This is a genomic window from Corynebacterium sp. 045007 (genome assembly GCF_040743205.1).
Classification (GTDB): Bacteria; Actinomycetota; Actinomycetes; order Mycobacteriales; family Mycobacteriaceae; genus Corynebacterium; species Corynebacterium jeikeium_D.
In genome coordinates this window covers 1-57,671 of record NZ_JBFLKW010000017.1, presented here as the reverse complement: position 1 = coordinate 57,671, position 57,671 = coordinate 1, and the positions used below count along the sequence as shown (strand labels likewise).

Sequence of the window (57,671 nt, the reverse complement as noted above, 5' to 3'; positions counted from 1 at the left end):
GCGCCGGGGTGGTCACCTTAGGCAACTCAGCGGCATAGTCGATATCCGCACCGCGCGGTCGCAGAAAGCCCGTGCGCGAGAACCGCGCCCACTCCACCACATGGTTACGAGCCTGGCGGCCATAGCCGGCCAAATCAAGCCTGCCCGCTGGCCAATAGCCCAGGATCTGGGACATCACCTGCATAAACGGTGCGCCGTAGCGAAGCCGCTTGTACTCCTTGCCAGTAAAACACCTATAGTGCGGGGTGCCGGATCCGACCATCACCACGCCGGCCACATCCGCTTCCGGTCGGGCCAAATACAGAGAAGCAATCTGGCCGCCCATGGAATGACACAGCAAGTAGACGGGTAGCTTCTCCCCTGCCGCGAGGTGGTCAAACTCCTTGCGGGCACGCGCCACGGCCAGCGGGTAATCCACCGATGCGAGATCCTGGTAGCCCCAATTGTGACGGCGGGTGGCCACCGCAGTCTGGTTACCCTGGCCGCGCAACTCCGAGGTCAGGACGCAAAAACCTCGACGCTGTAACTCTTGGGCAATCGGCCGGTAGTAGCGAGCACCCATGCCAAAGCCCGGCCAAATAACGACAATGCCCCGAGGCGAACCTTCGGGAAACCGAAGCGCCATCGGGGTCACGGAGCCATCTGGCAATGTCTCCTGCACAATACGTGGCTCGACTGGCGGTTCCCCGTTGACCATGCTTCCCCGAGTATCTTCCATTTCATAAACATTAATGGCTGAACTGAGGTTTTGTCAGGGGAACCGACAAGGCGAAAACTAAAACCAGGTACCGGCTTAGACGTCGAGGAAGCGAACGTCCTTCGCATTACGGGTAATGAACGAACGTCGTGAAGCGACGTCATCGCCCATCAGAATGGTGAACAGTTCGTCCGCCTTCTGCGCGTCCTCGAGGGCGACCTTACGCAGCACGCGGTGATCCGGATCCATGGTGGTATCCCACAGCTCAGCGGCGTTCATCTCACCGAGACCCTTGTAACGCTGAACACCATCGTCCTTGTTGATCTTGCGGTTGGCAGCCAGCCCCTCTTCCAGCAGCTGGTCGCGCTCAGCATCGGAGTAGGCGTAGCCCGGCTCACCCTTGGCCCACTTGAGCTTGTACAGCGGTGGCTGGGCGATGTAGACGTGCCCTTCATCAATCAGCGGACGCATCAGGCGGAACAGCAGCGTCAGTAGCAGCGTGGCAATGTGCTGACCATCGACATCGGCGTCGGCCATCAGCACGATCTTGTGGTAGCGCAGCTTCTCGATGTCGAACTCGTCGTGAATACCGGTGCCCAGCGCCGTAATAATGGCCTGGACCTCGTTATTCTTCAGCGTCTTATCCAGGCGCGCCTTCTCGACGTTCAAGATCTTACCGCGCAGCGGCAAAATGGCCTGGAACAGCGAGTTTCGGCCTGCCTTTGCAGAACCACCTGCGGAGTCACCCTCCACGATGAACAGCTCGGACTGCTTCGGGTCCTTCGAGCGGCAGTCCGCCAACTTACCCGGAAGACCGCCAAGATCGGTCGCGGACTTACGACGTACCAGGTCACGGGCCTTACGAGCCGCCTGACGGGCATGTGCCGAAGCAATGGCCTTGTTAACAATGGCCTTGGCCTCAGCCGGATTGGCCTCCAGCCAGTGACCGATGTGTTCATTAGTCATGCGCTGGACGAAGGAACGCACCTCGGTGTTACCGAGCTTCGTCTTCGTCTGGCCCTCGAACTGCGGATCGGCGACCTTCACCGAAATCACGGCAGCGAGACCTTCACGGCAGTCCTCGCCGGAGAGGTTGTTTTCCTTCTCTTTCAACAGGCGGTGCTCACGCGCATAGCGGTTCATCAGCGATGTCAACGCAGAACGGAAGCCCTCTTCGTGCGTGCCACCCTCAATGGTGTTAATGGTGTTGGCGAAGGTGTGCACCGACTCGGAGTAACCCGAGTTCCACTGCATTGCAATCTCGACCTCGTGGCCGTCACCTGCAGCATCGAAGGAAATGATGGTCGGGTGGATGATGTTCTTCGACTTGTTCAGAGTCTCGACATAGTCCCGCAGACCATTCGGGTAGTGGAAGACCTTGCGGCGCTCCTTCGGCTTGGTGGTCTTCTCTGCCTTCTCCTTCTGCTCCTCAACCGCATCCTTGGCGATCTCAGCGGATTCGGTCTCCGCCTGCTCCGCCAGAGCCTCGGCCTCGAGCTCCTCCTCGGAGACACGCTTGTCCACCAACGTGATGGTCAGGCCCTTGTTCAAAAACGCCATCTCGCGCAGGCGGCGAGAAATGGTGTCGAACTTGAAATCGGTGGTCTCAAAAATCTCCGGGTCCGGCCAGAAACGCTGCGTGGTACCCGAACCGCGAGTCTTCTTACCTCGGATAATTTCTTCCGGAACAGCCTGGTCGAAGTTCTGGTACCAGGTGTAGCCATCGCGGATGACCTCGGTTTCCATGCGCGTCGACAGCGCGTTAACCACCGAAATACCCACACCGTGCAGACCACCGGAGACAGCGTAGGACTCGGAGTCAAACTTGCCGCCGGCGTGCAGCTGAGTCATAACCACCTGCACCGTCGGCATACCCGACGGGTGCATTTCGACAGGAATACCACGGCCGTTATCGCGGACCTGAACGCCGCCGTCTTCCAGCAGAGTGACCTCAACATCGGTGGCGTAACCCGCCATCGCCTCGTCGACGGAGTTGTCTACAACCTCCCACACCAGGTGGTGCAAGCCACGCTCACCAGTTGAGCCAATGTACATACCCGGCCGCTTACGCACGGCCTCGAGGCCCTCGAGGATGGTAATCGATGAGGCGTCATATTGATGTTCGGTAGCAGCCACGGTTCGGCGCGTCTCCTATTCTTGGTTCTCTCCCCGCACAACATTCGTCAGCGCGCGAAAAATAGGCCGGCGGTCAAGCGCTATCAGCGCCAGCCAGAACTACATAGGACTACTAGATAGGTCTGGCTAGTTTGGAAGTCGATAACGTCTCAAGAACCGCCTGCCGGTATTCTCCTGCCCATCTTACCCCAACGTAGTCCCCTACTGTGGATATAGCCGATGCGCTCAAAGGACCAAATTTCGCAGTTTTACGCATACCGACGGCTAATCGTAGACCGTTTACCGACCTTTACCCATAAGTATCACGCGGTCCTCGGCCCTCGATGTGCAATTTGCCCTTGCGCCAATTCGGCGCTTTCGGCCCCAGCACCTTAATTTCCTCAACCACCCCATCGCCGACGCGTTCCGCGATGGACTTCAAAACCTGTCGCTGTGCTAGCCGCAGCTGTGTTGCCCATGCTGTCGATTGGCACTCGACCACCAAAGTGCCGTCCTTGAACTCCTTGACCTGGGAGTGTTCCGCGACAACTTTGCCGACCATCGAATCCCACTCCGTCATGATCACACCGTGGGCAATATGGATCTGCCAACCGCGATCAACTACTGCCTTATTCAGCACCGCACCAATCGGCGCAGGTCGACGGTCATATTTCCGGTACAGCCGAATCCCCGCCTCCTTCAATAAGCTCGGCGAAATCACCGTACCGGCACGATCTCGCACCACTGCTTGCGCTGCCCGCTGCTTATCGACGTCCGCAACGACCCCCTCCGCGGCCTTCACAGGCACACGGCTATCGAGGCCAGACCACGAGCCCTTCTTCTTCGGTGGCCGCTGGAGATTCGGTAACTTGTGACCGCCCTCCTTAGCGGCATCGCGCATGCGGAAGAAAGCGTCACTGATCAGGTCGTTTTCCTCTTCCGGTGAGTTATCCGGCTCCATGTTCTCGACCATACCCGTCACTCTTCCGCGACTGGGTTTTCATCCAGCAGTGAGATTCGCCCCTGCTCAGTCTGCGCCACCGTTACCGTGTGATGGGTCACCGAAGAATCCTCGACCAGTGCCTGAGGCAACTCCTCTCCCACCGCCGAGGTGATCAACACCTGCTCAGCCTGCTGCGCGATTTCCATGAGAGCTTCCCGACGATGCCGGTCGAGCTCCGCAAACACGTCGTCAAGCACCAAGATCGGGTCGGGCCCATCGGCACGGAGCAAAAAGTACGCGCCGAGACGCAGCGCGAGTGCAAAAGACCAGGTCTCGCCGTGGCTAGCGAAGCCCTTGGCGGGGTCATTGCCGAGAATGAGGTTGAGATCATCGCGATGCGGACCAACGAGACAGGAACCGCGCTCAATCTCCGCGGTGCGGCGCTCCGCCATCTTCGTCAGCAGCAGTGCCTCGAGCAGCTCCGGTTCGCTGGGCAATGGCCCGCCATCCAGACTGTCGACCTTCGGCGCATAGGCAATCGTGGCTGGGCGCGAGTGCGGGGCAAGCGTGGCATAGGCCTCGCTGACATGCTCGGAAAGCTCGGCGATCAAATCCATGCGCGCAGCCATTAACGCCGCTCCCACCTGCGCCAATTGCGCATCCCAGGTATCCAGCGTGCTCAGTGCGGCCTGCCCCTCCGAGGAAGAATAGCCACGGCGCAGCGTCGAGCCCGCCGACTTCAGCAGCGCATTCTTCTGACGCAAAATCTTGTCATATTGAATGCGGATACCGGCGGACAGTGGCCGTCGTAAAGCGAGCAAATCATCGATGTATCGGCGACGGGAAGCGGGCTCGCCCTTGACCAGCGTGAGATCCTCGGGCGAGAAAAAGACCGACTTAACGATTCCCAGCAGCTCCCGCGGAGACTTCAGCCGCGTGCGATTAATCTGCGCTTGATTCGCGCGATGCGGATTGATGAGCAGATGCGCCGTCAGCTCGCGGCCATCATTGACCGCCGTCGCCGAAATGCGTGCCGACGGGGTCCCCGAACGAACCAGCGGAGCATCCGTAGACACTCGATGCGAACCGAGCGTGGAGAGATACCCAACGGCCTCGACGATATTGGTCTTGCCGTAGCCATTTTGCCCGGTAAATACGGTAATTCCAGGCGTGAACTCGACTTCCAACTCCGGCCAGGAGCGGAAGTCCCGCAAGGACAAATACCGAATGTGCATAGCCGCAAACTAGCCCGGCAGGCGCACAGGCATCAGCAGGTAAGTGAAGTCGGTCTCCGGCGTTGGGTAGAAGCCGTCCTCACCGAGCTCCGGGATAGCTTCCGGCTCTGGAATGAGAATCGCGGGACGCGACGGCTGCGTAAAGCCCAGCAGAACGCGGTGGGAGCGAACAGCGCTGAGCCCCTCGAGCAGGTACTGCGGGTTGAAGGCGATCAGAAGTGGTTCCCCATAGAAGTTGCAGGCCACAGTCTCTTCTGCGTGACCGACCTCGTCGCCATGAGCGGAAAGGACAACCTGGCCATCGGAGAAGTCCATGCGAATCTGCGCACCGTGATCCGCCATCAGGGACACACGACGGATGGCATCCTGCAGCTGGTCAACACGAGCAACAGCCATGGAGGAATGCTGCTTCGGCAACAGCGGACGGAATTTCGGGAACTCGGCGTCCAGCAATCGCGTGGTAGTGCGACGAGGATCGGCGAGGATAGCCAGCAGACCTTCGGAGCCGACCTCACGATCATCGGATCCGTCGCCGAATGCCAAGGTCACTGGCTCGCTGGAAGTGGTATCGAGAGTGCGGGCAGTCTCCGCGAATGTCTTTGCCGGGATGAGCAGCTTGGTCTCCCCCTCCGGGATCTGCTCCCACTCGAAACTGCGAACCGCCAGGCGGAAACGGTCGGTGGCAGCGAGAGTGACCTCGTTACCTTCGGTTTCCATCCGGATGCCGGTCAGCATCGGCAGCGACTCATCCTTGCCGGCAGCGATAGCGACCTGACCAATAGCCTCAGCCAACAGAGCGGCATCGACAGTGCCGGTAGCAGCCGGAGCTTCTGGTAGCTGCGGGTAATCCTCCAAGGTCAGACTTGGCAGCTCGAAGCGGGAAGAACCACAGCGAACGATGACCTTCGTGCCATCAAAGTGCATCTCTACCTGCTTATTCGGCAGCTTAGAGACAATGTCAGAAACCAACTTGCCATTGACGGCGAAGCGACCGGGCTCATCGACCTCTGCGCTAATACGAATCTGAGTGGAGACCTCGTAGTCATAGCCAGCGAGCTGCAGACCATTGTCATCCGCGAGAAAAATCATGCCACGCAGAATCGGCTGAGTCGGGCGTGCAGGCAGGTTACGAGCAACCCAGCTCACCGCACCCGCGAGATCGTCCTTAGCCGCGCGAATACGGACTTCGGTCTGCTCCATCGTTCCTCCACCGGTATTGGATGTCTGTTATTAGCCGTCTTTTGTGTTGTCAGCACGCTATGTCAGCGCACATGACTGGAGTTACAAAGATTCCATCGTACAACTCTACTGCAGACTGCCAAAGACCTCACTGGGATTCTTGTAGTCCGTCTAGTGCTTAATCCTAGTTCTTGCTCGTTCTTGGCATTTATGAAGTTGTGCGCGAGAGGTTGCTTGCCAGAGGTTGTGCGCAGGCCCCCTTTTATCTAGAAGTTTCTAGAGATTTTTAAAGTCGGGAGTAGTAATAGGGGGTGTGCACATTGTGAAATTACATGATTCCCGCTGGTCTTCACTGATTTCGCACTGTGGATAACCAGTGCGTCTAACTGTGGATAACTTGGGGTGTCTGTGGATAGTGTTCGGGCTTCATCTTTCATCCACAAAATTTACGAGTTGTCCACAGCTCTGTGCACGGAAAAACCGCAGTTAATAACAAGAATTCCGCACGCCGAGCCCAAGGTTTTTAAGCCGTGCCGCGAGCTCGGTCTCGAATGCGTGTAGTCAGGTCGTTGACCTGGTCCTTTGAGGGCTTCTTCTCCTGAATTTCCTTAACAATCTTGCGTTCAGCGTGCAAAACCGTCGAATGGTCACGATTTCCGAACTCCCGGCCAATCGACGGCAACGAAAGCTCAGTGAAGGACCTCGTCAAGTACATCGCAATCTGGCGTGCATGAGCGACCGGGCGAGTCTTACCCGGGCCCACCAAATCCGCAACCGTTAGGTCGAAGTACTCAGCCGTGGTGGAGATGATGATCTCCGGGGTAATCTGCACCTCGATTTCGTCGGCACCGAGGATCTCCTGCGCAAACTTCAAGGTCACAGGCTCATGAATCATGGATGCGTGAGCGCTAATCTGCAGTAGACGCCCCTCGAGCTCACGAATAGAAGACGAGGTGTTCTCCGCGATGTACTGGAGTACATCATGCGGAACGACCAAATCAGACAGCTGTGCCTTCTTCGACAGAATTGCGATTCGCGTCTCCAAGTCCGGGTATTGCAGATCCGGATTGAGCCCCCACTGGAAGCGGGTACGAAGGCGATCCTCCAGGGTCTTAAGCTCGCGTGGTGGGCGGTCCGACGACAGCACAATTTGGTGATTGGACTGGTGCAGGGCATTGAACGTATGGAAGAACTCTTCCTGTGTACCTTCCTTGCCCTCCAAGAACTGGATGTCATCGATGATGAGCATGTCCAAATCGCGGTAGCGACGCTTGAAGGATTCCTGGGCGTCGTCACGCACGGAATTAATGAAGTCGTTGGTGAACTCTTCCGAGGAAACGTAACGAACCCGCAGGTTAGGGTACAAATGCTTGGCGTAGTGACCAATGCCGTGGAGCAGGTGCGTCTTGCCAAGACCCGAACCGCCGGAGATAAACAGCGGGTTGTAGGTGCGCCCCGGAGACTCTGCAACAGCGACGGCGGCTGCGGCGGCGAATTTGTTCTGCGGACCAATAACGAAGGTCTCGAAGGTGTAGTTCGGGTTGAGGGTGGGCTCCTCGAAAGGCATGCTCATCTCGGTTGGAGTGCCGTGGCTCTCGGAACGGAAAGGACTTGTGACCTGGCGCTGATCAGCAATAGTCATCGGATTCTCGGCAGATGAGTGCGAAAGCCCCTGGGCCATCGAATCTACGGCGTCCATCGATCGGCGTTGTGACTGGGCACTCTGCTGATTATGGACATTCGGCTGGTGCGTCTGCGACACCTGTGGCGTCTGCGTCGATCCCTGGTGCTGCTCGTGGAGATTGAAGTCGTTCGTATCTGCACTGGGGAACGGGTAGTTACGGCCAGACTGCTGCTGGTGCTGCTGGTTTGGCTGTTGACGCTGAGCTTGCTGCGAACGCGAAGCTGCAGATGGCATCTGCCCCGAGTGCTGTGCAGATGGTTGAGTGGTCTCTGCTGCCTGGCTATCTTCAGCGTCGTCAGCAGGATCGGCAACGGTGATGACCGTTTCCAACTCCTCGCCGGTCAGCGAGGCTAAGACGGCCTCGATAATGCCCTTGAGCTCTTCTTTTACCAGTGCCTGCACCACTGGCGATTGAGTGCTGAGCAGGAAAAAACCTGGAAAGTCACCAGTGTGCGTCACTGACCGCAGCAGTGCCTTGTGTGGCGGGCGTAGTGGTGCAATGCCCAACTCCGGCGCACCTTCTGGTGAAGTCAGGATAGAAACGACCTGCTCCCAGAGTCCACCTGGCAATTCTGGTTGTTCGCTCACTGTGTGAATGTCCTTTTACATGTTTACGTTCATCAAATTTATCGAGGCGACCTGTTTTTGTGGAGTGTTTTTGGCATGGCGAGAGCGCCATATCTGCCCATTTGGGGGCTATTTATTGTAATTCGCCCTGTGGGGTGTTTCTACACAAGGTGCTATACGCCCCGAGCAGGACTTCCACATGTTTGTCCACACCTGTGGATAAACCTTGTCGCTAATTGACTAACAGTTTATCCACAGTTTGCCCACAATGAAAAATAGCCCCCTAGTCTGCGTTTACCTAGGTAAACATGTTATTTCCCCTGCTCGCTGTGATTCATGGTGTGGAAGTTATCCACAGCTGATGGGATAAACGCCCTGTGGATTGCAGTGCATAGGTCAGTATTTCCACAGGTCAACATCGGTACCGTCGGAAAACTTGGAAAATGATTCTCCAGGTAAATCCGGCGTGTTGATTTGAATTTCTCGCTCGATTCGACGTAACCTATCTGGGTGTTTCATATCCATTGAGATATGAGTCCGAGCTTGTGCTTGGACCCGACAGAACGCATGTAGCTTTCAATCTGTCGGTAAGTAATTTTTCCGTGCATCACGGGAATGCGTCAGACGCATCGCTGCCTCGCACTCGAAGCGAGGAGTTTACTGCGGTGTGTTCAGCGTGGACTCGTGGTCGTTTGAGTTTCAAGGAGTGTCAACCGTGTCGAAGCGGACGTTCCAGCCGAATAACCGCCGTCGTGCACGCGTGCACGGCTTCCGTACCCGTATGCGTACCCGTTCCGGTCGCGCCGTTGTGGCAGCACGCCGCAGCAAGGGCCGTGCCCGCCTGTCCGCTTAAGCAAGAGGACACCGATTTCGGTGCTCCCTCAGAGCAATAAGCTGCGTTCTTCGCGTGACTTCACGGTCACCGTACGACGTGGACGCCGAATCGGACGCAAGACCTTGGTCTTGCATATTCGTGACACCGCCGCTTCTGGCGGTGAAGATAAGACCGATACGCAGATTGCCAGGTTTGGTGGTCCGCGTGTCGGTCTTGTCGTATCTAAAGCTGTGGGCAACGCTGTGACTCGTCACGCTGTATCCCGCAAGCTTCGCCATGTTATGGCCGCGGCCGCGCAGAATCTTCCGTCCACCATGGACATTGTCGTTCGCGCGCTGCCTGCATCTGCCACAGCCACCAGCCAGGAGCTGTCCCACGATGTGCAATCGGCACTCGCCACATACGAACGTCGGCGCTAATTCGCTTGACGACGGCCCCCTCGCCCAGGCCCCCGCTGCACGTGTGGCTGAGAGGGCGATTCTCTTCTACCGCCGTCGTATCTCTAATCTGAAGCCAACGAGCACATGTCGTTTTGAACCGACCTGCTCCGCATATGGTCTTGAGGCCGTGCGCCGCTTTGGAGCTATTCGTGGCCTGTGGCTGACTCTCCTGCGTATCTTCCGTTGCGCACCCTGGCATCCGGGCGGCTGGGATCCAGTTCCTGTCACATTCCCCGGCCTGGGTTCGTGGTTGAAGCGAATGCACAGGTAACCTCTAGTAATGCTTAGCCTTTGACCGGGCTTTGTAGACGAAGGCGCGAGTGCGCTGTCCCCCTAAAGAACGGAGTGATCTTAGACCGTGCTCAATTTCGTGTATTGGCCGATTTCGGCCATCCTGTGGTTCTGGCATAAGGCCTCAGGTTTCCTATTCGATCCCTCCTCGGGTATCTCATGGGTGCTGGCCATTGTTTTGCTTGTGGTCACCATCCGTATCCTCCTGTTTAAGCCGATGCTGAACCAGCAGCGTTCTGCCATCAAGATGCAGCAACTCGCTCCTGAGATGCAGGCGATCAAGGAGAAGTACAAGAACGATCAGCAGGCGCAGGCTCTTGCTATGCGCCAGCTGCAGAAGGAAATGGGTGTCAACCCGCTCGGCGGCTGTCTGCCGATTCTGGTTCAGATGCCTGTGTTCATTGGTCTTTTCCACGTGCTGCGTTCGTTTAACCGAACGGGTACGTCGGGCAATGCGCTCGGCATGTCGGTGGAGCAGAACTGGAATACGCCTAACTACATCTTCGGTGTAGATGAGGTGCGGTCTTTCCTGCTGGCTCGTGTGCTCAATGCTCCACTGTCCAGTTCGGTTGGTATGGGTGAGGATCAATACGCAGCCTTTACCGTGCCTGGTACGCCTGCGGACTTCACCCGCATGGACATCATGATCGTTGCCATTCCGCTGATTGTTATCGCGGCACTGGCAACGCACTTCAACGCTCGCATGTCTGTTGACCGCACGCGTGCCCGCCAGGAAGCCGGTCTGGTGAAGCGCCAGGAAGGCGTTATGGGGCAGCAGATGGACATGATGAACAAGATGATGCTTTGGTTCTTCCCGATCATGATTCTTGTTACCGGTGCTTTCTGGCACATCGGTCTTCTTGTCTACATGGTGACTAACAACGTCTGGACCTACTTCCAGCAGCGCTACATCTTCGGCAAGCTGGATGAGGAAGAGAAGGAAGCTGTCGCAGCTAAGAAGGCTGCCAAGCGCGAGGCACAGGAGAAGCTCGCTCCGAAGGTTGGCCAGAAGCCAATCAATCCGAAGAAGGGTGGCAAGCGTCAGGCAGCGCAGAATGCGCAGCAGGCGCAGTCCGGTCAGGCCTCTGCAGCGAACAAGGCTTCTAGCCATCTTCCGGATGGTAATTCGGGGAAGGGACAGCAGGGCCCAGCCTCGAAGCCAGCGCCAGGACAGAAACCCGCAAATCGGAAGAACCGGAAGCGGAAAAAGAAATAGCTGAAGTGGAATCGCCCTTCGTCTACATAAGTTAATTAATCGAAACGCCCCGCAGTTGATGCGGGGCGTTTTTGCTTGCCTTGGTGCTCTATCGAGCAAACAACGTCACTGTTATTACAGGCATGTAATTTTCTCCGGGGCCGGGAGTTTGGCATCCAACTTTGATCAATGTTTCACGTGAAACATCGTTGTTGCACTGTCGTACACTAGGGGTAGTGAAAAGCTCGACGGGTGACGGCACAGCTGCCCCATTGTGCAAGAAAGGTTAGTGGAACTGTTGAGTAACCCCGAGAAGGACGTCGATAAGCAAGAAGCCTCCGCCGGTTTGGTCGATGCCGATTTGCGTTCGGTGATAGATACCGTGTTTGGAGAGAATGCCGATCGAGCATACCGCTACCATTCCTGGTTGGCTGAGGAGGCTACAGTCCGAGGTTTGATTGGGCCACGTGAAACTCCAAAGCTGTGGGATCGGCACATTATCAATTCTGCGGTAGTTGGAGAAGCTATAGGCAAAGGGCTTGTAGTTGCGGACATTGGTTCGGGGGCAGGCTTGCCCGGGATTCCGCTTGCTCTTGCACGACCAGATTTGAAGGTGGTTCTTGTGGAACCATTGCTGCGCCGTACGACTTTCTTGAACGAGGTTGTGGAAGATCTCGAGCTGGACAATGTGACCGTGGTTCGCGGCCGCGCTGAGGAGAAAATGGTTCGCGCTGAGGTTGGCCAAGTAGATGTCGTCACTTCTCGCGCTGTTGCCCCTCTTGGGAAATTGGCGGGCTGGTCGCTTCCTTTAGTTAAATCCGGAGGCGCGATGGTTGCACTGAAGGGTGGAACTGCGCAAGAGGAGATTGATCGGGACGCAAAGCTTATTGCCAAGGCGAAGGGAACTAATCCCCGCGTTGTAGAGGTTGGCGGTTCCGTGTTGGGAACTTCGACGTACGCCGTGATTATTCAGAAGAAGTAGGTTGTAAGTCCCCCTCCCCTACTCCACTGCCGGTTCGCTTGTGTTTTGGTTTCGACATTGAGGCGCGTAGTGCCGTCGGGCTAGAGTGGGATAAGTATCGCGGTATGGCAAAGTCCTACCGGCCAAGGTGGATGTTTCACGTGAAACATTTCCACAATCGTCGGCGTCTAACGCTTGTTGGGGCTTGATGATTACGCTTTTGCAGATAGTTACTAAGTTTTTATTCGCACTCCAGTGGCCATGATTGGTGATTGCTGTGCTTGTAAGGGGAATAGTTAATGAGCCGGAAGTCCTGGCAAGACACACCCATCGCTGCGGCAGCTCAACGGGCGGCGCAAGTTAAGGCCCCGAACCGTTTATCGCTTCCACGCCCCGAACGCCCGCGCCGTATTACTATCGCCAACCAGAAGGGTGGCGTGGGCAAGACCACTTCGGCAGTCAACATCGCGTCGGCGCTCGCGCGGCATGGCCTCAAGGTCCTAGTCATCGATAATGACCCGCAGGGAAATGCTTCTACGGCCCTGGGGATTGAGCATGTTTCCGGGACTCCGTCGACGTATGAGCTTCTAATTGGCGAACTACAGATTGACGATGTCATCCAGCGTTCCCCTGAATCTGAGAATCTCTTTTGTGTGCCAGCGACGTTGGACTTGGCGGGCTCCGAGATTGAGCTGGTCTCGCTCCTGAACCGTGAGCGCCGACTTCTCGATGCGGTGTCAGATCAGTACCTGATTGACAACGGCTTTGACTTTCTCATTATTGACTGCCCTCCTTCGCTCGGTCTGTTGACTCTGAATTCGATGACTGCCGCCAACGAGGTTTTGATTCCGATTCAGTGTGAGTTTTACGCCTTGGAGGGTGTGACTCAGCTGATGAATAACGTGCAGATGATTCGTCAGCATCTCAACCCGGAGCTACATATTTCTGCTGTGCTGCTCACTATGTTCGATGGCCGCACCAAGCTTTCGGAAGAAGTTGCCAATGAGGTTCGTAACTACTTCGGTGAGGTTGTGCTACGTAATCTCATCCCTCGATCCGTGAAGGTATCGGAGGCGCCGGGATATTCGCAGACCGTAATTTCCTACGATCCAGGGTCTCGGGGCGCAGTTGCTTATCTTGACGCCGCGAAGGAATTGGCAACGCGTGGCGACTATTCAGCAGTTCCGGGTGGAGGTGCGATTGGGCAAGAACCTGCTTCCTCCCCTACCCCGTCCAATTCCACTGAGACAAATTAAAGCCACTAGGAGTAGTAATCGATGTCGAATCAAAAAAAGGAGAACCGCAAGGGAGGGCTCGGTCGCGGTATCGCCGCGCTGATTCCAACTGCTCCGGCGGCTAACCCCTCGGTAGGTGACAGTGCCGCGGATATTATCTTCGGTCCCCGCCGTACCCAGGGGACAAAGCAGCCTGGAAGTAGCGGAGTTGCCGACGTACTGGGGGCAGCCGCGACCGGATCCGGCACCTCATTGACTGAGGGGCAAAACGCCGGAAAATCTGCAAAATCCGGGCAGGGCAAGCCTCATGCCGATGAGGCTAAGAAACGTCACAGTGACAATAAGACTATTGGTAAGTCCAGTGATGTTTCACGTGAAACATTGCCCTCGACGACGTCGGGAGTAGCGGACCATAGCGGCGCCGAGCCGACCGATGTTGACGCTTCGGCCGCAAACGAGTTTGGCGCGACCTATCGCGAGATCAACTTGAAGCTGATTACGCCGAACCCGAAGCAGCCACGAGAGGTCTTCGATGAGGAGCCCCTAAATGAGCTCGCTCACTCTATTCGTGAGTTCGGTCTATTGCAGCCGATTATCGTACGACCAATCTCTGAGGATAGTCGTGCGGCCGCACTCGAGGCAGCGCGCAAGGAAGATCCGAACGCGCCGCAACCCGAGTTTGAAATCATCATGGGTGAACGTCGCTGGCGTGCTTCTCAGCGAGCTGGGGTCGACACGATTCCCGCCATCGTTCGCGATACTCCAAACCAGGACATGCTTCGCGATGCCCTATTAGAGAACATCCATCGCGTTCAGCTGAACCCACTCGAAGAGGCCGCTGCGTACCAGCAGCTACTCGAAGAGTTTGGTGTAACTCAGGCAGAGCTGGCGGATCGAATCGGTCGCTCGCGGCCCGTTATTACCAACATGATTCGACTCTTGCAGTTGCCGGTGGAGGTACAGCGACGAGTAGCGGTCGGTGTTCTGTCGGCTGGTCACGCACGTGCCTTGCTTGGAGTTAAGGCAGGTGAGGAAGAACAGCAGCGCCTCGCCGAGCGAATTGTTGCTGAAGGACTATCCGTCCGTGCGACCGAAGAAGCAGTGACATTACTCAATGCCGGCGAGCGACCGAAAAAGCAGCACCGTGAGCCCACTCCGCAGCCGGAGGTCCTTCACAATTGGGCTGACCGCCTGTCCAATTCTTTTGATACGAAGGTGACTGCCCAGATGGGCAAGCGTAAGGGCAAAATCGTTATCGAATTCGGCAACCTCGAGGACTTTGATCGCATCATGTCACTGATGCATCTCGACGAAGAGTAAACCCGGTTACTGTGACTGAAGTATTCATCGAGAAAATTTCGCTGGCCGACATCGAAGGAATCTATCCAGAGACGATGTTAAGCCTGTTTTGGGAACAGGGCATGGAGCATATCCGTACAGCAACTGCCCTACCCCAGTTCTCGACTGAGCCGCGCGAACCTAATTTGGACCCCGGCACGCCAGAAGAGGATGAAGCGCTCAACGGTGATTTAAAGCATTCGGACGGCCAACCCCCTACTCGGCCAGGCGGAGCTAGTGAAAGCCTCTTAAATGGCGATTTAAGCCCTGATTTAGCCGCCCAGGTGCGCTTGGAGAAGGAAGCATGGCTCAATACCGTCTACCTTTCCTGGGGACCGTGCGGATATTCGCTACGACGAAAGCCACCGGCATCACTTATCGATGGGAAACCTGAGACCGTCGGCACGCTGCTCTTTGCTCCGCCACGCTTCTGCCCGACGACATTTTCCATGCCTTCCGGACCAATATCGCCGGATGCGATTGCGCTGACGAGTCTGCATTACAACGCTTTAGAGGTTGACGATGACATGCTCCGCGTGCTCATTGTGACCGCTCTGCACAAGCTCGCGCTGCGCGGGATTTCAGCGGTAGAAGCGTTTGGTTGTAGTGGCACGGCGGATTCTATGTCGGCATCCACGCCGTCGTCGCCAACGCCTGACGACGGTACGGAGAATCTAATTGCTGATTTCGAGGCGCAACTCGAAGAAAAGCTGAATCCAAAGCCGTGTATTTCAGATTCGTTGGCGGCGATTAACCATAACGCCGGTGATTTGATTCGTACGCGAATCCTTCTTGACTCCGGGTTTCGGGTGGTGACTCCACATCCGATTCATCCGAAACTCCGTATCGAGTTGGATGCGGAATTGGACTGGGACGAAGAAATCGGCCATGCGTTGGATCTAAGTGCGAAAGAACCCTTTATGCGCTCAAAGCTGTTCAGTCTTTAGCGCTGGGTTTCATTGGTCAGCCGTGTTTAGGCTTTTTCCTCTTCAATCAGCTGCGCAAAGCTGTAAGCGCCGGTCATTGGCTGCTGCTCTTCATCGCCCAGGTACAGACGCTTTACAGCGACAACGATAGATTCGGCAATTACGTCCCGCTGATCTGGGGAAGAAAGAATTGCGACGTCATCCTCGTTGGTCAGGTAACCAACGGCGACTTCCACCGTGGGCATCCTGGTCAGACGGAGGAGATCCCAGGTACGGGCGTGCGAGCGGCAGTCCACCAGGCTCGTACGGGCAACAATCTCCCGCTGAATAAGGCCAGAGAGCTGTTCGCCAAGAATGGAGTTGGAGCCCTTCATCGAGCCAAAGTAAAAGGTCGCAATACCGCTGGCGCGGTTGTTGTGATAGTGGTCAGCCTGCAGGGAGATGAAGACGTCAGCGCCAAATGCGTTGGCCATCTCAGCGCGATCCTCGATGGACGGATTGTCGGTACGAGGACGAGACAGAATAGTCTCTGCACCTGCCGCGACAAGGCGACCTTCAATCCGAGAGGCCAAATCCCAAAGAATCTCTTCTTCAGAAATCTGACCGTAAGGGCCGTCGACCACAATGCCGGGCTCCCCTGCCCCAAGACCTGGATCAATGACAATGCGCTTTCCAGAGAGCTTCGGCCCCATCGTGCGCAGTATTTCCTTCTCGTGGAAGGCGTTTACAGAGCCACCAGTAACCCTCCTGCCCAAGTAGCTGAGCGCCCGGAGAGTAACGGGACCACAGATACCGTCGGGCTCCAGCCCGTAATTGAGCTGGTATTCACGTACAGAGGCATCGGTCTTCGGGCCAAAGTGGCCGTCTACTCGGGCATCGTGGAAGCCGAGTTCCTGCAAGGTAGCTTGGAGAACGCCTACGTCCTCACCGGTCATTTGAGACAGTGGATCATAGGACAGTACGCGGGTGCCCAGAGTGTACGAGGCTTCTCGCAGTAGGCGCAGGGTGCTGTCGCGGATGATCCCGTCGGCATAGACACCGCGGGACTGTTGGAACGCCAGGAGAGCGTTGCGCATATCCTCATCAAAGAGGTCATCGTCACCAGACCACTGAGGCGAGTTCTCCTCCGCGGCTGAGCCCTCCCAATTGGGCAGAAGCCCAAGACGAGCCAGGGTAGAACGTACCTCGGCTACACGAGGTGACCTATCGCCCACCTTCAGAAACTCTGGCACGAAAACTCCCTTCCGAACTCCACAATTATGTTTAGGCCGTTGTGGGTCCTCACAACACTTAATCAGTATTACTGGCCAGTGAGCTAAACGAAACTTCAGTTAGGAAATCCCGCGTACTCTCAGAGGATATGGTCAGCAATACCTCTCAAGTTGGCGGCAACCTGGTTCCTTCACGGTATTAAGGAAGACGTAAACCGCCATTTCCAGCAAGATTACCAGGTCGCAGGCGCGAATTGATTGTTACGAGGGCGCGTCGGCTAGCCCGACGGCAGAACCCCAGGAATAACTCTAAATCACAACCACAACTTCAGTCACATCATAATGGGGTGTGTCCAACGAAGGTGGCAGTAGCGAAGTGACGGGTGGGCAGTCGTAACCTCGTATCGGATAAGGAGCAACCCCAAGTTCTTTTAAAGGTGCTTTTCGATGAGGGACGTGATTTCGCCCTTCGGGCGGACTCCGCGAATCTCTTCGACCTTCTTGCCGTCCTTGAATAGGAGCAGGCTTGGGATGGACATGATCTGGAACATGCCAGCCAGTGCACGCTCCTCATCGACGTTGACCTTGGCGATGACGGCCTTGCCATCGAGCTCGGTCGCAACCTCGTCCAAAACGGGAGCAATCTTTTTACACGGGCCACACCACTCTGCCCAGAAATCAACAAGCACCGGCTTATCGGATTCGAGGACATCGGACTTAAAGGTGTTGGCGGTGACGGTTACCGGAGTCATGAAATTCTTCTCCTTAGAATGAGCTCGTTTGAGTTCTTAGTGGTTTTGTTTTGTGGTCTTGATTCTAATTTTTCAACCTAGCTTCTTCAGCCTCGCGTACGGATTTGGCGCTCAAGGCGTCAAAAATTAGGGCTTCCGGTGGTGCGAGTGAAGTACTAAATTGTTAATTAATGGTGTTCTTGAGAACGCTGCAAGTGCTCGATGAGTACGGGGCGTACCGGGCTATAACACGTCCCGCTGCGCCCTGATTGAGCTACAGCAAACAACAATTGGTCTTACCGACTATCGGATATTCCCCATAGTTGGATATCTGCAATCGTAGGGCTTATCCAACAATTGCGATACCCCAACTATTAGGTGTTTATCCAGCTAGTGCGACTGCCCTGCTGTCAGCTACCGAGCAACAGTTTCCAAGTAGTGCTCAGCATCCAGCGCAGCCTTGCAACCAGAACCAGCGGCGGTAATTGCCTGCTGGTAATGCGAGTCAACAACATCGCCCGCCGCAAAGACGCCCTTGAGAGAGGTCTGGGTGCTCGGAGCGGCTACCTGAATGTAGCCATTCTCATCGCAATCCAGCTGATTGCGAACCATCTGCGAACGTGGCTCGTGGCCAATTGCTACGAACATGGCAGTCACATCCAGGACGGACTTCTCACCAGTGACGGTGTCTTCCAGCTCGAGACCGGTAACTGAACCCTTGTCCTCACCAAGAACCTGGGACACAACCTTGTTCGTCGCAAAGCGAATCTTGTCATTGTTCTGCGCGCGCTCGACCATGATCTTCGACGCACGGAACTCATCGCGGCGATGGACAATCGTCACCGAGCGGGCGAACTTGGTAAGGAAGGTTGCCTCTTCCATAGCGGAGTCACCGCCGCCGATGACGGCGATATCGTGGTCGCGGAAGAAGAAACCATCACAGGTGGCACAGGCGCTGACACCATGACCAAGCAGCGCCTGCTCACCCGGAGCACCGACATAACGCGGAGCGGCACCGGTTGCCAGGATGACAGCGTGAGCCTTGTGCTCTTCTTCGCCAACCCAGACAGACTTGATATCGCCGGTGAGATCCATGCGATCGACAATCTCCATGCGCAGGTCAGCGCCGAAGCGCTCTGCCTGTGCGCGCATCTGATCCATCAGCTCTGGGCCCATGATGCCCTCGGAGAAACCTGGGTAGTTCTCCACATCGGTAGTCGTCATAAGCAGGCCGCCAAACTCGATGCCCTCGAACACCACAGGCTTCAGGTCGGCACGGGCTGCGTAGGTGGCAGCCGTGTAACCGGCGGGACCGGAACCGACGATGATCAGGTCGTGAACGATATCGCTCATGAAGACTCCTATAATTTTTATCTCTCACATCACATGGCGCACAGTGATGCTCAGTAGTAAGCAAATTTTTCAGCTCCGGGAAAGAAATTACCGGAACCAGCCACCTCAACCAACGTGAGGTTAGCCATCTCTATTCCCCCAGCCTCTCCCCTGCTCCGCAGTTGTTAGGCCACCTGCACTTCTTCCAATTGTCGCCGAAGCGTACGACGCGCCCGCGCCCGCCGAGACTTCAACGTCCCGCTCGGCTGCCCAATACTGCGAGAGGTCTCCTGCAGCGAATATCCAAAGATGTCCAAGTACAGCAGGGCATCCCGTTGATCCGTTGGCAGCTGCTCCAATGCGGCGGCCATAGTCACACGTAGCGGAACATCCGGGCAGGGAATCGGCTGTGAACTCATAAACGTCTCAAAATCCTCCTCCTTATCGCAGAGAGGGATCTCCCCGAAACGACCGCGGTTGTGGTCAATACACGCATTCTTCACGATGCACGTCAGCCACGTCGCCACCGTTGAACGCCCGCGAAAGCTCGCCGCCCCCGCAATTGCCCGCGCCAGCCCCTCCTGTACCCCATCCAAGGGATCGAAATCATCCCGACGATAGCGCCGCGCCATCGCTACCAACTGCGGATAATAACGCCGTGCCAACACCGCGAACGCGCGAGAATCCCCCGCCAGGTGCGCCTTCAATAATTCACGATCGACCTCGTCCGCAGATGCATGCTTTCGCATACCGACGACGCCACAATCCCCCAGTCGCCGACCCATGCGGGCCTTACGGTGACTGTCCCCAATTCGATTTCTTCCCCCAAAGTTCATGGCTCCTATGCAAACACGAAACCCGCGCTCTCCGCTTGGCAAAACTGCCGTGGAGACCGCGGGCTGTGGATGAACTTCAAAACGTCCCAGTAGCTGTGGATAACTTGGGACAACTTGAACTGTTGCCACCTAAGGCAAGCTCAGAGCGTTATTCCGTACCACGCACCTGAATGTCGCCAATAGCAACTGGCAGCAACGAATCCGGAGATTGCTCAGCCAGATTGCGGTCGCCGACAAGTGGGTTGTCCGCATCGGAATTCTGCGACTCAGCATCTGTATCAGCGTCAGTGTCTGAGTCGCTGTCGGCTACCGCTTCCGCAGCCGTCGGCAAGCCGGAGATCCAGACAACAAGGTTCTTCCACTCAGTGTCGCGGCTATCGATTTCGATGGTCGTCGTACCTGAGGTGGCAGTAGCGCTTCCGAGAACCGTTGTGTCATCCAAGTTCGTCGAGTCAGCATCTCGTAGGCCGCGAACTTCAATGTGCGCGCCCGGGGTCGCCGCGACCTTAAGCTCTCGAATGGTTGCCGGTTCATCGAGAGTGACCCGAATACCGACACCAGGTTTGAAGTCCTCTGGGCGATTGCCGAACTGGCTGAGGTAAGTCGAAGTTACCCAAAAGCTTTCCTCGTCATTATCGATGGTCAGCTCAGCCATGTCCGGATTGTCTGGACCGGCTGCCGGGTTGTCGCTGTCGGCTTGCCACTCGTTAGCGTCGGCAAGCGAAAGCGTCGTGATCGGAGCCGGGCCGCGTCGTACCGACTCGGAGTTAATCGGTGCGTCCGAGGAACGGTTAACCAGACCAAAGATGCCCGCGGCGACAAGTGCACCGACAATGACTACACCGACAACGACTGCGCCGGTGCTGAATGCGCGGGTGCGATTCTTGGTGTGGTGAGCGTTTGATTGGGCTGCACCGTCGGCATCGATGGATTCGCGCGCACCGGTGTCGGGGTCGATTGCGAGAAACTCCGAAGAGTCGGGGCCGAGCGCTGCAGTGCGGAAATCCTCCGCGAGTGTGCGAGCTGGCGACTCCTGTTGGTTGAAGCTCTCCGGGCGAACCTGCTTCGCGCGGTCGATGGCAGCAGAAATATCGGAGGGGATATTTGGCACGTTGTAGAACAGCTCGTCGATGACAGAAAGCAACGCGTTGTAGTCCGAACGTTGCGAGCTATCGGGCAAAACGACGGGGAAAGCGTCGTAGATGTGGCCGTCGCTGCTGATGCGCAATTGCCCAGGCTTGTTTGTCAGGCCAAGGCAACGTCCAGATTCGTGGGCGTCGGCGATTGTCTCGGCAAGTGATGCTACTGCGAGTGCCAGGGCATCCGGGTGGGCGGCCTGATCGAACCGCTCAATACCGATACTGCTGGTCCAGTCGGCGACGATGAGCACCTCGGTGCGTGTCTTCGCCACGCTATGAATGCGGGACATCCCGGTGCCGGCCAGGTCACGCAGCTCGTTGGTCGTCGTGGCAATCTTCTGGGCAGCAACCGATGGCGAAGTGTCGTAGTACGGCAGTGCAATCGTGTCGACGAAGACAAGTGCGACATCTGAGTTGTCGGGATCTCCCATATCCATGGCGCGCCACAGGCGCAGACCTGGGTAGGTCGCGACTTCAGAACGCAGACGGAAACGACCACCTGAGACCATCTCGCCGGGTACATAGCGGGTCGGGCGAGAACCCTGCGTCGGCATCGGCGGCAACAGCGGCGAAGCGGTGAAGCCCTCGTTTGCCAGACCCGTGGCCTCGCCAATCAGGTTCGACGGGGCAATCGAGAAAGCATCAGCGGCGAAGCCACGTTCGCGCTCCATATCCTCACGGTCGGCGACGGCATTGTCGGCTGCATGAGGCTGCGGAGCAAAGCGACGTAGACCCGGAATGCGGCCGAGGAAGCCACCCAGAACGCGGACCTCTTCCAATGGAGCCTGAGCGAGCACCAGGCCGGTACCGATGAGGAAGACCACGCCGGTGACGATGGTCTGCAGTAGCACACCGAAGGAACCGAAGAAATCGAACAGCACAAGGTCGGTCAATGCGAATGCGCCCCAAGCAACGGCGACACCGACAAGCGACGCCCCCAGTGCCCACAGCACGGTGTGGACGGTCGCCTTACTGTCCAAGTGTCCGAGAGTGCGGCGCAAGAGCAAGAAGCCAATTATTGCGCCGGCGACGAAACCGAAACCGTTGGCGGCACCGAGCAACACGACGACGGTCTCATCGTCAGAAGCCAGACGAGGAGCGAAGAACGACAGAATCACCTTGACGGTGGTAATGCCGAGGATGATGAAAGTCGGGGTCCAGGCCTCTTCACGGGCGTAGAAAACACGCAAGTGCAAAAGCACAATGGCGTATGGAATAAGCGAGAACGCCGAGAAGGACAGCGTCCAGCCGAGAATCTCTGCGGTTTCGCGGGGGAACTCCAGATACGCGAAAAGACCGACGGCGATGGGGCGGCCGAATGCGGTGAAGAAGGCAACGATCGGCACCAGCGCAATCATGGTCAGGCGGGTACCGATGGACAGATCTCGGACCACTGCCCCATCGTTGCCGTCGGCTGCATTGCGGGACAGTCGCGGCATGATGGCGGTCAGCAAGGTAACGCCGATGATGCCGTAGGGCACCTGCAACAGCAGCCAAGCCTGCTGGTAAATCGTCGGCGCTGCCTTGGAGGCAGTCGAGGCAATATTGGTGGTGATGAAGTAACCAGCCTGGGAAATTGCCACGTAGGTGATAATCGCGACACCCATGCCGGTGAACTGTTTGATGCGGTCGTCGATACCCCACAGCGGACGCAAATCAATGCCCGCGCGCTTGAGGTAGGGAATCATGATGGCTGCCTGAATGACGACACCCAGGGTGGTACCAAGACCCAAAAGCAGGATGTGCGGATCGGAGAGTGAACCGTCCGAATCCGGACTCAACTGGCCGGGCAGGAACAGATATAGCAAGAGCGTGGCAATGGCCACGACGTTGTTAGCGACAGGTGCCCACGCACCGGGTTTAAAGATTCCCTTGGTGTTTAGCACCGCCATGAGCAGCGCAAATATGCCGTAGAAGATAATCTGCGGCAATAGTAAGAACGCAAATGACGTTGCCAGCGGAACGTTGACCTTACCGGCCTCGTTAAGGCTCAATCTGGTCAACAGTGGCGCACCTATCACCGCCAGCACCGTCACCACTGCCAACAGCGTCATAGAGACAGTCAAGAGACGTCTAATGAAGGCGGCACCGTGATCTGGATCCTCCTTCTCCGCGCGCACCAACACTGGCACCACCAGAGAAGTCAGCACTGCGCCGAGGACGATTTCCGTAATCAGGTTCGGCAGTGTGTTGGCGACGTTGAAGGCTGAAGCCACAGCCGGACCCAGCGTCGCGCCGATGAGCAGGTTTCGCAAAAAACCCGTAATGCGCGAAATCAGGGTAGCGATTGCCATCGAGCCCGTGGAGGCGACGATGTCCGAGTTCGACTGTCCCTGATTTGCGTCCGCCGTCGAGCCTGCGGAGGAATCGCTGGAAGCGGTTGCTGTCGCAGTTGCCGCCTTTGCTGGCGATGGTGATGCCGATTCCGTCATCGCGTCAGCGGCGGTATCGGCATTTGCCTTATGGCCGGATACGCGAGTTAGGTCCGGGGCCGCTTCGGCCGGCTGAGATTCAGCCGTTGGCCGCGCCGCCGGAACTGGGGCCGGTGGCGCGGGGCGACGAATGCGGCCTCGAAGTCCAGATTTATGCGCGTCTGAGTCAGTCACATGTCCTATTGTTGCTTAAAAGGGGGTCTATTTCCGAAAGTACTGAGACCGTTTTGCGGCAAAAAACCCACCAACAGTGACGATGACGAGGGTCACGATAGCCAAAACCCCAACCGAAGCGCCCGATTGCACGGAAATACTCACTGATCGAGAAATCGGCGTGCCGCCAGGTGATTCGAGCCACAGCAACAGGTTGTGGGAGTTGTCTCCACTATCCCGTGGCCGGTCTCCCTCTGGAGCATTGGTCGCCGGAGTGGATTCTGCATCATCACCCGACTTCGGAGTGAACTGAACAGTCACCGACCCCTTGGCGGGGATGGCGGCCTCATACTTCTCCTCCAACACCGAATCTCCAGCGCCGACGCGCACGAACGCGGGAACCGGCAGCGGCAGGCCATTACGAGCCAGCACCGCAATCGGCGACAGCTGCGTTGCGCGGGTGTAGACACCGCCGGGAGCTACCAACGTCACCGAATTGCGCAGGCGTCGATTCATAATCAGTGCCTGGTCGCTGAGTTCTTCGCTCCGCCGCTGCACGTCAGTTGACTGCAGCTGATTTCGCCGGCCGAGAGTTGTAAACGAGCGCAGCAAGTCGTGCCGCAGGGGACGGGTGAATTCATACCGCGTCAGCGCGACATTGGGATCGTTGGACATGATTGTGGTCAGGTCGGTGATCTCGCGGGAGGCCGTCTGAGCCTTCTCCACGAGCGTCTCACTCACTGGCGCGGGATCGGCAAGCTTGTCAATTGGAGTAACCGAGCCCGCATCCAGGTCGTGAGCTGAAGCGGTGATGGAGTCCATCAGCGGAGTCAGCTCAGCCAGGTTATCGTCCACGGCTTTCCTGACCGCAGCCATGAAATCTTCAGCGTCGCTAGCGCGTGGATCCCAACCGGACGGCGGTGCTGCCACCACAGCCGCGCGAGGGTCATCCGAATCAGTCAATGATTGGAACAGAGTGCCAATCGCTGTCTGCATCCGTGCAGCTTCGGAGTCGATTCGGAAATCGTAGCGTCCGAGCAGATTCGAATACGCCACAGTCTGGGGAGACCGTCCTGTTGCAGCCAGAGAGGTTGTCAGTGCCCCAGGGAGGGCGAAGGCGCGGCTACCGTCGGCAAGCACGCCACTATGGCCGGGGCGCAGTGTCTGACCATCGGCGGTGAAGGCGGTGTTGTCTGCGACTAACACGGTGGTGTCGTGCGCGGCTTCGGGTGGAGTGGGCGACGGTGGCATCGTCTCGCCGGTATCTACGCGGTTTTCGAATGCGCGCTCCGGGGTGGTCCCGTTCAGGGCCGTGGCCGCCGAGTACAGCGGGGCGCTTTCCGACGTCACGTATCCCTCGGCCGGCAAATAGAGGCCCGGCAGTGCCTGAACGTCCAAATGCTTGGCGATAGTCTGCCGACCAGCGGCGAGTGCCTCCATCGAAAGCTCGTGATCCCCCACGCGAGCCACGGCGCTGGCATCGGTGCCGCCCCACGGCAGTGACAGTGTGCAGGTGTCCTGTGTGAGATCGTGCAGCCGATTGAGCCAGGCGGCAGCATTGTCACTGGCGGGCATATGCGTGAGATTGGTGTCATCCGCGTTTCCCCAGGAATCCCGCAGTCGCGGAGAGGACTCCACAGGACTTGGGCGGCTGGTGCCAATCCAGTAGTCGCGGGTCATCCTGGAGATTGCGTCGAGGGTCTCCGGGTCGATGGCGATGCAGGTTGATTCCCGCAACCTCTGCCCATCCGGGCCGGCAAAGCCCTTTTCCAACGAGGTGAGCAAACCGTCGAGGCGGCCACCGCGTTCGAGAGACTCGGCCAAAGAATTGTCGGTGAGGATGAGATTCGGCGACGAGGGTGCGTCACCGGTCTCACCGCCGACCAGTGGCACTGGCTGGCTGATGGGCCAAATCAGCGAAAACGGCACTGGGTCGCGGCGGGTGGGCGCATCGGAATTGTCGGTCTCATCGTTGTCGTTCTGATCACCGGCAGGCGGTTCCGGCTCATCACCTTCCGCTTGCGGATCCGTCACCGGAAGCAGTGCGCGTGTTTCCGCCAGCAGGCGGTCGATGTCATCTGCCGGTTGCCCGTTAGCATTGATGAGCAGCGGAAACGTGCCGGCTTCCGTGATGTCGAGTCCTTCTGGAGCCGGTGCGGAGATAGGAACACTTAGCGTAACCTCACGCTTCTCCCCCGCTTTCAGCTCGATGGGGGCACTGAAGGTCCCAGCCACATCAAACACCGATTCAGGCTCAGCGAGAATCGTCCGCGCATCTGCAGAGGAAGCCAGTGCGCCGGCCCGCTGTGGGCGCAGCGCAACATTGCTGATATCCGCATCGGAGGTGTTGTGCACCTGCACCTTGATGGTCAGCGTCGAATGTAGAGCCGCGACATGCGGAGTGAAGCTGGTTATCGAAAGCCGAAGGGGGCCCTGTTCACCGACACGATTGGTGCCACTGCCCCACAACTGCTCATCTTGCGCAAAAGCTGGGGGCGCAACGGTCGTCGGCAAGCACAGTATGAGCGCTGCGGAAGCGGCCGTGACTTTACGAACAACATTTCTTGGCAACTGCAACCTGAACATGCGCAATCACCTCGGCGTCTGCCGGCCTGCTCGCTTTTCCGCGCGGGCGAGATCGGGCAGCAGATTGTGCGCGCGCCGGGCCAGTTTGCGTTCGTCAGCGTAGGCCAATCGTTCCACCAAGGTGTCTACAGGAACCCACATGACCTGGGTGACCTCGGGGTCTTCGTCGTTCAGATCGCCATCGACGTAGCGCAGAAGGTGATGGTGCACGGTCTTGTGAATCCGCGTGCCATCGGAGACAAACCAGTAGTCAATCACACCGAGCTCTTCGATGACCTCGCCGCGAATGCCCGTTTCTTCCCACACCTCACGTTCGGCGGTGGAATCGAAAGCTTCGCCGGGTTCGACATGGCCCTTAGGCATCGACCACAGCAGGCGCCCGCGACGATCGTGCCGACCAATCAGCGCGACATAAATCCGTGACAGGTTGACTTTGCCGCCATCGCCGACAGCCTCAGCAAGCCCCGAGACGACCAGTCCGCCCGCCGAAGTCTCAATCGAGGTCTGCATCGGCGCTGCATTTTGCGCGCGCGACGAGTGCGCACGGCGATTGTTTGTGCGCTTCGTCTGTGCGTGACGACGGCGATTGTTCCTATCCTGACCGTTCTTATGGCCACCGCGGTTGTTCGACTGCTTCGAGGGTCGTGCCGACTTCGGTGATTTGGAATTTTTCTTGGCGCCACCGGAGTTTGGCTTGGCCGATTTGGGGCCATTGGCACCGGAGCCACTACGTTTTGCAGAATTTCCGCTGGTAGTAGCGTTGCTAGTGTTGGTGGACGAGGAAACGCCACCTCTTCTGCGCGGTCGCCGACGACGTCGACGGCTCTTCGCCACCGAGTTGTCATTGCGTACCACGTTGTTCATTCCACTTAGACTACCGGGTTTATAGGTATAAGCGGGTATTGTGTCGGTCGTGACACAATCGACTCCTTCAACGACAAATGGTGACCAGCCCGGGGGGACTACACCTCACGGTGCTACTCCGGCGGCTGCTGACGCGGACCCACAGGTGCGCAGGACGGCAATGCTGGCAGTGGCGGATCAGGCGATCGCCAAGGAGTCGGAGATCCTGGATTCGCTGGCAGCTGCGTTTAGTGCAGCTGGCCATCGCCTGTACCTCGTGGGCGGTTCTGTGCGCGATGCTCTCTTAGGGCGACTGGGCGTGGATCTCGATTTCACCACCGACGCGCGCCCGGAGGTGACGCGCGCGATCCTCGATGACTGGGCGGACATTGTCTGGGATACCGGCATTGAATTCGGCACACTCTCCGCGGAACGGCATGGCCGTCAGGTGGAGATCACCACATTCCGTGCGGATACGTATGACCAGGTCAGCCGCAATCCGGAGGTCACTTTCGGTGACACTTTGGAGGGCGATCTAATTCGCCGTGATTTCCGCTGTAACGCCATCGCCGTGGAGCTCCATGGTGACGGCACCCGCACCTTCCTCGACCCGCTCGGAGGTTTCGAGGATCTTGTCGCGGGTGTGTTGGACACCCCGGGGGCGCCGGAGGTCAGTTTTGGCGACGACCCCCTGCGGATGCTGCGTGCCTGCCGCTTCGCATCCCAGCTGGGGTTCGACGTGGCACCGCGTGTGCTCAAGGCGTTGAAGGAAATGTCCAGCGAAATTGACCGCATCACGGTCGAGCGCATCTCCACCGAGCTGAACAAGCTCATCCTGGGTGCGGACCCAAGCCGAGGTATCGACCTGATGGTGGAATCGGGGTTGGCCGACCGCGTGCTGCCGGAGATCTCCGACATGCGCATGACGCAGGATGAACACCGCCAGCACAAGGATGTCTACCAACACTCTCTGCAGGTCATGCGGCAAGCTATTGACCAGGAAGAACCCGGTGAACCGGACCTCGTACTGCGCTGGGCGGCACTGCTGCACGACTGCGGCAAACCCGCTACCCGTGCCTACAACGAGCAGGGAAACGTCACCTTTTACCAGCACGAAGTTGTCGGCGCGAAGCTGGTGCGACGCCGCCTTCGGAAACTGAAGTTCCCGAAGAAGACCAACCACGAAATCTCGCAGTTGGTCTACCTGCACATGCGCTTCCACGGCTACGGCGAAGGCAAGTGGACGGACTCGGCGGTGCGACGTTATGTCAACGATGCCGGAGATTTGTTGGAACGACTCAACAAAATCGTGCGGGCCGACTGTACGACAAGAAACCGTCGTAAAGCAGCACGCCTCGCACGCGCCTGCGACAGCCTGGAAGCGCGAATCAAGGAGCTCGCTGAGCAGGAGGACCTCGCACGCGTCCGCCCCGACCTGGATGGCAACGAAATCATGGAAATTCTGGACCTGAAGCCCGGCAAAGAAGTCGGACAGGCCTGGAATTACCTGAAAGAGCTGCGATTGGAGTCCGGTCCGCTGGAGCGTGAAGATGCTATCTTGGCGCTGAAGAAATGGTGGTACGAGCAGTCCGGTGAGCAGGCTGAAAGCGAAAGTGAGAGCTAATGGCATCGATTAATCCGGAGAATCTCTATGGCGACCGGCTTTTTACCAGCCTCGAGCGCAACGACCCGGCCGCCGGTATGCTGCTGCTCGCAGCACCCGGCATGCTCTCGCCGGAATTCGCTCGTTCGGTGATTTTCCTCATTGAACACGATGAGCACGGCACCCTTGGTGTCGATCTCACGCAGCGTTCGCAGACGCCTGTGCACAATGTGCTCGAGCCCTGGGCGTCACTGATGACTAAGCCGCCGGTGCTCTACGTCGGGGGTCCGGTCAACCAGACGCAGCCAATCTGCATTGGTGTGGTGCGAAATGGCGCTACCCTCCCAGAGGAGACCGACAGTATTACCGGTGCACCGCTGATGGAACGCATCGCCCATAGGTTTGCGCTGGTCAACCTCGGCGCGGAGCCGGAGGATGTACGCGACCGCATCGATGGCGCGCGTATCTTCGCCGGTTACGCGGGCTGGGATCCGGGGCAGCTGGAAGACGAGCTCGAGCGCGGTGACTGGTACGTCGCCCCTGCCCTGCCCTCAGATGTACTCGCGCCTGCTGCCGCGGACATCTGGGGTGATTGCATGCGCCGTCAGCCCTGGCCGCTGCCACTGTATGGCACCTATCCCGTAGATGTACGTGACAACTAGATGAGTGAGCACATCAATACCGAAGGAAACAGGGCTGAAGGAAGTAGCGCCACAGGAAACAGCGACCGCAGCGACATAGCTGCCGGCATCCGGCAGACACTGCCTGTGGGCATGGGCCTCATTCCGCTGGGGCTCGCATTCGGCCTGCTTATTGCACAAACTGGCTTTAGCTGGTGGTGGGCCCCCATCTTCTCCTTCGTGGTCTACGCCGGGTCGATGGAATTCCTCGCTGTCGGCCTGGTTATGGCGCATACGGGTCTGCTCGGCTGTGCCGTGACGTCCTTTATGGTCAACTTCCGCCACGTCTTCTACGGACTGACGTTCCCACGCGACCGGATACAGTCTCGTCTCGGCCGCGCATATTCCACATACGCGCTTACCGACGAGTCGTATGCCATCGTCTCTGCAGCAAATCCGACCGAAAAGATGTCGGGCCACCGACTGCTGACGATTCAGATTCTCTGCCAGTTATTGTGGGTGGGCTCCGGCATTGTCGGGGCGCTAACCGGCGCAGCACTGCCCGAGGGTATCCGCGGTGCCGAGTTCGCACTGGTGGCGCTCTTTACGGTGCTGGCCATGGACGCGTTTGAGACTTCTAAGGACTGGTCACTGCCCCTGTCCGCTATCGTCTGCACGCTGGTGGGCTGGCTGATTAACCCGAACCAGATGCTGGTTATCGGACTGCTGATGTACTTCGGCCTGCTGCTGTTGCGCGTGTGGTCACCGCGGGTGGATCGGGTGATGCGCATGACGTCGGCAAGCAATCAGCGTACGACGGAGGGAGAGCGAGCATGACCGCGATGCCCGATTCCGGCTATGTGCTTGCCGCGCTCTTTGCGATGGGTACGGTGACTCTTGCGCTGCGTGCGCTGCCGTTTGCATTCGTGCGCACTCTGAAGGGGTCTCCCCTGTTCGAGTTCCTCGGCACGACCATGCCGGTTGGAGTCATGGTGGCGTTGGTTGCCTACACCGTCTTCGGGCGGCTAGGACTCAGCGGTGAGAGTGGCGACCCCGGCGCTGCCTGGGCCGTGCCCGTAGCGCTGGCCGTCACCGTTGGCCTGCACTGGTGGCGGCGCAACACCGTGATTTCGATTTTTGTAGGCACGGCGCTGTATATGGTCCTCGTGAACCTTGTCGCGTGAGGTGCGCTGTGTGTGGGACGGTGCCAGCGGACCAGTGGCTAGCGGCAGTGGCTAGAACTGTGCCGGTACCTGACCAGTGAAGTCCGGTAGTCCCGGAATCTGGGGCAGCTGCGGGGATTCCGGCAGATTCAGTAGTTCGCCGAGATTTGGGCTCTCGGGCAGGCCAGGCAGCGATGGAGTGCCCAGCGTGCCGTCGAAGGCATTCTGGACATCGCTGGTGTGAGTTTCCTTCGTGCCGTAGGTGTTAGCAGCGACGCTGAAGTCAGGTCCAATGGATGCCGAGGCGTGAACGCTCTGGCGGTCATCGGACCAACCCCACTTTGTGCCAATAACACCCGGCAGCGTGGCGGTGCCGTAATCCTGACGGTAGCCATCCGCTGCCACAGGTGACGCGGTGCTCATAGCAACCAGCACCGGGTCAGAGGGGTTCTCGCGCTTCTTGGCCTCCAGGAACTTCACAGTGTCCGCGCTGGACGTAGTTGAATTTCCCCAGTGACCTGCATCGTGGGTGTTGCTGAGGCCGTATTCACGCGCAGTGGCGTTGATGGAATCCGGGTAACGGCCATAGAGCTCACTGGCGATATTGTCATCGGAGTAGCGAATCATCTCTGTGGCCTTCGCCTTGTCCGCTTCTGTGCCATGTTTGAAGACGTAGTCCGCAATGTAGAGCTTGACAATCGAAAGCCCCGGACGAGCTTCATTCTCGTTCGCCGTACCGTAGTGCGTGCCACTTGGGGTGTGGGTAAAGCTGATCTGGGTTCGCCCCGGAGCATCAATAGTGCCCTGCGGAGTCAGTTTTGGCTGCGGAGCCGCAGCGACGTTTCCAGCTGCCAGCGGAAGGCTGGTGACAGCGATGACACCGGTAAGACCCATGCGAATCGCGCGGGAAGGCCGTGGAGTAAGACGATGACGAGCGTTCATAACAAAAAACCAATCTACACGCGCAGGTGACCGACGCGCTGCCAAGCTGGATCGTAACCGGTATCGACGACATGCTCTCCCTCGGCCCACGTCTCCGCAACAGCTCGCAGACCCGCCTCCGCATCAGATGCCGGGTCAATAAAGAAGTGCATCAGAGCCATGCCATCGGATTGCTCAGTTGCGACAAAAATACCCTTGTCCTCAGCGATGGCTTCAGCGGCAGCGGTATTGAACTCGGAGAGGGATTCCTTCGATTCGTCCGTCGGCAAGCCCTTGTCGTCAATATTGCCGAGCATGAGCTGAATCAGCACATGCTGCGTCATAGTCGGGCTCACCAGCTGCGTAATCGGAGCGCGGGTGGCGACGACGAGTGGCTGGCCGTTGGCTTCGGCATCAATGGTGAGCCACTCCGGGCACTCTTCCGCGAGCTTCTCGACGACACCGCCCAGCTCCGGTAGCGGGATCGCACCTTCCGGCTCCTCGCCGGCGAAGGCAAAACCGCGTAGCCATAGGCCGAAGTCCTCCTCCCCCAGAGCCAGCTGCAGCAGCGTGAAACCGAGCTGAGCTACCAAGCGCTCACCGTCCTCCAACTGAGCAATTGCCGGGAACAGCGGGTGGAATAGGCGAACGTCCACTGCCCCATGACCACTGCTAACAGCCACGCGGGCGTCTGCCGGATCGACCTCGGCCGGAGCATCGGCCTCGAGCGCACCCTGTGCAACCAACGTGGCCGCGACATCCCCCAGCGACAGCTTCATCGCCGGATCCGCCTGACGGAGGTCGGTGAAAGACCACACCGCGCCGTCGTCAGGCGCGGCCTCCAGCCAACGGCGAGCGACCGGACGCAGCTCCGGATCGCCGGCAGCGCTAACAGTCAGAAGGTGGCGAGAATACGGAGCGCCAGCCTCAAACCCCCAGATGAGCCGGTCATTAATAGCGGCGATGCGGCCGCCGACCTCCTTCTGGACATCAATAATGTCCACATCGGCGGCGTTCGGGGCACCATCGATACCGAGCTGGACACTAAACATCGAGTCGAGCGCATCGGCGCCAAAAGAGTTCCACCACGACCAGAACTCGTTGATTGCGGTCTCTTCTGCGGCGCGCTGTTCCGGGGAGAACGGAGCCGGATTCTCGTTAGCCATGCTGAATCTCACACTTTCGTTTGCTCGTTTAAAGCCGAACCATATGTTGTGCGCCCCAGTATATGTGCCAAGCCGGATTCGCCCCTCGGGTCCATGCGCTAGACCGCGTTAAGCGGGTTGTGGCTCCGGCTCAGCTTCTGCTTCCTTGCCCCAGCGAGCGGCGTAGACCGCACAGATCATCAGCTGAATCTGGTGGAAAATCATCAGCGGCAAAATGTAGAGGCTGGCATCGGCACCGAAGATAACGGCAGCCATGGGCAGACCGGTGGCCAGGGACTTCTTCGAACCGCAGAACTGAATCGCAATGCGGTCCTTGCGGTCGAAGCCCATCTTATTTGCGATGAATCCGGACAACCGCAAAACGAATTCCACCAGCACGACCGAAAGCACACACAGGATGACAATGTCCCCTGCCGGCACCTTCGACCAGATGCCCTGCACCATGCCCTCGGAGAAGGCTGCGTAAACGACCATTGCGATGGATAGGCGGTCAACGTTCTTAGTCGTCTTCGCGGCGGCAAACTTCAGGGTCCAACGGCGAGTGAGCTGGCCGATTGCGAATGGCAGCAGCAACTGCAGCGAAATATCCAAGAACACCGACGAATCCACATGAATGCCGCCACCGGTGGCCATCAACAGCATCACCAGCACCGGTGTGACCACAATGCCCAGCAGGTTAGATGCCGAGGCACTGACGATGGCGCCGGCGACATTGCCCTTGGCGATGGACGTGAAGTTCACACTCGACTGCACCGTCGACGGTGCCAGCGTCATGTACAAAATGCCCAGGTAGAGGCCAGGAGAAAGAATCCAATCCAGGGGTTTCATCAGCAGGCCGAGGATTGGGAACAGCACGAATGTGAAAGCCAGAATGGTTATGTGCAGCCGCCAATGCTTAACACCGGCCAACGCATCCTGCGGGCTCAGGCGCGCGCCATAGAGGAAGAACAAGAAGCCAATGGCGATCTTTGTGGCCCAGCTGAAAACCTCAGCGGTAGTGCCGCTTGCAGGAAAAATAATCGCCAGTATCGCTGCAGCAACGATACCGACGATGAGGGGATCTGGACGCCAATTCACAATTCGTTGCCACATGGACAAATAGCTTAGTGGGCAACCAGATGTTGTCTTACTATTTTGCAGAAGCTTTTCTCTGCAATAATTTTTTACTTCTTCTGCTCAGCTGCCTTGCGCAGCGCATCCTTGTCCACAGGCTTGAAAGTGGCATTCGCGGATGAGCCCTTGTCCGTGCACAGTCCTTCCAGGCCACAGGAGCTGCAGCCACCGGAGACACCGCAGTCTGCTGCCGGGTTGTCGGAGCAGCAGGCATCATCAGCCGCAGTGTCGGTGGCATCAGTGGCGGCGGAGCCACAGCCACAGCCGCTGTCACCGTCGCCGCACCCACAACCGGAGCCGGACTCGGCGGAGACCTTGGCGTCGTAAAGCGCGATGGTGTGCGAGCCGATAGCCGCACCAATGCCGAGCATGGCGATACCGGCGAGCAGAGCGACGGCGTACCACAGCCACATCCAACCAGAGGCCTCCGGGCGGATGGCGAGGAAGCCGAGCATGGTGGCACCGAGGAAAGCGACAGCGGACACAGCCCACGGCGGGCCGGCAACGCGGTGCGTAATATCCCAGTTTTCCTGGGACTTTCGAGCCTCAGGCGCACGAATTCCGATCCAGTTATTACCCGGTAGCTTCGCCGACCATGCCAAACCAGCGACAACGGCTATGCAAACAGCCAGAACCAGGGTAATTACAGGGATGACAATCATGCTTCCAATTTATATAGGTGGTTGAGCACGTGCCAAACGCACCTATTAGACTGTGAGACCATGACCAACAGCGAAAAGTCCTCGTCCTCGGCAGAAGCCACCGACTACCGCTACTCCCCCGAGCTGGCGACTCAGCTAGAGGGAAAGTGGCAGGCGTATTGGAAAGATAACGGCACCTTCTACGCCCCCAACCCGGTGGGCGATTTGGCAGCTGCCGACGGCTCGACTCCGCCGAAGGACAAGCTTTTCGTCCAGGACATGTTCCCGTACCCGTCCGGTGTCGGTCTGCACGTAGGCCACCCGCTGGGATACATCGCCACCGACGTCTTCGCGCGCTTCCACCGCATGCAGGGCGCAAACGTGCTGCACACCCTGGGCTACGACGCCTTCGGCTTGCCGGCGGAGCAGTTCGCAATCCAGACCGGTACGCACCCGCGCGTGACGACGGAAACGAATATCGCCAACATGGAGCGACAGCTGGGCCGCCTGGGACTTGGCCATGACCGCCGCCGTGTTTTCGCGACCACTGACCAGGACTACTACAAGTGGACGCAGTGGATTTTCCTGCAGATTTACAACGCCTGGTTCGATGAGGATCAGAAGAAGGCCCGTCGCATCGATGAGCTGATTCCACTCTTGGAGTCGGGCGAGATGGCTACCAAGGACGGTCGCGTCTACGCTGAGCTCAGCGAGACCGAGCAGCGCGAAGCCGTGGATGAGTTCCGTCTGGTTTACCAGTCGAATTCGATGGTCAACTGGTGTCCGGGCCTCGGCACTGTGCTGTCCAACGAAGAAGTGACCGCCGAGGGCCGTTCGGAGCGCGGTAACTTCCCGGTGTTCCGCAAGCGGCTGGGCCAGTGGATGATGCGCATCACCGCATACGCTGACCGCCTGGTCGACGACCTGGAGCTGCTGGACTGGCCGGACAAGGTCAAGTCCATGCAGCGCAACTGGATCGGCCGCTCCCGCGGTGCCGAGGTCGACTTCACAGCCGAGGTCGGCCCGAAGGTCTCCACCAAGATCAGGGTCTTCACCACTCGCCCGGACACTCTCTTCGGAGCCTCCTACATGGTGCTTGCTCCTGAGCACGAGCTGGTGGATCAGCTGGTCGAAGCCGGCAGCGGTTCCTACGAGGGCGTGGATGAGCGCTGGACCTTCGGCAAGGAAACCCCAGCCGAGGCCGTCGCCGCTTACCGCGCCGCAATTGCCTCCAAGTCCGACCTGGAACGCCAGGAGAACAAGGAAAAGACCGGTGTCTTCCTGGGCGCTTACGCCACCAACCCGGTGAGCGGTGAGCAGGTGCCGGTATTCATTTCCGACTATGTCTTGATTGGCTACGGCACCGGTGCCATCATGGCTGTCCCGGCCCACGATGAGCGCGACTACGAGTTCGCCACTGCCTTCGGTCTGCCAATCCGCGAGGTTGTTGCAGGTGGTGACATTGCAAAGGAGGCGTACGTCGGTAACGGTACGTGCGTGAACTCCGCCAATGATTCCGGCCTGGACATCAATGGCCTGGACAAGGACACCGCCATCGCCACCGTCATTGAGTGGTTGGAGAAGGAAGGTGCTGGTCACGAGAAGGTCCAGTACAAGCTGCGCGACTGGCTATTCGCCCGCCAGCGCTACTGGGGCGAGCCCTTCCCCATCGTCTACGACGAGGACGGTCACGCCCACGCGCTGCCCGAGTCCATGCTTCCGGTCGAGCTGCCAGAGGTCGAGGACTACAAGCCGGTCACCTTCGACCCGGACGATGCCGACACCGAGCCAAAGGCTCCACTGGACAAGGCCACTGACTGGGTCAATGTCGAGCTCGATCTCGGCGACGGCAAGAAGAAGTACCGCCGTGACACCAACGTCATGCCGAACTGGGCAGGTTCCTCCTGGTACCAGCTGCGCTACATCGACCCGAACAACGCTGAGGAGTTTGTTGACCTGGAAAACGAGCGCTACTGGACCGGCCCTCGCCCGGAGACTCACGGTAAGGACGACCCAGGCGGCGTCGACCTCTACGTCGGTGGCGTCGAGCACGCAGTGCTGCACCTGCTCTACTCCCGCTTCTGGCACAAGGTCCTCTTCGACCTCGGCTACGTGACCTCCAAGGAGCCGTACCGCCGTCTGTTCAACCAGGGCTACATCCAGGCTTACGCCTACACCGATGCCCGTGGTGTCTACCAGCCGGCGGATCAGGTTGTTGAGCGCGATGGTAAGTTCCTCATCCCGGGCGGCGCCGAAGACGGCTCTGACCTGGAGGTCTTCCAGGAGTACGGCAAGATGGGCAAGTCCCTGAAGAACGCTGTCTCCCCCGACGAGGTCTGCGACAACTACGGCGCCGACACCCTGCGCGTCTACGAGATGGCCATGGGTCCGCTGGACACCTCCCGCCCGTGGGCGACGAAGGATCTGGTCGGCTCGCAGCGCTTCCTCCAGCGCGCTTGGCGCCTGGTGGTCAATGAGGACTCCGGGGAGCTCGCCGTCACGGACGCAGCGCTTTCCGACGACGACCTCAAGGCGCTCAACCGCACCGTGGAAGGGGTTACCTCTGACTACGCAGAGCTGCGTGACAACACGGCCGTCGCAAAGCTCATTGAGTACGTCAACTACCTGACTAAGACCTACGGTTCGACCGGTGCCCCGCGCGCCGCCGTGGAACCGCTGGCCCTCATGCTTGGCCCTGTGGCACCGCACATCGCGGAGGAACTGTGGAGCCGTCTCGGCCACACCGAGTCCCTGGCACACGGTCCGTGGCCGGCAGTTGACGAGAAGTGGCTGGTCGACGACACCGTTGAGCTGCCAGTTCAGATTAACGGCAAGGTTCGCGCTCGCATTGACGTGGCTACCGATGCTTCCCGCGAGGACATCGAGGCCGTCGCGCGTGCCGACGAAAAGGTTGTCGCAGCTGTGGAGAACGCCGGTGGCAATATCGTGAAGGTCATTGTCGTTCCGGGCAAGATGGTCAACCTGGTTGTGAAGAAGTAGCCAAGGAGACTAGTGCGTACAAGAAAGTGTCTGGGTTTATGTCAGTTTGAAGCCTAAAATCGGCTCAAATTTGACATAAACCCAGACACTTTCTCGCTTGAGACTTTCTCGCAAAAGCCTCAAGGGGTGGCTCCGAGGCTGGCCGCCTCTTACCCCTACTTAACGCCCAGAATCAGGACGCCGAATGTGGAGAGCATCCACATCAAAGTGAAGGGCATGAGCACCCAGCACATAGCGAGCCACGCGCGCCAGTTGCGGAAGTTCTTCCACTCCACGTAGGTCTGCCAGAAGCCCAAAAGGCAGCCGACCAGGGAGATTACGCCCGGGACAACGGGGAAAAGGATCTCCCAAGTGCGGGAGCAGAGGAAGCTGGACTTACCCGCATCACAGGTGGGGCCACCGACAATGGCGCCGGCGATGCCAATAATGAGGCTCGCGAGCAGCGTCGTAAGAATCACACCCGCGGTGTAGATGTAGGCGCGCTTGCCGGAATACATCTTGCGCTCAAGCTCGTCGAAGATTTCATCCTCATTGCGCTCTGGTGTACTGCGCTTCGGTGAATTATCCACCATCTGCTCCCCTCGCCTCTAAATGCCGTCTGATGTGCCTGCCATACTAGGCCGGAGTAATCAGCATTGGCACCGGGCTGTGGCGAACGATGTGGTTAGTCGACGAGCCGATGAAAATTCGCCCGAATGGGCCAAGAGTAGACGAACCCAAAACGAGCAAGTCTCCCTTTTTCCACTTGATGGACTGAATGGCCTCTTCCCAACCGTTGCCGGAGGCTACTTCCGCATCAATGGAAAGGTCTGGGTAACGGGTATGCGCGCGGTCCATACCGCGGTCGAGCAGCCCCATAGCCTGCTCGCGCCACTCAATCATCAGGTCAGAGGAGGGGCCGTAGCCGTTCTCCGTCGGGTACATGGTCGCACCACGCGGCGTAAACGAGACCAAACGCAGGGGAACTTCCCAGCGATATGCCAGGTCAGCAGCCTTATTCAATGCGTGGTGCGACTGTGGGGTGTCAATGTAGCAAATGCTGACACGGGTCACACCGTGCTTAGAAAGCTTCGCGCCGGGGATCGCCAATCCCAGCGGGATTGGCGAGTAATGCAGCAGCGCATCAGAGGTTGATCCCGCAGTAAAGCGACTGCGGTTCTTGGCGGTCCAGTCCTTGGTATTGCTTCGGCGGGTGCCAAGCAAAACCACATTGGCTTCGAATTCTTCGGCTTCGTTGCAGATAGTTGTGGATTCGCTGGAGGATTCGATGATCCGTACGGCATCGTCGTCAAGCATGCCCTTGCGCAGGCCAGCGAGCTTAAGCTCATCCTTGATGATTTTTTCAAGAGACTCGGTTTCGTGGGAAACCCAGGAGTCATTGGTGCTCAACCGAGCCAGTGAGGTCAGCGGCCAGCCGCGCGACAGTGCGCTGACAACGCGAATCTGCACCTTCGTGGTGCGAGCTAACCAAGCGGCGTAAGCAAGCGTTTCGGTGCCGTACTCGCCTGGACGCCACGCAATCATGATACGAAGCGGGCGGGAAGCCATCGCTAATCCTCCTGTGATTACTCAGAAATATCCAAGTGGTGCTTCTGGGTAATAGCCTACGTGGATAGGCGGGCATATTTAAAACGGCACCGAGGACGTGTAAAAGCTATGTATCCTGCCTGTGGGCTTAAAGCGGGCAGGGCTAGCTGGAAAAGAGACTAGACGCTTGGGTTTGTCTTTGGGTGCTCCGGGTAGTTTTCGAGGATCTTGGACAGAATCGTCTCAAGACCAGCACCAAATTCCAGCTCTTCCTGGGTCAGCGTGCTGAACATCTCCGCCATCTGCTGATTGCGCTCTTCAGAAACACGGTGCAGCTCTTCACGGCCACGGTCGGTCAGTTCAACGCGGACGCCACGGCGGTCTTTGCTGTCGCGGACGCGCTCCACCATGCCGGCGACCTCCAAGTGGTGCACGGCGTTGGAGGCGGTGGGCATGCGGATGGCCTCGGCCTCAGCCAACTGGCTGATACGGCAGGCGCCCAGTGCCTCCAGGGTCATCATGATGGACAGCTGCGCGCGGCTGAGCTGGGACTCCGAGGAGCGGCGGCTGTAGAGCAGCTCAGCGCGAGTCAGGAGAGGGCGAATGCGCTTAGCGAGCGACAGAGGAGTAACGGCATCAGGATTGCCAATCGAGCCCGAAGATAATGTCATAGCGACGATGTTATATGCGAACAGTGCTAGTTGCCAATACGAAATTTATTTGGGGTGCTATTTATTTTTCTACAACTGGTGATTTCGGCGATGAAATCACCAGGAATTTTCCACCAAACATCTAAAACCCCAGTACAAAACATTAAACCTATCTGCGTATAAGGTTTTTCGGTGCTGGCAGAAACCCCCTAAAGTGTCACTTCTTCTGTACTTAGAACGTTGGGTTGGAGGTAGCCATACGGCTACTTTCGCGAATGCTTTTGGCTTGTGATATGTCTCGCAGATTCATCCTCGCGGGTGTATTGCTTTCTGCTTTACGACGACTGCAGCGCACGCATCCATGGCGGGGACGAGATGGGCGCAGCAGCGAGTAGGGCGAGAAGGCGTGGAAGAGACGCGGGGAGGATAGGGGAGAGAGAAGCACAAAAGCGCCAGCGGCTACCGCATGGGTAACCGGCTGGCACTTTTCAAGGCACATGCTCTCGGAGCTGCTCGCTTGTACTTTTGAGTGCTTGTACCTTTTAGTCTTCGCCCTTGATGAATGCTTCGAGCTGTGCTCGCGCAACATCGTCGGCAAGCTGCTTCGGCGGGGACTTCATCAGGTAGGAAGAAGCGGCGTAGACCGGGCCGCCGATGCCGCGATCCTTGGCGATCTTGGCAGCGCGAACAGCATCGATGATGATGCCAGCGGAGTTCGGGGAGTCCCAGACCTCGAGCTTGTACTCAAGGTTCAGCGGCACCTCGCCGAAGGCCTTGCCCTCGAGTCGGACGTAGGCCCACTTGCGGTCATCCAGCCAGTCCACCCAGTCCGACGGGCCGATGTGGACGTTGCGGTCGTCGATCTTGCCGGCCAGCGGACCGGTGAGATTGGAGGTGACGGCCTGGGTCTTGGAGATCTTCTTGGACTCGAGGCGGTCGCGCTCGAGCATGTTCTTGAAGTCCATGTTGCCGCCGACGTTGAGCTGCAGGGTGCGCTCGAGGCGAACACCGCGGTCCTCAAATAGCTTGGCCATGACGCGGTGGGTGATGGTTGCGCCGACCTGGCTCTTGATGTCGTCGCCGACAATCGGAACCCCTGCGTCTTCGAACTTCTTGGCCCACTCCGGGTCGGAAGCGATGAAGACCGGCAGGGCATTGACGAAAGCTACACCAGCGTCAATGGCGCACTGTGCGTAGAACTTGTCAGCCTGTTCTGAACCGACCGGCAGGTAGGAGACCAGGACATCGACCTTGGCATCCTTCAGCGCCTGAACAACGTCGACCGGTTCAGCCGGGGATTCGTCGATGGTGTCCGCGTAGTACTTGCCAACGCCATCCAGGGTCGGGCCGCGCTGAACCTCAACGCCGAGAGTCGGGACATCGGCAATCTTGATGGTGCAGTTCTCGGAGGAAACAATGGCCTCGGAGAGGTCCTTGCCGACCTTCTTGTCGTCAACATCGAAAGCTGCGACGAACTCGACATCGGAGACGTGGTAGTCGCCGAAGACGACGTGCATGAGGCCAGGAATGGTCTCATCGGGCTTTGCATCGCGGTAGAACTCGACACCCTGCACCAGGGAGGAAGCGCAGTTGCCGACGCCGACGATAGCGACGCGAATTGAACTCATTTGGTAATTCTCCTTGAAACTATGTGCTCGGAGGCTTTGACCTCGCGCCGGGAACTCACACCGGGAACTCGCATCAGGACCTAGCATCAGGACCCCGCGCCAGGGCCTTACGCCAGCGGTGCGGCCGTGAGTGGGTGCACGCATTGAGGTAACGAGCGTGACGTTATACCTTTATGCGTTTTTTGCCGATGCCCGAACCGTGAGGGGGCATGTGTTTACCGATAAAGCGGGGGTGAAATCAGCCCGCACGCGCCTGCTAATCTGTCTTCGTGATGACATGGCAGGGCGAGATCGATCACTCCTTGCTCAAGAAGCAGTTATTGGAGCAGTGGCGTGCAGGGGAGATTTCACGGAAATCACTCTGTGATGCCGATGCTCGGCTGGTCGCTGCCGCGCGTTTTCACGGCAGAAAGCCCCAGGAAGAGTGCCCAGTATGTCGCAAATTCGACCTCCGACTCGTATTCTGGGTGTTCGGAGAAAACTTGGGCCGTCGTTCCGGCTCTGCTTGTACTGAAAACGAATTATCCGCAATAGTTAATGAATATGGTTCGTGCACCGTCAAAGAAGTTGAGGTGTGCCCCGACTGCAAGTGGAGTTTCCTGACCCGGACACTTCAGGCAGCTCGAGAAGAGTCAGAAAACTAGGGAGAGCACCCGTGAGCAATGATCGACCCGATAGCCCAGGCGGTCCTAACAGCCCTCACGAGGGCCAGGGTTCTAATTCATCAGGCGAGTGGTGGGATCAGCCGGATGCTGATTCCTTCAATACGCACGCACGCTCCGATGACGCATCGCTTGACGACGATTCCAGCGACAGCATTGATGCTGTTTCGGTCGGTGGCAGTGACGAGGGTCTGGCTACCGATTCAGAGATGACGTCGGCAAGCGAGCCGGACCCGGAGAAGGGGCAGTACGCCCCAGATGACCATGAACCAGATGACCATGAAGAGGAAAGCTCGATGGCGCAAGAAGAACAGCCGACTGATAATAAGCGGCGAATTTTAGCGTGGCTCGGTCTAGCCGTGGCGCTGGTCGTGCTGTTGCCGGTAGTTGTGTTCGGTGTTGCTTATGCGACAACGGACGTGCCGGAGCCAGAGGAGTTGGCCAATAGCCAGATTGCGGTGATTTATGACCGCAGTGGTGAAAAGGAAATCACGCGCATCGTCCCCGAGGGCGGTAACCGAAGCAACATCACTATCGACAAGGTGCCGGATGCTGTACGCAATGCAGTGCTGGCAGCTGAGGATCGTGATTTCTATACCAACCCGGGTTTTTCCTTGACTGGTTATGCCCGTGCGGCTCTGGGAGTCGTGACTGGTAATTCCAGTGCCGGTGGCGGCTCGACCATTACGCAGCAGTACGTCAAGAATGCTGTGGTGGGCAATGAGCGCACGCTGACCCGTAAGGCCAAGGAACTGGTCATGTCGGCGAAGATGGCGCGGGAGTGGACTAAGGACGAAATCCTTGAGGCCTACCTCAACACGATTTACTTTGGTCGTAACGCATACGGTATCGCGGCAGCGTCGAAGGCCTACTTCGGTAAGGAAGTCGGTGAGCTGAATGCCGAAGAGGGTGCTGTGCTGGCAGCCTCGATTCAGCGTCCATCTGCACTGGATCCGTGGACTAACCGCCCGGAGGCTGAGCAGCGTTGGAACTACGTCCTCGATGGCCTGGTGGAGATGAACATCGTCTCGCCGCAGGACCGCGCGGGAATGCAGTACCCGGAGACCATCGATCCGGCGTTGGCGCCGAAGCAGGCTCCGGAGCCCGGCCCGGCTGCCATGATTAAGAATCAGGTTCTGGCTGAGTTGGAGCGCGAAGGTATCTCCGAGCAGGAGGTCAACACTGGCGGTCTACGCATTACGACGACCATTGACCCGACGGTGCAGCAGGCTGCCCTGGATGCGATGGAAAACTACGTCGATCAGTCAACGGGTTTGCGTGCCGCCATCGTTTCGGTGGAGCCGAAGACCGGTGCTGTCCGCGCCTACTACGGTGGCGACGATCCGACTGGTTGGGACTACGCAAACAGCGGTCTGCAGACCGGCTCTACTTTCAAGATTTTTGCGCTGGCAGCAGCTCTCGATCAAGGTATTCCACTGACCGCGCAGTACTCTTCGGCACCTGTGCAGTCCGGTAACGTCACTCTGCACAACGACGGCGGTGCCGGCGGTGGCGTGCTTCCGCTTTATGAGTCCCTGAAGCAGTCGCTGAACACCCCGTTTATTCGCCTGCAGCGCGACCTGAAGAATGGTCCGGATGACACCGCCAAAATGGCTCATCGTCTGGGCGTGGCTGAGTCCATCCCGGGTATTGAAAAGACTCTGATGGACGACAACGGTCACTCGCAGGACGGTATCGCCCTGGGTCAGTACCTCTCACGTCCGCTGGATATGGCCGTTGGTCTGGCTACCCTGACTAACGATGGCGTCTATCAGCAGACTCACTTCGTAGAGAAGGTCGAAAACTCCAAGGGCGAGATTGTTTACGAGTCCAACGCTGACAAGGGCGACCGTCGAGTTTCCAAGGCAGTGGCCACCAATATGATATCGGCCATGGAGCCTATTGCCGGTTACAGCAACAAGCCCTTGAGTGGTGGTCGCCCGTCGGCCGCCAAGACCGGTACTACGCAGTTGGGTGACACCGGCCAGAACAAGGATGCGTGGATGATCGGTTCGACACCGCAGCTGTCGACTGCAGTGTGGGTTGGCAACGTCGATGGTTCGGCGCTCTACAACTCCTATGGTGGCATCATGTACGGCTCGCAAACCCCGGGCGATCTGTGGAAGTACACCATGGATAACGCACTGTCTAACGAGGACTTTGAGTACTTCACCAAGCCGGAGCCAATCGGTGGTGTCGCAGGTGCGCCGCAGTACCAGGCGCCGTCGACCTCTGACTCTGGCTATGACCAGGGCTATGCCCCGGAGACCACAGAAGAGGAGTCGGCCGAGGAGTCGACCTCTGAGTCCTCCGAGGAGCAGCCTGCACCGCTTCCGGTTCCGGGTGGCGATGGCGGAGGCGGTGGCGGCGGAATCGCTGACCTACTGCCCATCCCGATTCCGGGAGGCGGTGGTTTCGGCGGTGGCAATGAAGGCGGCGGAGACCCCGGTAACCCTGGAGGTGGACAGTAAGTGGACACGTGGGTGATTTTCACCATCGTCTGCGTCGCGATTGGCTTCCTGATGTTCGGCACGGCCTTTTGGGGCTTCATGCAGAAGTGGAAACCGGCAATCATTTGGGCTCTGTGCCTGGCAGCTTTCCTATTCGCGACAGTCATTCCGGTGATTATTGCGTTGGCACATGCTTCCTCGACATCAATGTAGGACGCAGGCCAGGTAGTCAGTTGCTAGAGCGTTAACTGCCCACCAAGCACGCGACAACTTCACAATTCAAAGAGACGCACGCAGTAGCTCTGTGTGCGTCTCTTTTTATTCGGCGCCCTGACACCGCTTGCCAGTACTGCTTGCCGACGGCGCCTGCGATTAGGACATATACCTCTGCCTGCGGTACCCTGGCAGGGTTGCTTGACGCAACGATCCTCCTGCTGCATAGCGGTTGGCATGAAAGACAGTGCCAGCGCACCACGCTGTGTAGCCGAAATACAAGAACTAGACCATAGGAGGTGATGAGGTCCGTGCGTCACTACGAAGTAATGATTATTATCGATCCGTCTCAGGATGAGCGCACCGTAGGCCCGTCCCTGGAGAAGTACCTCGACGTTGTCCGCAAGGAGAACGGCAAGGTGGAGAAGGTGGACATCTGGGGTAAGCGCCACCTCGCCTACCCGATCGAGAAGAAGGAAGACGGCATCTACGTTGTCGTCGACCTCACCTGCGAGTCCGCAACCGTGCTGGAACTCGACCGTCGTCTGAATCTGAACGACAGCATCCTGCGCACCAAGGTGCTGCGGGTTGATCGTTAATCTGCGTCATATTTGCGTAGCCAGAGTGCTCGAATGGGGCACACCGGTAAAGCGAAAGCCGTAGGATAGCGGGCGAAAGCCCCATCATCAGCTCGACAGAATACAACCGAGGAGAAGAAGCATGGCTCAGGGAGACGTACAAATCACAGTGGTTGGCAACCTGGTTGCTGACCCGGAGCTTAAGTACACCCAGAACGGCACCGCCGTCGCGAACTTCCGCGTCGCGTCGACTCCGCGGGTGTACCGAGATGGCCAGTGGGTTGACGGCGAGGGTATGTTCCTCACCTGCAGCCTGTGGCGTGAGGCGGCGGAGAACGCTGTCGAAAGTCTCTCCAAGGGCATGCGCGTCATCGTCCAGGGTCGTCTGCGCCAGCGCAGTTACGAGACCCGCGAGGGCGAGCGTCGTACCGTCTTTGAGGTTGAGGTCGATGAGGTGGGCCCGTCCCTGAAGTTCGCTCGAGCTCAGGTCACGCGCACTCCACGCAACGGCGGTGGAAACTTTGGCGGCGGCAACCGCAGCCAGGGCGGAAATGCCGGTGGTGGTTTCGGCGGTGGCTTTGGTGGAAACCAGGGCAACCAGGGTGGACAGGGCGATCGCGGTTTTGGTGGCGGAGCTCCTGCGGAAGATCCGTGGAACTCAGCTCCTCCGGCCGGTGGCGGCTTCGGCGGCGATGAGCCTCCGTTCTAAGCTCCTTGCAGCCACGGCACTACGTGACTAGTTTGCAGCAGATTTAGCATCCACAATTCTCATAATCTTTTAAAGACATATCCAGCGAAAGGCAGGGATCATGAAGCTGATCCTCACCGCCGACGTTGACAAGCTCGGTGTCGCAGGCGACATCGTTGAGGTCAAGGCCGGCTACGGACGTAACTACCTGCTTCCTCGCGGACTGGCAATTGTTGCCACCCGCGGCGCAGAAAAGCAGATCGAGGGCATTCGTCGTGCCCAGGAGGCTCGCGCTATCCGCGACCTCGACCATGCACGTGAAGTCAAGCAGAAGATTGATTCGCTCGACAACGTCTCCGTTGCTGTGAAGGCTTCGGAAAATGGCAAGCTGTTCGGTTCTGTCACCAAGGGTGACATCGCCGATGCAGTTCGTAAGGCTTCCGGTCAGGCTATCGACAAGCGCGCAGTCGTGCTTGCTCCGAGCCAGATCAAGTCCCTTGGTAAGCACACCGTTGACATCGCGCTGCACCCGCAGATTACCGCGCATGTTTCCGTACAGGTCGTCGCCGCGTAAGTTCGCGGTTTAGAGTTTTTACTTTGACGGCGGCTGACGAGCACCGCGTTTAAAGACTGCGCGGGCTCTGAGGCCCAATGACAACAGCACACGTGAAGCTCTGATCTTTCGTAGTGAAAGGTCGGGGCTTTTCGTGGTTTAAGGCTGGTTTAAAGCCTTTTACGCAGGTGTTGGAAAGAGCGTCTACGACTTGTCCACAGGCTAACGATGATTGCTGTGGATAAACCTGTGGGTAACTTGCCTGGCTGCCGTGGATAACTTTTCTGGAGAGCGCGAGATTTTTATTAATTTATCGTTAATAATCTCCGCATGAGCAGCATCGATGCTAACGAGGTAACAGAGGATTACATTTGTGCAGAATTAAGGCAAATACGCACTGACCTGCGTAGATAGAATATTTCCGGGTTGAAACTCCGCTACCCCCGTTAACATTCAAGCGGCGGTTTAGGGTTACGGACCGTTCACCTGGACTTTTCTTGATTGTGCACATGTTCTCCCCAGGCTTGTCCACAGGTGCTGTGGATAACTTCGGGGATAAACACCGTAGAAGATTGTTTTCCGGGGCCTTCAAGGGTACTTTTACAGGTCCGTCAATCCGCTCGAACAGGTATAACTGCGGTAGGTAGTCAGGTGTCCAGTGCTGGCGGTCGGAACAGACATATTGAGTGTGACGGTCAGTCAGCAACAGGGTTGAAAAGGCACCTAAGTGGTCCAGAAGGGGAGGAGCTGCTCACGATGAGTCAGCCTGTAGGTGATGGTGGTCATTCCGGAGCAGGGGACGAGGCGTCCTCCTACTCGGTAAATTCCCACGATGATTCCTTCGATGACGTTCCGCTGCCCCCGGAACCGCCGGTAGAGGATGCGCCACCGGAGGAGTATTCCTTCTCTCAGAGCTCGGGCAACGGATCGTCGGCAAGCGGATCTGGGGCGCGGGACTGGGAGCGAGACCGTGGTCGTGGCGCTCGTGCGAGTGCGGTCGCGGGCGCGACTTTTGAGCGCACGCCGCCGCACAATATCGAGGCGGAGCAGAGTGTGCTCGGCGCGATGCTGCTGAACTCAGAGGTCGTTGCGGATGTGTACGAGCAGCTGACGCCGGAGGATTTCTACCGGCCAGCGCACCAGACGATTTACTCGGCGATTTTGCACCTCTACGGTGAGTCCTCGGAAATTGACCCTATTTTGCTGGCAGGTCGTCTGGATCGAACTGGAGACCTGGAGCGTATCGGTGGTCCGCTGTACCTGCACACCTTGGCCTCCCTGGTTCCAACGGCGGCGAATGCGCAGTTCTATGCCCGCATTGTTGCGGAGAAGGCGACAATCCGTCGCCTGGTCGAGGCCGGCACGAAGATCGCCCAGATCGGCTATGCGGGCGCGGAGGACACGGAGCCGGAGCAGCTGGTGGATGAGGCGCAGCAGCTCATCTTCAGCGTTGGACGTGAGAACACGAAGAATGACTACGTTCCCATCGCCGATGTCCTGGATGACACGCTGGAGGAACTGGATCTTATTACCCAAAACGGCGGTCTGGCGCAGGGTGTGCCGACGGGGATTACCAACCTGGACAAGCTGACGAACGGCCTTCACCCAGGTCAGATGGTGATTATTGCGGCTCGTCCGGGTGTGGGTAAGTCCACGCTGGCGATGGACTTCATGCGTTCGGCCTCGATTCGCAACGGCATGACCAGCGCAATTTTCTCGTTGGAAATGTCGCGCAATGAAATCATGATGCGCATCATGTCCGCAGAGGCGAAGATCAACATGGCATCTTTGCGCTCCGGTGACCTGGATGAGCGGGACTGGACAAAGCTGGTCGAGGTCGGCGACAAGATTCGTGATGCTCCGCTGTTTATTGATGACTCGCCGAACCTGACCATGATGGAAATTCGCGCGAAGGCACGTCAGCTGAAGCAGAAGCACGATCTGAAGATGATCGTGGTCGACTACCTGCAGCTGATGAGCTCGGGTAAAAAAGTCGAGTCCAGGCAGCAAGAGGTCTCGGAGTTCTCCCGTCAGCTCAAGTTGTTGGCGAAGGAGCTCGAGGTACCGCTGATTGCAATTTCGCAGCTGAACCGTGGTCCGGAAGCCCGCACAGATAAGAAGCCACAGGTCTCGGACCTGCGTGAGTCGGGTTCGCTGGAGCAGGATGCCGATATCGTCATGCTGATTTACCGGCCGGACTCGCAGGAGGCTGACCATGAACGTGCTGGTGAGGCGGATATTATCGTCGCAAAGCACCGTGGTGGACCGACCGGAAGCATTGCCGTGGCCCACCAGCTGCACTACTCCAGGTTCGCCAACCTGGCGGAGGAGCCCAGCGGTTCTCTCTAGGTGCCTGGCCTAGCCACCCAGAATTAGTGCAATCCGGGTGGCTAGGTAAGGTGAGTGACAGTCAATGGGGCGAGTTTTCGTGCGTTGATGGTTTTGAAGGTTTTGAGGGTTACGCGGAGTCGTCGGGAAGCGGGGAAGCACTATGTCACCAACTGCCGCTCCCGTGGCAGCGGAGGCCAAAGCGAAAAGGCAGAAGAGTGCGCCGAAACAGCGCGTCGGTTGGGTAGATGCGGCTAAGGGGCTGTGCATTCTTTTAGTTGTGCTTGGCCATGCCATCACAGAGCTGCAAGCGCACGGTTACTACACGGCGCAGTGGGCGGGGATTAACTTCTTCCTCGGACCAATCCGTATGCCGCTGTTTTTCCTGCTATCTGGTCTGTTCGCCGGCAAGGCACTTAAGGAGTCGTGGCATAAGTTAGCCAATCGCCGAATCTGGGTGATGGTCTATCTCTACGTGATTTGGGTGCCACTGCGTGACTTCGTGCTTTTCCTCATGCCATATACGCACGTGGATGCCGATGGCATAGTGTCTCCACCGCCGATCACAGACCACAGCGCGTGGGGGCCGCGAATTTACAACACGCTTCACGCGATCATCGAACCAACTTCCTACCTGTGGTTCCTGTGGGCGCTGGCGCTGTTTGCAATTCTCACACGAGCATTTCGCTGGGTACATCCGGTGATTCAGCTCATCGTTACAGGCCTCATTAGTGCATGGGCACCTTTTGCCTCGTCCAGCTGGTCGTGGGACTTCGTCAGCAAAATGCTGTTCTTCTACGTGCTGGGCATGTACGGTGCGCCCTGGATTTTCCGGATGGCACAGCGTCGCAGCGGCCTCTCACTGCTAGTGACACTGACGGCGTTCCTGTCGGTGGCAATCTGGGTGCAGGCGACCTACTCGAGCTTTAACGAAGGCAACGTCGGCTTCACCCGCGTGTACCTGTCCACCACTGGCGCACTGGCTGCAATCAATGTCATGGCGATGCTGCAGAACACTCGCCTAGTTGTGCCTTTTGAAAAGGTTGGCAGCCGAACGCTGCCTATCTTCCTCATGCACATTCCAATGTTGGTTGTGGTCATGATTATTTGTGACCTCATCCTGCCGAAGGACCCACACTTAGTCATCATGACGCCGCTGGTGACTATCATTGCGGCGATGCTGTGTCTTGGTCTGCACAGGTTGCTGCTTGCCATCGGTGCCGGGTGGCTCTTTGTCCGTCCTGCGTGGGTAGTGCGCATGACTACGCCGGGGCAGCGTGCCCTTCAGCGCAGTCAGAATCCTTCTTCCCTGCCTGAAGGCGAGGCTCCGCGGCAGCCTAAGAGCGAACCTGCTTCCTAATTCAGCTCAACAAGGCGGTAGCGTGGAACCGGGAGCCGATCAGGCGGCAGAAGTGACACAGAGAATAGCCATGAAGAAATGAGAAAGCCATGCGTCTAGCAACGTTGCGATACCAGGGTGCAACCCGCGCCGCTGTTCTCGGCGACGGCGTAGCGGTCCTTTTTGATGACCACTGTCTCGGAGATGTGTTAGCGCGGCCAACGTGGCGTCGTGAAGCGGAAGAACTCTTGGCGGAGGCGGGGAACAACCCTGACAACGTCATGGCGGAGAGCGCGTGGGCGTTCGCACCGCTGATCACGCGGCCGGGCAAAATCGTCTGCGTCGGCTTGAACTATGCCGCGCACATCGACGAGATGGGGCACCAGCGCCCCGAGGTGCCAACGTTATTCGCGAAGTTTGCTGATGCCGTCGCCGGTGCGAAGGATGATATCCGAGTGCCGGAGGCCTGCGCGGAGAAGCTCGATTACGAAGGCGAGCTCGCGGTTATCGTCGGCGAGACCTGCCTGCGGGTGTCGGAGGAGCAGGCACAGGACGCTATCGCTGGGTACGCGATTATGAATGACTTCACTCAGCGCGATTTCCAGTACGCTACCGCGCAGTGGCTACAGGGGAAGACGTTGCAGCGCGCCAGTGCTTTCGGGCCGTGGATGCTCACGGCCGATGCTTTCGATGCGGACTCCGCGCGGGTGCGCACATACGTCGACGGAGAGCTGCGCCAGGATGCACCGATTGCGGACCTTGTTTTCTCCCCGGCGAAGTTGATCGCCTACATCTCACAGTTCGTGCAGCTAAACCCGGGCGATGTCATCTCCACGGGAACGCCGGCGGGTGTTGGCCACGGCATGAGCCCGCAGACCTACCTTCAGGATGGTCAGGAAATGGTCATCACCATCGATGGCCTGGGTAAACAGGCCAACACTGTCCGCATCAACCACTAGCACGCGCCGCTGTACGACGTTCCCGCGAACCCGGCGGGAATGAAACGACCCCCGCGTGCGTTGTGGGAGACTAACGGGTAAAAACCTACGTAAAGAACGTGAAGTTAGAACACGACGTTAAAGAGTAAGAGGAGTTAGACCCATGGCAACTGTTGATATTACGAACGAGACTTTCGCCGAGACCATTCAGAACAACGACATTGTGCTCGTTGATGCCTGGGCATCCTGGTGCGGTCCGTGCCGCCAGTTCGCCCCGATTTATGAGAAGGCTTCCGAGAAGCACTCAGAGGTAGTGTTCGCAAAGCTGGACACCGATGCCAACCAGGAGGTTTCGGCAGCCCTGGGCATTCAGTCGATTCCGACGCTGTTTGTTTTCCGCGAGGGAATCCTGCTCTTCCAGCACTCTGGTGTGCTGCCGGAGGCCGCCCTGAGCGATCTGGTTGGCCAGGCTTCGGAGCTGAACATGGATGATGTCCGTGCGCAGATTGCCGAGCAGGCTGCACAGGATAGCGCTACCGAGTAAACTCTGCGGTTCAGCCAGCGTACTGTGCGTTTTCCGACTTGGAGCACTTCTGCGTAAGCCCCCGCGCCTGAACTAGCCCTCAAGCGCGCGGGGGCTTTTTGTATCTAGTCCGCGCGCTGGCCACGAATGAGCCAGCCAATACCAAAGCCAGCGAGTGCTGCTACTAGCGCCCACAGGGCTGGAGCGACTTTGTTTGAGTCCTCCTCAATCGACAGTGGTGCGCTGGTGCGGGTGTGCTTTGTCTCCTTCTCACCTGTTGGCAGAACCTGCCCGTCTGGGAACACGTGCTTGACAGCTTCGGTGAGTTCGTTGGCGGTCAGGTTTTTGCCCAGAACCGCGATAGCGTAACGGTCATCGTCGCCAAGGAATCCGGCAGTGGTGTGCTGCTCTTCGTACCAACCGGACTTGTTGGCAATCGTTTCCTTCGGTAGCGCTGCACGCAGACCGAAGTTCTGGTCTGCATCGCCGTAGGAGTAGCGCGGCAGTGAGTACATCAGCTGACGCATGTATTTGGTCTCCGTGTCGCTCAGCCCGCCTTCTTCGCTCAGCATGCGGTCAAAGTAGGCGACCATGTCGGCTGGCGTACTGGTGGTGGCTCCCCACATAGGCGAGCCGACGGTCTTATCCGAGAGACCGTAGCGCTGCCGGACATTGTCAACGATTCGTACACCGCCGTAGGAATCCCACAGCTCGTCAGTTGCTTCGTTGTTGGAGTATCGAATCATGTCGTCGCGCAGCATGGCGTCGGGATTGCCCTCAACCGGCATATCACCCTGGCCAGCGACGATCTCGCCCTTCTTCGGCTGCGTGTAGTTGGAATAGGCCACAACATCGGCGACGAATACCTTCATCAGGCTGGCAAGGCGAAAAACATCATCACAGTGTGAGTTGCAGATGAACTCACCGGTCTGGCGATCCAGAATGCCCATGCCGAGCATGCCGCCCTTAGCATCGAACTTCTCGGTCACTTCGTCGAGACGAGTTTGCACGCCAAGGCCCCACTGGGTCTTCGCCCCTGGCACAAGTGGGGGAAACTCCTTCGGCTCACTTTTCACAGTGCTTTCCGACGGCTCCGTCGAGGACGTTTCCGATGTCGGTGAAGAGGTTTTCTCTGCCGACTTCTCAGCCGACTGTTCCGCCGACTTCTCTGCGGTTCGCCCTGTGCTCTTCTCGGGAGCCTTTTCAGTTGGCTTTTCGGTGGTCTTCTTGGTTTTTGCGTCGGAGGGCTTAGCCGGCTCCGTTGACGATGGAGCTGCTACGACTACCTGCGAAAATGCACCGGTATCGGTGGAGTCAGCAGTTGCGGTGACTGTCGCGTTAGCCAGCGGCGCAGTTGCTGACAGAGTAATTACCGCGGCGAGACTCGCGGCAAGTCCGCGGTACGCGCGTTGAGGGCAATGAACCATGTTTAGAGAGTTTACAACTCTGGGGGAGTCTTGCTTGTCGGTAACCAGCTCTTTCCGTTTGCCGAGAGAGAGCGAGCTAGCTCACGTACAATTTTTTAAGAGATGGAATCTTCTCGGTTCCGATTAGTTATTCCGCATATGTTGAGGAAGGTTGGATTTGCATGGCTAATCCATTTGCCAAGGGCTGGAAGTACATGATGTCTTCGTTCGATAAGAAGATCGAGGACAATGCGGATCCTAAGGTTCAGATTGCACAGGCAGCTGAGGCCGAGCGTCAGCGCCATCAGGAGATTCAGCGTCAGGCTGCGGCTATCATCGGCAACCGCAATCAGCTGGAAATGCAGCTGGGGCGGTTGACCTCTGAGCGTGACAAGATTACCGAGAACACCCGGCAGGCACTCGCCAATGCGGATCAAGCTCGTGCCAAGGGCGATGAGGCCACTGCACAGAAGATGGAAAGCACTGCTGAGGTGTTTGCCACCCAGCTGGTGAATGTTGAAAAGGAGCTGGAAAATACTACGCAGCTCCACCAGCAGGCCGTATCTGCTGCTGAGGAGGCACAGCGTCAGGCACAGCAGTCGCAGGCTCGCTACGAGCAGATTAAGCAGGATATCCGCAAGCTGGAGTCGCAGGCCGATCAGGCCAAGATGCAAGAGACCGCGTCGAAGACTCTCCTGAGCATGCAGGGTATTTCCGAGGATCCGAATGTGCCGACTTTGGATTCGGTCCGTGAGAAGATTGAAGGCCGCTACGCCAATGCGTTGGGCGCTCAGGAGCTCGCGGAATCCTCACAGGCAGGTCGCATGGCTGAGATCGAGACTTCGACTCGCGATGCCGCTGCTGACATGCGTCTGGCCGAAATTCGTGCCCAGATGAGTAATGAAAACGCTGCTCTCGAATCCGGTTCTGCCGCGAAGGATAACGCCGGCGAGCTGGAGTCCGCCGAGTCCGCCGAGGCTGTCGAGGACACCACAACGGACGCAGACGAAGCGAAGTAGCGTTCACCAGTTGCCAACAATCGCCAACAAGAAAGTGTCGGGGTTTATGTCAGTTTGAGCGGGAAAAACCACCCTAAACTGACATAAACCCCGACACTTTCTCGCGTCAGCCGCACCAGCAGTGCTGAAGCCACCGAAACTGCCGAATCCGTGAGGCGCGCTATTACTCCAATTCGCCGTTCTTCCGCGCGAGCAGCACTCCGCGGATACCGGCGTGGAAACCATCGCGCAGATTGACGCGCTGCGTCTCCGTCAGCGTGTATTCGTGCAGGGTTTCGCACGCAAACTGCAGCAGCGGACGATCAATGTCCGGTGGCAGCCCACCACCAGAGAGCAAGTGGGCACTATCGCGCGCCTGCTCGTTCGCAATATTCTCGTACCACCAGTTCGCGTACTGCTGTCCCACATCGAACGGCGTCTGAAAACCCGCGGATGCCCACACCTCGTTCGGCAGGGGCACGTATCGACTACGCAGCTTCCTCCTTGGCGCCATCATCGAAGGATTCGGCCGCGGGCTTGGTTTCGGCGTACTCGTGTTGGCACCGTCTTCGCTTGTCGACGGCTCCGTCGCCGACCCCCCACTGCCAACTGCAGTCGACGACGCGGAATCGGGGGCAGACGCGCCTGCATTCTCGGCTCCGCTGTTGTTCGCAGTGTCGTTACCAGCCCCACTACCAGTGTTGACTGTCGCGCCGGGCATGGCCGCTGGAGAAGGCTGCGCTGGGTGCGTTTGCTGCGTTGGCGAGGCAGCCGAAACGCCCGAAGCAGCGGAATCCACCCGTGTAGCTTCCGAACCGCCGGTGCGCTCTACCTCAGCGCGGTGCTCAGCCTGCGCCGGGATTTCCCGGGCACCCATCTTGGCCGCGTGCTCGACCTCGTTGAACTTCGGCGAGTCGGCCTTGGCCGTCGGCGTGGCTGCGGCATTGTCTTCGCTGCGACAGTCGGAGTCGCTGTCAGCCGTGGGGGATGGCACAACGCGCTGGTCCTGCGGAACCTCCGGAGTTCCGGCCTCCGGCGAAGCAGCGTCACCGTCGGCGGCGGAGGGAGTGTTCTCCGTGCCGTCGTCAAGCGAGCCCTCGCCCGGAGGAGTGATGCGCGTATCCGGCACGCAGGTAGCGCCGAGATCTTCGATTGGTTCGGCATCGCCCAGCGGCTTATTCGTGCGGACGACCGGCGGGATTGGGCCTTCGAGGACATTGAGCTGCATGGCGTCGGCGAAGTCCTCGCGGGGATCGAGGATTGTCGTCGAATCGCAGGCATGGCGAAGTGCACCGGACATGGAGTCCCAGCCGAAGCCGTAGAGATGCACACGCACACCGGCAGCCGAAGCCTCAGCGACGCCGGGCAGCATGTCCGCATCGCCCGAGACCAGCACGATATCGGAAACTTGGTTGCGCAGGCCGGCGACGACCATGTCTGCGACGAGTCGCGTATCGACGGCCTTCTGCGTCCGTCGGTCACCCCATTCAATGAGCTGACCTGCGCGCAGCTGCACACCATCGATCGTGCGCAGTGAGCGCTGGTAACGATGCGGCCCCGACTCCGGGATGCCGTCGTACCAAAGTTGCCGCTGAACTGGCTGGTTCAGCTGCTGGTTAATCATTCGGTCAAGGACACTAACTACTTCTCTAAGGTCGATTTCTAATTGCCCGCGGGCTCCGGTTTCCCACGAGTTGTAAAAGCTCGCCAATAAATATGACGTATCGACGAACACCAATGTGCGTTCAAGCATGGCTCCTAATTCCTGATTCTTTATTAACTAAATAAGCAAACCGGTTACATCGACAAGGATGCCCGAATAATTCATTCTATGCGCTAAACATGTTTAACTTCAGGGACTATTCTTAATAAGCCGCATCACTTTGACCGCTCTTCGCGGGTTGGCAGGAGTGCGAGTCGACGAGAAGGCACCGATCAATTTAGGTATTGACGTGCAAAGAAATCGCCCCGCGAAGAGTACGACCACACAGGAGAAGGGGAGTTACAAACAGGTATGAGACGCTGGTTCGGCCTATTGGTTCTCATTACTGTGTTGGGACAAGCGGTTTTCAACGGCGGTCGCGTGCTGCTTTCTTGGCGAGTCCTCGATTTTGGCGGTTCCGCCGCCACCGTCGGCTGGTTCACTGCCGCATTTTCACTTGTACCTCTTATTATTGCGCTTCCCGCCGGCAAGCTTGTCGACAGTCATCGCGCCACCGAAGTCATGTACTCCGGTCTCGTCGCCACCGTCATCGCGGCAGCAGTAATGGCGCTCTCGCCGAACCTACCTATTCTTCTGCTCGGCTACGTGGCCCTGGGTTTTGCCCACATGACCACGCTCATCGCCGCTCAAGGCATGGTTTCGCACCTGCGTGGCGGCGTCGCCGGGCTCGATAGCCTCTTTGCTTATTTCACGCTCGGAATTTCCGTCGGGCAGTTCCTCGGCATTGTCGGTGCAGGTCTGCTCACTCCCAACCACGACGGCAGCACTATGACCGCTACAACTTTCGCGCTCTGGGTGATGACGGGAATCGGCGCGGTCGCCCTGATCATCGGCTGGCCGGTCGCAACTGCTTATCGACGGCACGAAGCGAATGCAGCCGCCGAAGTGCAAGCTGCTAGCTCAACTGAGCAATCCCCGGCGTCGCCTGTTAGCGACCGCAGCCGGATGGACGAGAGCCGGCCGGCGCAGGCCGAAGCCAGCGGCGCATCGGTCTTAAGCATCCTGCGTATCGACGGCATGTCCAGCGCCATGGCTGTATCAATTGCGGTCATCGTAGCCATTGACCTGTTGACGGCATATGTGCCGGTGCTGGGACGCGAACTGGGCTTTAGTGTTGCCGAGGTGACGGTAATCCTTGGTGCGCGTAGTGGCCTCGCGATTATTTCCCGAGCCCTCATGCCGACTGTTTTGCACCGAGCTAATCGCAATCGAGTCCTTATCATTGCAGTTTGTGCCGGTGTCCTGCCGCTTTTGGCAATGCCGTGGCTACAGAGTGCGTGGCTGATGGTTGTCGCAGTTGGTATCTGTGGCTTGGCGTGGGGTTTTGTCATGCCCATGTCAATGACGTGGGTGAGCTCCCTGGTGGATGCCGAGGTGCGCGCTCAGGCGCTATCCATCCGACTGATGGGTAACCGCTTGGCGCAGGTCATCCTGCCGCCGGTTGCTGGTTTGGGTGCTACCGCGATGGGTGCAGGCAGCGTGTTTCTGGGTGCGGGTGCGCTGATGGGGGTCGCGTCTGCCACTGCTTGGCGACGACTCGCAGGTGACAAGGCGGCTCTGACTAAGTAATTGGTCGATTGCTGAGTTGCTGAAAAGTAGCGCCCGAGCCGTAGGAAGGCTCAAATCTGGCGTACAGAGTTAACTAAAGTGATTCGTTTTCCAGGTTCTACCAGCGGATTCGCTTAAATAGGGGCATGTGTGTAATGTATTTGGAGGTCAGCGTGGCCAGGCAGTTTATGTGTTTGGTTGGTTGATGTGGGGGAAATGTTTTCGTGCGGTTAGCCGCTGGGAGTCGTTGGTTTGACTTTCTGGTTAATTGTTTGTTAATGTTTTCTCTCGCTGCTCACGTGGTGGTTGCCCTGGTTTGGGGTAAACGCTTGTGGGTGTGTGTTGTGTGAGAACTCAATAGTGTGCCGATGTACTAACTAATACTTTTTTGGGAAAGTGCTTGTTTGGTTGTCGTTTGCGTGTGTGTTGCTGGTGGGTGCCGGGGGCCTTTGTTTGTTTTGGGTCCTTTTGTGCTTGCGGGTGATGGATTGCGTGGCGGCGCCTTTGTTTGGGTGCTTTTCGCGTGGTTTTTTCATTTGTGGGAAAGATCATGGTTGTTCTCTTCTTTTTTGGCCTCGTCGGTTCGAAGGGGAGAACGTTTTATTTTTGGATAACGGCCAGGCCGCATGCATAGTTTGTGTGTGGTGGTTGTTTGTCTGTTTTTGTCAGGTTTTTGGGCCTTTCATTGTTTTGTGATTCTTCTGATTTGAAGGGTTTTTGATGGAGGGTTTGATCCTGGCTCAGGACGAACGCTGGCGGCGTGCTTAACACATGCAAGTCGAACGGTA

The 57,671-nt window shown here is 58.0% G+C and carries 48 protein-coding genes and 1 rRNA gene (1 of these 49 running past the window's edge); 26 read left to right on the top strand and 23 right to left on the bottom strand.

The features are described 5' to 3' along the window. From AB1Z34_RS09070 to dnaA, 6 genes are all read right to left on the bottom strand, one after another. A protein-coding gene (locus AB1Z34_RS09070) for an alpha/beta fold hydrolase (RefSeq protein WP_231367162.1) crosses the window boundary here: on the bottom strand, nt 1–718 show its 5' portion. The gene continues 179 nt to the left of window position 1, outside the view; 718 of the gene's 897 nt are visible here — the first part of the coding sequence; it begins with the start codon at nt 716–718; its stop codon lies beyond the left edge, outside the window. Between the two features lie 75 nt (nt 719–793). After that, a complete protein-coding gene (gyrB, locus tag AB1Z34_RS09065; RefSeq protein WP_367158233.1) occupies nt 794–2,833 on the bottom strand; it encodes a DNA topoisomerase (ATP-hydrolyzing) subunit B in 2,040 nt (679 codons plus the stop codon). 289 nt (nt 2,834–3,122) lie between these two features. Continuing rightward, entirely contained in the window at nt 3,123–3,785 is a 663-nt protein-coding gene (locus tag AB1Z34_RS09060; RefSeq protein WP_367158232.1) for a DUF721 domain-containing protein, read from the bottom strand. A gap of 5 nt (nt 3,786–3,790) precedes the next feature. After that, complete coding sequence (recF, locus tag AB1Z34_RS09055; RefSeq protein ID WP_048731375.1) at nt 3,791–4,990, bottom strand: DNA replication/repair protein RecF; 1,200 nt, start codon at nt 4,988–4,990, stop codon at nt 3,791–3,793. A 9-nt stretch (nt 4,991–4,999) separates the two neighbouring features. Continuing rightward, the gene (gene dnaN / locus AB1Z34_RS09050) at nt 5,000–6,190 is read right to left on the bottom strand and encodes a DNA polymerase III subunit beta (RefSeq protein ID WP_048731377.1); all 1,191 of its coding nucleotides are present in this window, start codon (nt 6,188–6,190) and stop codon (nt 5,000–5,002) included. Between the two features lie 502 nt (nt 6,191–6,692). After that, complete coding sequence (gene dnaA, locus AB1Z34_RS09045) at nt 6,693–8,441, bottom strand: chromosomal replication initiator protein DnaA (RefSeq protein ID WP_070439197.1); 1,749 nt, start codon at nt 8,439–8,441, stop codon at nt 6,693–6,695. 694 nt (nt 8,442–9,135) lie between these two features. Between dnaA and rpmH the strand changes: the two genes are divergently transcribed. The 8 genes from rpmH to AB1Z34_RS09005 all read left to right on the top strand — a co-directional run bounded on the left by rpmH (nt 9,136) and on the right by AB1Z34_RS09005 (nt 15,662). Continuing rightward, on the top strand, nt 9,136–9,273 hold the full coding sequence (rpmH, locus tag AB1Z34_RS09040; RefSeq protein ID WP_005511646.1) for a 50S ribosomal protein L34: 138 nt from the start codon (nt 9,136–9,138) through the stop codon (nt 9,271–9,273). Between the two features lie 20 nt (nt 9,274–9,293). Further along, nucleotides 9,294–9,674 carry a ribonuclease P protein component gene (gene rnpA / locus AB1Z34_RS09035; RefSeq protein WP_048731381.1) on the top strand — a complete coding sequence of 127 codons (381 nt, stop codon included), beginning with the start codon at nt 9,294–9,296 and terminating at the stop codon, nt 9,672–9,674. Beyond that, the gene (yidD, locus tag AB1Z34_RS09030; RefSeq protein ID WP_083229182.1) at nt 9,634–9,966 is read left to right on the top strand and encodes a membrane protein insertion efficiency factor YidD; all 333 of its coding nucleotides are present in this window, start codon (nt 9,634–9,636) and stop codon (nt 9,964–9,966) included. The genes rnpA and yidD overlap by 41 nt, the downstream gene beginning before the upstream one ends. An 87-nt stretch (nt 9,967–10,053) precedes the next feature. After that, a complete protein-coding gene (yidC, locus tag AB1Z34_RS09025) occupies nt 10,054–11,202 on the top strand; it encodes a membrane protein insertase YidC (protein ID WP_070604836.1) in 1,149 nt (382 codons plus the stop codon). Between the two features lie 325 nt (nt 11,203–11,527). After that, a complete protein-coding gene (gene rsmG / locus AB1Z34_RS09020) occupies nt 11,528–12,163 on the top strand; it encodes a 16S rRNA (guanine(527)-N(7))-methyltransferase RsmG (RefSeq protein WP_187404986.1) in 636 nt (211 codons plus the stop codon). Between the two features lie 278 nt (nt 12,164–12,441). Beyond that, complete coding sequence (locus AB1Z34_RS09015; protein WP_187404978.1) at nt 12,442–13,398, top strand: ParA family protein; 957 nt, start codon at nt 12,442–12,444, stop codon at nt 13,396–13,398. 21 nt (nt 13,399–13,419) lie between these two features. Further along, nucleotides 13,420–14,697, top strand: a complete 1,278-nt coding sequence (locus AB1Z34_RS09010; protein ID WP_367158231.1) for a ParB/RepB/Spo0J family partition protein — start codon at nt 13,420–13,422, stop codon at nt 14,695–14,697. A gap of 11 nt (nt 14,698–14,708) precedes the next feature. Continuing rightward, complete coding sequence (locus tag AB1Z34_RS09005) at nt 14,709–15,662, top strand: hypothetical protein (RefSeq protein WP_239272488.1); 954 nt, start codon at nt 14,709–14,711, stop codon at nt 15,660–15,662. 26 nt (nt 15,663–15,688) lie between these two features. Here the strand turns inward: AB1Z34_RS09005 and AB1Z34_RS09000 are convergent, their stop codons facing one another. The 7 genes from AB1Z34_RS09000 to AB1Z34_RS08970 all read right to left on the bottom strand — a co-directional run bounded on the left by AB1Z34_RS09000 (nt 15,689) and on the right by AB1Z34_RS08970 (nt 26,916). Further along, on the bottom strand, nt 15,689–16,873 hold the full coding sequence (locus AB1Z34_RS09000; protein WP_048733139.1) for an N-acetylmuramoyl-L-alanine amidase: 1,185 nt from the start codon (nt 16,871–16,873) through the stop codon (nt 15,689–15,691). A 410-nt stretch (nt 16,874–17,283) separates the two neighbouring features. Beyond that, nucleotides 17,284–17,604: a thioredoxin gene (trxA, locus tag AB1Z34_RS08995; protein WP_049193104.1), complete on the bottom strand. Its 321-nt coding sequence runs from the start codon at nt 17,602–17,604 to the stop codon at nt 17,284–17,286. A gap of 393 nt (nt 17,605–17,997) precedes the next feature. Further along, nucleotides 17,998–18,936: a thioredoxin-disulfide reductase gene (trxB, locus tag AB1Z34_RS08990; RefSeq protein WP_005511625.1), complete on the bottom strand. Its 939-nt coding sequence runs from the start codon at nt 18,934–18,936 to the stop codon at nt 17,998–18,000. 164 nt (nt 18,937–19,100) lie between these two features. After that, the gene (locus AB1Z34_RS08985) at nt 19,101–19,700 is read right to left on the bottom strand and encodes a sigma-70 family RNA polymerase sigma factor (RefSeq protein WP_367158230.1); all 600 of its coding nucleotides are present in this window, start codon (nt 19,698–19,700) and stop codon (nt 19,101–19,103) included. Between the two features lie 199 nt (nt 19,701–19,899). Further along, the gene (locus tag AB1Z34_RS08980; RefSeq protein WP_367158229.1) at nt 19,900–23,496 is read right to left on the bottom strand and encodes a murein biosynthesis integral membrane protein MurJ; all 3,597 of its coding nucleotides are present in this window, start codon (nt 23,494–23,496) and stop codon (nt 19,900–19,902) included. A gap of 27 nt (nt 23,497–23,523) precedes the next feature. Next, nucleotides 23,524–26,061, bottom strand: coding sequence for a hypothetical protein (locus tag AB1Z34_RS08975; RefSeq protein WP_147719302.1), 2,538 nt, complete (start codon nt 26,059–26,061; stop codon nt 23,524–23,526). 6 nt (nt 26,062–26,067) lie between these two features. Next, nucleotides 26,068–26,916, bottom strand: coding sequence for an NUDIX domain-containing protein (locus AB1Z34_RS08970; protein WP_367158237.1), 849 nt, complete (start codon nt 26,914–26,916; stop codon nt 26,068–26,070). A 169-nt stretch (nt 26,917–27,085) separates the two neighbouring features. Between AB1Z34_RS08970 and AB1Z34_RS08965 the strand changes: the two genes are divergently transcribed. The 4 genes from AB1Z34_RS08965 (at nt 27,086) to AB1Z34_RS08950 (ending at nt 30,311) form a co-directional block, all read left to right on the top strand. Further along, complete coding sequence (locus tag AB1Z34_RS08965; protein ID WP_016421726.1) at nt 27,086–28,528, top strand: CCA tRNA nucleotidyltransferase; 1,443 nt, start codon at nt 27,086–27,088, stop codon at nt 28,526–28,528. Next, nucleotides 28,528–29,169, top strand: a complete 642-nt coding sequence (locus AB1Z34_RS08960; RefSeq protein WP_258225521.1) for a YqgE/AlgH family protein — start codon at nt 28,528–28,530, stop codon at nt 29,167–29,169. Before AB1Z34_RS08965 ends, AB1Z34_RS08960 begins: the two co-directional genes overlap by 1 nt. A gap of 111 nt (nt 29,170–29,280) precedes the next feature. Next, complete coding sequence (locus AB1Z34_RS08955; RefSeq protein ID WP_049170132.1) at nt 29,281–29,964, top strand: AzlC family ABC transporter permease; 684 nt, start codon at nt 29,281–29,283, stop codon at nt 29,962–29,964. Further along, nucleotides 29,961–30,311 (top strand): branched-chain amino acid transporter permease, encoded by a 351-nt coding sequence (locus AB1Z34_RS08950; RefSeq protein ID WP_049170093.1) that lies wholly within the window; start codon nt 29,961–29,963, stop codon nt 30,309–30,311. The genes AB1Z34_RS08955 and AB1Z34_RS08950 overlap by 4 nt, the downstream gene beginning before the upstream one ends. 51 nt (nt 30,312–30,362) lie before the next feature. Here AB1Z34_RS08950 and AB1Z34_RS08945 read toward each other — a convergent pair whose 3' ends face one another. The 4 genes from AB1Z34_RS08945 to AB1Z34_RS08930 form a co-directional block, all read right to left on the bottom strand. Beyond that, nucleotides 30,363–31,184, bottom strand: coding sequence for a class A beta-lactamase-related serine hydrolase (locus AB1Z34_RS08945; RefSeq protein ID WP_258225730.1), 822 nt, complete (start codon nt 31,182–31,184; stop codon nt 30,363–30,365). Between the two features lie 62 nt (nt 31,185–31,246). Then, a complete protein-coding gene (locus AB1Z34_RS08940; protein WP_069358893.1) occupies nt 31,247–32,377 on the bottom strand; it encodes a DUF695 domain-containing protein in 1,131 nt (376 codons plus the stop codon). Between the two features lie 108 nt (nt 32,378–32,485). Beyond that, the gene (locus tag AB1Z34_RS08935; protein WP_016421713.1) at nt 32,486–33,469 is read right to left on the bottom strand and encodes a bile acid:sodium symporter family protein; all 984 of its coding nucleotides are present in this window, start codon (nt 33,467–33,469) and stop codon (nt 32,486–32,488) included. Nucleotides 33,470–33,540: 71 nt separating this feature from the next. Further along, nucleotides 33,541–34,152 (bottom strand): SdpI family protein, encoded by a 612-nt coding sequence (locus tag AB1Z34_RS08930; protein WP_070429062.1) that lies wholly within the window; start codon nt 34,150–34,152, stop codon nt 33,541–33,543. 60 nt (nt 34,153–34,212) lie between these two features. On the opposite strand from AB1Z34_RS08930, the gene leuS reads away from it, so the two are divergent. Next, complete coding sequence (leuS, locus tag AB1Z34_RS08925) at nt 34,213–37,131, top strand: leucine--tRNA ligase (RefSeq protein ID WP_367158228.1); 2,919 nt, start codon at nt 34,213–34,215, stop codon at nt 37,129–37,131. A 155-nt stretch (nt 37,132–37,286) separates the two neighbouring features. Here leuS and AB1Z34_RS08920 read toward each other — a convergent pair whose 3' ends face one another. The 4 genes from AB1Z34_RS08920 to AB1Z34_RS08905 form a co-directional block, all read right to left on the bottom strand. Further along, nucleotides 37,287–37,703 carry a hypothetical protein gene (locus AB1Z34_RS08920; protein WP_367158227.1) on the bottom strand — a complete coding sequence of 139 codons (417 nt, stop codon included), beginning with the start codon at nt 37,701–37,703 and terminating at the stop codon, nt 37,287–37,289. 43 nt (nt 37,704–37,746) lie between these two features. Beyond that, nucleotides 37,747–38,679, bottom strand: coding sequence for a universal stress protein (locus tag AB1Z34_RS08915; RefSeq protein WP_258225520.1), 933 nt, complete (start codon nt 38,677–38,679; stop codon nt 37,747–37,749). A 158-nt stretch (nt 38,680–38,837) separates the two neighbouring features. Beyond that, the gene (locus AB1Z34_RS08910; RefSeq protein WP_016421708.1) at nt 38,838–39,329 is read right to left on the bottom strand and encodes a MarR family winged helix-turn-helix transcriptional regulator; all 492 of its coding nucleotides are present in this window, start codon (nt 39,327–39,329) and stop codon (nt 38,838–38,840) included. 521 nt (nt 39,330–39,850) lie between these two features. Further along, nucleotides 39,851–40,936 (bottom strand): inositol-3-phosphate synthase, encoded by a 1,086-nt coding sequence (locus AB1Z34_RS08905; protein WP_016421706.1) that lies wholly within the window; start codon nt 40,934–40,936, stop codon nt 39,851–39,853. Nucleotides 40,937–41,208: 272 nt separating this feature from the next. Between AB1Z34_RS08905 and AB1Z34_RS08900 the strand changes: the two genes are divergently transcribed. The 10 genes from AB1Z34_RS08900 (at nt 41,209) to trxA (AB1Z34_RS08855) (ending at nt 51,229) form a co-directional block, all read left to right on the top strand. Continuing rightward, nucleotides 41,209–41,580 carry a DUF5318 family protein gene (locus AB1Z34_RS08900; RefSeq protein WP_224433683.1) on the top strand — a complete coding sequence of 124 codons (372 nt, stop codon included), beginning with the start codon at nt 41,209–41,211 and terminating at the stop codon, nt 41,578–41,580. A gap of 11 nt (nt 41,581–41,591) precedes the next feature. Next, nucleotides 41,592–44,069, top strand: coding sequence for a transglycosylase domain-containing protein (locus AB1Z34_RS08895; protein ID WP_016421705.1), 2,478 nt, complete (start codon nt 41,592–41,594; stop codon nt 44,067–44,069). Continuing rightward, nucleotides 44,070–44,261, top strand: a complete 192-nt coding sequence (locus tag AB1Z34_RS08890; RefSeq protein WP_016421704.1) for a hypothetical protein — start codon at nt 44,070–44,072, stop codon at nt 44,259–44,261. It begins immediately after the preceding gene. 311 nt (nt 44,262–44,572) lie between these two features. Then, on the top strand, nt 44,573–44,860 hold the full coding sequence (rpsF, locus tag AB1Z34_RS08885) for a 30S ribosomal protein S6 (protein WP_005511978.1): 288 nt from the start codon (nt 44,573–44,575) through the stop codon (nt 44,858–44,860). A 121-nt stretch (nt 44,861–44,981) separates the two neighbouring features. Next, nucleotides 44,982–45,548: a single-stranded DNA-binding protein gene (locus tag AB1Z34_RS08880; protein WP_049170077.1), complete on the top strand. Its 567-nt coding sequence runs from the start codon at nt 44,982–44,984 to the stop codon at nt 45,546–45,548. Between the two features lie 100 nt (nt 45,549–45,648). Beyond that, nucleotides 45,649–46,101 (top strand): 50S ribosomal protein L9, encoded by a 453-nt coding sequence (gene rplI / locus AB1Z34_RS08875; RefSeq protein WP_005511982.1) that lies wholly within the window; start codon nt 45,649–45,651, stop codon nt 46,099–46,101. A 735-nt stretch (nt 46,102–46,836) separates the two neighbouring features. Next, nucleotides 46,837–48,429, top strand: coding sequence for a replicative DNA helicase (gene dnaB, locus AB1Z34_RS08870; protein ID WP_049170075.1), 1,593 nt, complete (start codon nt 46,837–46,839; stop codon nt 48,427–48,429). Nucleotides 48,430–48,571: 142 nt separating this feature from the next. Next, the gene (locus AB1Z34_RS08865; RefSeq protein ID WP_367158226.1) at nt 48,572–49,768 is read left to right on the top strand and encodes an acyltransferase family protein; all 1,197 of its coding nucleotides are present in this window, start codon (nt 48,572–48,574) and stop codon (nt 49,766–49,768) included. A gap of 89 nt (nt 49,769–49,857) precedes the next feature. After that, nucleotides 49,858–50,706, top strand: coding sequence for a fumarylacetoacetate hydrolase family protein (locus AB1Z34_RS08860; protein ID WP_016421701.1), 849 nt, complete (start codon nt 49,858–49,860; stop codon nt 50,704–50,706). 142 nt (nt 50,707–50,848) lie between these two features. Next, nucleotides 50,849–51,229 (top strand): thioredoxin, encoded by a 381-nt coding sequence (gene trxA, locus AB1Z34_RS08855; RefSeq protein ID WP_016421700.1) that lies wholly within the window; start codon nt 50,849–50,851, stop codon nt 51,227–51,229. 104 nt (nt 51,230–51,333) lie between these two features. Here the strand turns inward: trxA (AB1Z34_RS08855) and AB1Z34_RS08850 are convergent, their stop codons facing one another. Beyond that, nucleotides 51,334–52,635 (bottom strand): serine hydrolase, encoded by a 1,302-nt coding sequence (locus AB1Z34_RS08850; protein WP_367158225.1) that lies wholly within the window; start codon nt 52,633–52,635, stop codon nt 51,334–51,336. A gap of 161 nt (nt 52,636–52,796) precedes the next feature. Here AB1Z34_RS08850 and AB1Z34_RS08845 point away from each other — a divergent pair, with 161 nt between their 5' ends. After that, nucleotides 52,797–53,633, top strand: a complete 837-nt coding sequence (locus AB1Z34_RS08845; RefSeq protein ID WP_367158224.1) for a PspA/IM30 family protein — start codon at nt 52,797–52,799, stop codon at nt 53,631–53,633. 163 nt (nt 53,634–53,796) lie between these two features. Here the strand turns inward: AB1Z34_RS08845 and AB1Z34_RS08840 are convergent, their stop codons facing one another. Then, on the bottom strand, nt 53,797–55,365 hold the full coding sequence (locus AB1Z34_RS08840; protein ID WP_367158223.1) for an NYN domain-containing protein: 1,569 nt from the start codon (nt 55,363–55,365) through the stop codon (nt 53,797–53,799). A gap of 261 nt (nt 55,366–55,626) precedes the next feature. Between AB1Z34_RS08840 and AB1Z34_RS08835 the strand changes: the two genes are divergently transcribed. Both AB1Z34_RS08835 and AB1Z34_RS08830 read left to right on the top strand, forming a co-directional pair. After that, nucleotides 55,627–56,904 carry an MFS transporter gene (locus tag AB1Z34_RS08835; protein ID WP_070600948.1) on the top strand — a complete coding sequence of 426 codons (1,278 nt, stop codon included), beginning with the start codon at nt 55,627–55,629 and terminating at the stop codon, nt 56,902–56,904. A 696-nt stretch (nt 56,905–57,600) separates the two neighbouring features. Then, nucleotides 57,601–57,671, top strand: a 16S ribosomal RNA gene (locus AB1Z34_RS08830); the annotation flags it as partial.

Coding starts and splice junctions, on each gene's coding strand:
- AB1Z34_RS08985 (WP_367158230.1), bottom strand. CDS start 19,700: ATGGGTCGGCGACTGGGGGATTGTGGCGTCGTCGGTATGCGAAAGCAT.
- AB1Z34_RS08905 (WP_016421706.1), bottom strand. CDS start 40,936: ATGAGTTCAATTCGCGTCGCTATCGTCGGCGTCGGCAACTGCGCTTCC.
- dnaN (WP_048731377.1), bottom strand. CDS start 6,190: ATGGAGCAGACCGAAGTCCGTATTCGCGCGGCTAAGGACGATCTCGCG.
- leuS (WP_367158228.1), top strand. CDS start 34,213: ATGACCAACAGCGAAAAGTCCTCGTCCTCGGCAGAAGCCACCGACTAC.
- AB1Z34_RS08965 (WP_016421726.1), top strand. CDS start 27,086: ATGCTGGCAGTGGCGGATCAGGCGATCGCCAAGGAGTCGGAGATCCTG.
- AB1Z34_RS08910 (WP_016421708.1), bottom strand. CDS start 39,329: ATGACATTATCTTCGGGCTCGATTGGCAATCCTGATGCCGTTACTCCT.
- AB1Z34_RS08915 (WP_258225520.1), bottom strand. CDS start 38,679: ATGGCTTCCCGCCCGCTTCGTATCATGATTGCGTGGCGTCCAGGCGAG.
- yidD (WP_083229182.1), top strand. CDS start 9,634: ATGTGCAATCGGCACTCGCCACATACGAACGTCGGCGCTAATTCGCTT.
- recF (WP_048731375.1), bottom strand. CDS start 4,990: ATGCACATTCGGTATTTGTCCTTGCGGGACTTCCGCTCCTGGCCGGAG.
- AB1Z34_RS08840 (WP_367158223.1), bottom strand. CDS start 55,365: ATGCTTGAACGCACATTGGTGTTCGTCGATACGTCATATTTATTGGCG.
- AB1Z34_RS08930 (WP_070429062.1), bottom strand. CDS start 34,152: ATGATTGTCATCCCTGTAATTACCCTGGTTCTGGCTGTTTGCATAGCC.
- AB1Z34_RS09010 (WP_367158231.1), top strand. CDS start 13,420: ATGTCGAATCAAAAAAAGGAGAACCGCAAGGGAGGGCTCGGTCGCGGT.
- AB1Z34_RS09015 (WP_187404978.1), top strand. CDS start 12,442: ATGAGCCGGAAGTCCTGGCAAGACACACCCATCGCTGCGGCAGCTCAA.
- AB1Z34_RS08900 (WP_224433683.1), top strand. CDS start 41,209: ATGACATGGCAGGGCGAGATCGATCACTCCTTGCTCAAGAAGCAGTTA.
- AB1Z34_RS08845 (WP_367158224.1), top strand. CDS start 52,797: ATGGCTAATCCATTTGCCAAGGGCTGGAAGTACATGATGTCTTCGTTC.
- AB1Z34_RS08850 (WP_367158225.1), bottom strand. CDS start 52,635: ATGGTTCATTGCCCTCAACGCGCGTACCGCGGACTTGCCGCGAGTCTC.
- rplI (WP_005511982.1), top strand. CDS start 45,649: ATGAAGCTGATCCTCACCGCCGACGTTGACAAGCTCGGTGTCGCAGGC.
- trxA (WP_016421700.1), top strand. CDS start 50,849: ATGGCAACTGTTGATATTACGAACGAGACTTTCGCCGAGACCATTCAG.
- AB1Z34_RS08920 (WP_367158227.1), bottom strand. CDS start 37,703: ATGGTGGATAATTCACCGAAGCGCAGTACACCAGAGCGCAATGAGGAT.
- trxB (WP_005511625.1), bottom strand. CDS start 18,936: ATGAGCGATATCGTTCACGACCTGATCATCGTCGGTTCCGGTCCCGCC.
- AB1Z34_RS08940 (WP_069358893.1), bottom strand. CDS start 32,377: ATGGCTAACGAGAATCCGGCTCCGTTCTCCCCGGAACAGCGCGCCGCA.
- AB1Z34_RS08860 (WP_016421701.1), top strand. CDS start 49,858: ATGCGTCTAGCAACGTTGCGATACCAGGGTGCAACCCGCGCCGCTGTT.
- AB1Z34_RS08955 (WP_049170132.1), top strand. CDS start 29,281: ATGGGCCTCATTCCGCTGGGGCTCGCATTCGGCCTGCTTATTGCACAA.
- AB1Z34_RS08950 (WP_049170093.1), top strand. CDS start 29,961: ATGACCGCGATGCCCGATTCCGGCTATGTGCTTGCCGCGCTCTTTGCG.
- AB1Z34_RS08945 (WP_258225730.1), bottom strand. CDS start 31,184: ATGGGTCTTACCGGTGTCATCGCTGTCACCAGCCTTCCGCTGGCAGCT.
- AB1Z34_RS08865 (WP_367158226.1), top strand. CDS start 48,572: ATGTCACCAACTGCCGCTCCCGTGGCAGCGGAGGCCAAAGCGAAAAGG.
- AB1Z34_RS08835 (WP_070600948.1), top strand. CDS start 55,627: ATGAGACGCTGGTTCGGCCTATTGGTTCTCATTACTGTGTTGGGACAA.
- dnaB (WP_049170075.1), top strand. CDS start 46,837: ATGAGTCAGCCTGTAGGTGATGGTGGTCATTCCGGAGCAGGGGACGAG.
- AB1Z34_RS09060 (WP_367158232.1), bottom strand. CDS start 3,785: ATGGTCGAGAACATGGAGCCGGATAACTCACCGGAAGAGGAAAACGAC.
- AB1Z34_RS08960 (WP_258225521.1), top strand. CDS start 28,528: ATGGCATCGATTAATCCGGAGAATCTCTATGGCGACCGGCTTTTTACC.
- trxA (WP_049193104.1), bottom strand. CDS start 17,604: ATGACTCCGGTAACCGTCACCGCCAACACCTTTAAGTCCGATGTCCTC.
- AB1Z34_RS08935 (WP_016421713.1), bottom strand. CDS start 33,469: ATGTGGCAACGAATTGTGAATTGGCGTCCAGATCCCCTCATCGTCGGT.
- AB1Z34_RS08975 (WP_147719302.1), bottom strand. CDS start 26,061: ATGTTCAGGTTGCAGTTGCCAAGAAATGTTGTTCGTAAAGTCACGGCC.
- AB1Z34_RS08880 (WP_049170077.1), top strand. CDS start 44,982: ATGGCTCAGGGAGACGTACAAATCACAGTGGTTGGCAACCTGGTTGCT.